Raw genomic sequence first — 51723 nt, forward strand, 5'->3', positions numbered from 1 at the left:
GGGTCCTCGGCGAGAAGCGCGTCGAGGATCGTGTCGCTGATCTGGTCAGCGATCTTGTCGGGGTGGCCCTCGGTCACGGACTCCGAGGTGAACAGGCGGCGGGACACATCGCTCCCTGGGGTTGCAGCGGCTGCTGGCTGAATGGTTTCGCGGACCTCGTCCGGGGGCTGCGCCCGACCGGGATCCGGTTCTAGCTTATCGGGCGCTTCCGCGGCCCGGACCACGCGTCTCGCCAAATGGGAGGGCTGTGACCTGCGGCACTCCATTGTGACGCAGGTCCGACGCGCGGAACAAGAGCCGCTCCTCAGGCGAGTCGCGGCGCCACGAGGTCCCAGATGCGGTCGGCGAGGGACTCCTTGGGACCATAGGGTACCGGCGATTCCCCACCATCCGAAGAGAGGATGACGGCTTCGTTCTCCTCGGAACCAAAGGTCTTGGTGGCTCCGACCTCATTGACGACAAGGAGATCGCACTTCTTGCGGCGGAGCTTGGTCCAGCCGTTCGCGAGCACGTTGTCCGTTTCGGCGGCGAATCCGACGACGACCTGGCCGGGCCGTGCGCGGTCCGCGGAAATCTCCGCGAGGACGTCCGGATTGCGGACCAGCTCGACCGGAGCCGGTTCTTCCCCGTCCTTCTTCTTGATCTTCCCCTCGGCGTACGCGGCCGGCCGGAAATCGGCTACGGCGGCCGCCATCACCACCGCGTCCGCGTCCGCAGCGGCCTTGAGCACCGCCTCCCGCAGCTGCACGGCGGTCCCGACCCGCACCACGTCGACCCCGGCCGGGTCGGCCAGCGCGGTGTTCGCCGCGACGAGGGTGACGCGGGCGCCGCGCGCCACCGCCGTACGGGCCAGGGCGTAGCCCTGCTTGCCGGAGGAGCGGTTGCCCAGGAAGCGGACCGGGTCCAGCGGCTCGCGGGTGCCGCCGGCGCTGATGACGACGTGCCGGCCGCGCAGGTCGGGCTCGGCGGTCCCGCGGTCGAGCACCCTGCGGCAGACCTCGAAGATCTCCTCCGGGTCCGGCAGCCGGCCCTTGCCGGTGTCGACGCCGGTGAGGCGGCCGACGGCGGGCTCGATGACCACGGCGCCGCGGCGGCGCAGGGTGGCCACGTTCTCCTGGGTGGCGGGGTGCTCCCACATCTCGGTGTGCATCGCGGGGGCGAAGACCACGGGGCAGCGGGCAGTCAGGAGGGTGTTGGTCAGCAGGTCGTCGGCCAGCCCGTGGGCGGCCTTGGCCAGCATGTCGGCGGTGGCGGGGGCCACGACCACCAGGTCGGCGCCCTGGCCGATGCGCACGTGCGGGACCTCGTGGACGGCGTCCCAGACCTCGGTGGAGACCGGGTTGCCGGACAGCGCCGACCAGGTGGCCTCGCCGACGAAGTTCAGGGCCGAGGCGGTGGGCACCACCCGGACGTGGTGTCCCGACTCGGTCAGCCGGCGCAGCAGCTCGCACGCCTTGTAGGCGGCGATGCCGCCGCTGACCCCCAGGACGACCTTCGGCTTGTCCACTGCGTCTCCGCTCCCCGGCATCTCTGTCCACTCCGTCCGCGCCCGAACCCGGCGCGTCTCCGCGTCTATGACACACCACAGGCCCGGCAGTCGCGCTGCCGGGCCTGTGGTGAAGGTGGTGCTCCGTGTGGTGCCGCGGGCCTTACTGGGCCGGGCCCTCGATGGCCTCGGAGGTCAGCAGACCGGCGTTGATCTCGCGCAGCGCGATCGACAGCGGCTTCTCGTGGACGTGGGTGTCCACCAGGGGGCCGACGTACTCGAGCAGGCCCTCACCGAGCTGCGAGTAGTACGCGTTGATCTGACGCGCACGCTTGGCCGCGTAGATCACGAGGCTGTACTTCGAGTCGGTAGCCTCGAGCAGCTCGTCGATCGGCGGGTTGATGATGCCCTCGGGCGCGGTGATGGAAGAGGACACGCTCTACCTTCCGAAAGATGGGAAAAAGATCAAAGAACTTCCATCAAGGCTAGCAGCTCACGCGCTACATCCTCGACGGAGGTGTTGACAAGGGTCACGTCGAACTCGGACTCGGCCGCCAGTTCGGTCTTCGCGGCCTCCAGACGACGCTCGATGACCTCCGGCGGCTCGGTGCCGCGGCCGGTGAGCCGGCGGACCAGCTCCTCCCAGCTCGGCGGGGCCAGGAAGACCAGCTGCGCCTCCGGCATGGACTCGCGCACGAGCCGGGCGCCCTGGAGATCGATCTCCAGCAGCACCGGCTCGCCGGACTCCAGCCGCTCGACGACGGCGGCCCGGGGGGTACCGTACCGGTTGCCCGCGAACTCGGCCCACTCCAGCAGTTCGCCGTTGGCGACGAGCTTGTCGAACTCGTCGTCGGTGACGAAGAAGTAGTGGACACCGTGCCGCTCACCGGGTCGCGGCTTGCGGGTGGTGGCCGACACCGAGAGCCATACCTCGGGGTGAACCTTGCGCATATGCGCGACGACCGTGCTCTTGCCGACCCCGGAGGGGCCGGAGAGCACGGTCAGCCGCGGACGAACCTCTGCTGCCATGGAGCGATTATCCCGGTTCTCAGGAGCGCCTGGGAACACGGGCGGCCTCCGAGCGGTCCGGTCAGGAGCCGGAGACGCCGAACTCGCGCTCCAGGGAGGCGATCTGGTTCGTCCCGAGACCTCGGACACGGCGGCTCTCGGAGATGCCGAGCCGCTCCATGATCTGCTTGGCGCGGACCTTGCCGACGCCGGGAAGGGACTCGAGCAGGGCGGAGACCTTCATCTTGCCGATGACGTCGTTCTCCTGGCCCTGCTTGATGACCTCGTGGAGCGAGGCGCCGGAGTGCTTGAGTCGATTCTTCACCTCGGCCCGCTCCCGGCGAGCCGCGGCGGCCTTTTCGAGCGCGGCTGCGCGCTGTTCAGGGGTAAGGGGCGGAAGAGCCACGCCTACGTCACCTCGGATGTCGAACTGTCGGATACGGACCGGTGGGGAACCGGAAGGCACCACACCGCGCGAGCTACGAACAACGGATGTGCACGTTGGCTCTGGTCGGGAGACTAGCGGCCAAGACCGCTCCAGTCAGCGAGAACGGATGAAAAGTCCTGGTCAGCCTCCACTGAACCGTACATCGAGGACAAATCACCCCGGTTTTGTCCGGCTACCGACCTGCGAGTTCGTCACATCTCACGCGCCACGGCGACCGCCTCGCGGATCTCGGCGGCGAACCGGGCCGCGGCGGAGCGCAGCGCGTCCGCGTCGGGACCGTGCTTGAGGACGCCCCGCGAGACGTTCGGGACCACGTTGCGGACCGCGGCACCGAAGACGGCCGGCAGATCGGCCGCGGTGGCGCCCTGGGCGCCGATGCCCGGGGCGAGCAGGGGGCCGTTGATGTCCAGGTCGAAGGAGGACAGGTCGCCCAGGGTGGCACCGACGACCGCGCCGAAGGAGCCCATGGGCTCCGCGCCCGCGTTCTCCTCGGCCAGGTGCCTCAGCATGGTGGCGCCGATGGTCAGGCCGTCCTCGCGGACCGCCCGCTGCACCTCGGCGCCCTCCGGGTTGGACGTCAGCGCGAGGACGAAGAGCCCGGCGCCCGACTCGCGCGCGAGGTCCACGGCCGGCTTCAGCGAGCCGTAGCCCAGGTACGGGGTGACGGTCAGGGCGTCCGAGAACAGCGGGGAGTCCGGGCGCAGGAAGGCCTCGGCGTACGCGGCCATCGTCGAGCCGATGTCGCCGCGCTTGGCGTCCATGACCACCAGGGTGCCCGCGGCCCGGGCGTCGGCGACGGTGCGCTCCAGGACGGCGAGGCCGCGGGAGCCGAACCGCTCGAAGAAGGCGGCCTGCGGCTTGAAGACGGCAACCGAGTCGGCCAGCGCCTCCACGACGGTGCGGGAGAACGCCTCCAGGCCCTTGACGTCGTCGTCCAGGCCCCAGGAGGCCAGCAGGGCGGCGTGCGGGTCGATGCCCACGCACAGCGGGCCCCGCTCGTCCATGGCGGAGCGCAGGCGGGTGCCGAAGGAGATCGTCACGAGGTGGCAGCCTTTCGGGTCTCGGCGCCGACCGCGTCGGCGAGCGTGGCGTACGGGCTGGCGGCCAGGCGGGCCGCCAGGCCCTTGTGGATGGCGCGGGCGTAGCAGGGGCCCTCGTAGATGAAGGCGCTGTAGCCCTGGACCAGGGTGGCGCCGGCCAGGATCCGCTGCCAGGCGTCCTCGGCGTTCTCGATGCCGCCGACGCCGATCAGGACGATCCGGTCGCCGACCCGGGCGTACAGGCGGCGCAGGACCTCCAGGGAGCGCGCCTTGACCGGGGCCCCGGACAGTCCGCCGGCCTCCTCGACCAGGGCCGGGGAGGACTTCAGGCCCAGGCCCTCGCGGGCGATGGTGGTGTTGGTGGCGATGATGCCGTCCAGGCCCAGCTCCAGGGCGAGGTCGGCGACCGCGTCCACGTCCTCGTCGGCGAGGTCGGGGGCGATCTTGACCAGCAGCGGGACCCGGCGGCCGGTGACGCTGCGGTCGGCGGCCTCGCGCACGGCGGTCAGCAGCGGGCGCAGGGACTCGGTGGCCTGGAGGTTGCGCAGGCCGGGGGTGTTCGGCGAGGAGACGTTGACGACCAGGTAGTCCGCGTGGCGGGCGAGGCGCTCGGTGGAGAGCACGTAGTCGGCGGCGGCCTCGGCCTCCGGCACGACCTTGGTCTTGCCGATGTTGACGCCGACGACCGTCTTGAAGACCGGGTTGCGGGCCGCCAGGCGGGCCGCGACGGCCTCGGAGCCCTCGTTGTTGAAGCCCATGCGGTTGATCAGGGCGCGGTCCGGGACCAGGCGGAACAGCCGCTTCTTGGGGTTGCCGGGCTGGGCCTGGCCGGTGACCGTGCCGATCTCGACGTGGTCGAAGCCGAGCATGGACATGCCGTCGATGGCGACGGCGTTCTTGTCGAAGCCGGCGGCGAGGCCGAAGGGGCCGTGCATGCGCAGGCCCAGGGCCTCCGTGCGCAGCTCCTCGTACCGGGGCGCGAGGTAGGCCGCGACGAAGGTGCGCAGGACCGGGGTGCGGGCCGCGAGACGGATCCACCGGAAGGCCGTGTAGTGGGCCTGCTCGGGGTCCATCCGCTTGAAGACCAGGTTGAAGAACAGCTTGTACATCGTCCGTTTTATCCCTTGAATCCCTTGTGCGCTCGAAAGGACCTCATGAAAGGGGGGACACCGGTCGATCGCCGGTGCCCCCCTCTCGTACGGGCTGCTAGTCGCGGGCCGCGGTCAGGTGCTCCGCGTGCTCCTGCAGCGAGCGCACGCCCACGTCGCCGTGGTTGAGCGCGTCGATGCCCTGGACGGCCGCGGCGAGCGCCTGGACCGTGGTCAGGCACGGGACGCCGCGGGAGACCGCCGCCGTACGGATCTCGTAGCCGTCGAGGCGGCCGCCGGTGCCGTACGGGGTGTTGACGATCAGGTCGACCTGGCCGTCGTGGATCAGCTGGACGACGGTCTTCTCGCCGTTCGGGCCCTCGCCCTCGCTGAGCTTGCGCACCACGGTGGCGTTGATGCCGTTGCGGCGCAGCACCTCGGCGGTGCCGGAGGTCGCGAGCAGCTCGAAGCCGTGGGCGACCAGCTCGCGCGCCGGGAAGATCATCGAGCGCTTGTCGCGGTTGGCGACCGAGATGAACGCGCGGCCCTTGGTGGGCAGCGGGCCGTAGGCGCCGGCCTGCGACTTGGCGTACGCCGTGCCGAAGACCGAGTCGATGCCCATGACCTCGCCGGTGGAGCGCATCTCCGGGCCGAGGACGGTGTCCACGCCGCGGCCCTGGATGTCGCGGAAGCGGCTCCACGGCATCACGGCCTCCTTGACGGAGATCGGCGCGTCCAGCGGCAGGGTGCCGCCGTCGCCGGCCTTCGGCAGCAGGCCCTCGGCGCGCAGCTCGGCGATGGTGGCGCCGAGCGAGATGCGGGCGGCGGCCTTCGCGAGCGGGACCGCGGTGGCCTTCGAGGTGAAGGGCACGGTGCGGGAGGCGCGCGGGTTGGCCTCGAGGACGTAGAGGATGTCGCCGGCCATGGCGAACTGGATGTTGATCAGGCCGCGGACGCCGACGCCCTTGGCGATCGCCTCGGTGGAGGCGCGCAGGCGCTTGATGTCGTAGCCGCCGAGGGTGATCGGGGGCAGCGCGCAGGCCGAGTCGCCGGAGTGGATGCCGGCCTCCTCGATGTGCTCCATGACGCCGCCGAGGTAGAGCTCGGTGCCGTCGTAGAGGGCGTCGACGTCGATCTCGATCGCGTCGTCGAGGAAGCGGTCGACGAGCACCGGGCGGGTCGGGGAGATCTCGGTGGACTCGGCGATGTACGACTCCAGCCGCGCCTCGTCGTAGACGATCTCCATGCCGCGGCCGCCGAGCACGTACGACGGGCGGACGAGCACCGGGTAGCCGATCTCGTCGGCGATGGCCTTCGCACCGGCGAACGTGGTGGCGGTGCCGTGCTTGGGGGCGGGCAGGCCCGCCTCCAGCAGGACGCGGCCGAACGCGCCGCGGTCCTCGGCGGCGTGGATGGCCTCCGGGGAGGTGCCCACGACCGGTACACCGTTGTCCTTCAGGGCCTGGGCCAGGCCGAGCGGGGTCTGGCCGCCGAGCTGGACCACGACGCCGGCGATCGGGCCGGCCAGGGACTCGGCGTGCACGATCTCCAGCACGTCCTCGAGCGTGAGCGGCTCGAAGTACAGGCGGTCGGAGGTGTCGTAGTCGGTGGAGACGGTCTCCGGGTTGCAGTTGACCATCACGGTCTCGTAGCCCGCGTCGCTGAGCGCGAAGGAGGCGTGGACGCAGGAGTAGTCGAACTCGATGCCCTGGCCGATGCGGTTCGGGCCGGAGCCCAGGATGATCACCGCGGGCTTCTCGCGGGGCGCGACCTCGGACTCCTCGTCGTAGGACGAGTAGAAGTACGGGGTCTTCGCGGCGAACTCGGCGGCGCAGGTGTCGACCGTCTTGTAGACCGGGCGGACGCCGAGGGCGTGCCGGACCTCGCGGACGACGTCCTCGCGCAGGCCGCGGATCTCGGCGATCTGGGCGTCGGAGAAGCCGTGGCGCTTGGCCTCGGCGAGCAGCTCGGGCTCCAGCTTCTCGGCCCCGGCGAGCTCGTCGGCGATCTCCTTGATCAGGAAGAGCTGGTCGACGAACCACGGGTCGATCTTGGTGGCCTCGAACACCTCCTCCTGGGTGGCGCCGGCGCGGATGGCCTGCATGACGGTGTTGATGCGGCCGTCGGTGGGGCGCACCGCGACGCGCAGCAGCTCCTCCTTGTCGCCGGGCTCGCCGACGAAGGTGAACTGGGAGCCCTTCTTCTCCAGGGAGCGCAGGGCCTTCTGGAGGGCCTCGGTGAAGTTCCGTCCGATGGCCATGGCCTCGCCCACCGACTTCATGGTGGTGGTGAGGGTGGCGTCGGCGAGCGGGAACTTCTCGAAGGCGAAGCGCGGGGCCTTGACGACGACGTAGTCGAGGGTCGGCTCGAAGGAGGCCGGCGTCTTCTCGGTGATGTCGTTCGGGACCTCGTCCAGCGTGTAGCCGATGGCCAGCTTGGCGGCGATCTTGGCGATCGGGAAGCCGGTGGCCTTGGAGGCGAGCGCGGAGGAGCGGGAGACGCGCGGGTTCATCTCGATGACGATGACGCGGCCGTCGACCGGGTTGATCGCGAACTGGATGTTGCAGCCGCCGGTGTCGACGCCGACCTCGCGGATGATCGCGATGCCGATGTCGCGCAGGCGCTGGTACTCGCGGTCGGTCAGGGTCATCGACGGGGCGACGGTGATGGAGTCGCCGGTGTGGACGCCCATCGGGTCGAAGTTCTCGATGGAGCAGACGACCACGACGTTGTCGGCCTTGTCGCGCATCAGCTCGAGCTCGTACTCCTTCCAGCCGAGGATGGACTCCTCCAGGAGCACCTCGGTGGTCGGGGAGAGCGTCAGGCCCTGGCCGGCGATGCGGCGCAGCTCCTCCTCGTCGTGGGCGAAGCCGGAGCCGGCGCCGCCCATCGTGAAGGAGGGGCGCACGACGACCGGGTAGCCGCCGAGGGTCTCGACGCCCTTGAGGACGTCGTCCATCGAGTGGCAGATGACCGAGCGGGCGGACTCGCCGTAGCCGATCTTCTCCTTGACGGCCTCGACGACGCCCTTGAAGAGGTCGCGGTCCTCGCCCTTGTTGATGGCCTCGACGTTGGCGCCGATGAGCTCCACGCCGTACTTCTCCAGCACGCCCTGCTCGTGCATGGAGATGGCCGTGTTGAGCGCGGTCTGGCCGCCCAGGGTGGGCAGGAGGGCGTCGGGGCGCTCCTTGGCGATGATCTTCTCGACGAACTCGGGGGTGATCGGCTCGACGTACGTCGCGTCGGCGATCTCCGGGTCGGTCATGATCGTCGCGGGGTTGGAGTTGACCAGGATGACCCGCAGGCCCTCGGCCTTGAGGATGCGGCAGGCCTGGGTGCCGGAGTAGTCGAACTCGGCGGCCTGGCCGATGACGATCGGGCCGGAGCCGATGACCAGGACGGACTGGATATCGGTGCGCTTAGGCACGCTCGGCCTCCATCAGGGATACGAAGCGGTCGAAGAGGTACGCGGCGTCGTGCGGGCCCGCGGCCGCCTCGGGGTGGTACTGGACGCTGAAGGCCGGCTGGTCGAGCAGCTGGAGGCCCTCCACCACGTCGTCGTTCAGGCAGACGTGGGAGACCTCGGCGCGGCCGTAGGGGGTGTCGGAGACCCTGTCGAGCGGGGCGTCGACGGCGAATCCGTGGTTGTGGGCGGTGACCTCGACCTTGCCGGTCGTACGGTCCTGCACCGGCTGGTTGATGCCGCGGTGGCCGTACTTCAGCTTGTAGGTGCCGAAGCCGAGCGCGCGGCCGAGGATCTGGTTGCCGAAGCAGATGCCGAAGAGCGGGGTCTTGCGCTCCAGGACCGCCTGCATGACGGAGACCGGGTGGTCGGCGGTGGCCGGGTCGCCGGGGCCGTTGGAGAAGAAGACGCCGTCCGGCTCGACCGCGTAGATCTCCTCGGCGGTCGCGGTGGCGGGCAGCACGTGCACCTCGATGCCGCGCTCGGCCATGCGGTGCGGGGTCATGCCCTTGATGCCGAGGTCGACGGCGGCGACGGTGAAGCGCTTCTCGCCGATCGCGGGGACGACGTACGTCTCCTTGGTGGCGACCTCGGCGGAGAGGTTCGCGCCCTTCATCTGGGGCTGCTCCTGGACCTTCGCCAGCAGCGCCGCGTCGGCGGCGACGGACGTACCGGAGAAGATGCCGACGCGCATCGCGCCGCGCTCGCGCAGGTGGCGGGTCAGGGCCCGGGTGTCGATGCCGGAGATGCCGACGACGCCCTGGGCGGCGAGCTCCTCGTCGAGGGAGCGCTGCGAGCGCCAGTTCGAGGGCTTGCGGGCGGGGTCGCGGACCACGTAGCCGGACACCCAGATGCGGCCGGACTCGGGGTCCTCGTCGTTGACACCGGTGTTGCCCACGTGCGGGGCGGTCATCACGACGACCTGGCGGTGGTACGAGGGGTCGGTCAGGGTCTCCTGGTAGCCGGTCATGCCGGTGGAGAACACGGCCTCGCCGAAGGTCTCCCCCACGGCCCCGTAGGCGCGTCCGCGGAAGATGCGGCCGTCTTCCAGGACGAGTACGGCGGGAGTTTTCACGGCTCCCCTGGTGGAGGTCGTCATCGTTCGGCGCCTTCCGTCGTGATGGATTGGTTCATGGAGTTGATGGCTTCGACCCAGGCGGCGTGCTCGGCCGCGCGGTCGGAGCGGAATCCGGAGTCGATCAGCTTGTCGCCGTGCGCCCATGTGACGACCAGCAGACCGCCCTCGGTCAGTACCTTGCCCGCGATTCCCTTGTCGAGGCGGGCGCCGCGCAGTTGCTCGGCCGGTACGAAGAAGTCGGTGGCACCCGGACGGACCACGTCCAGGCCCGCGTCGGTGAGGGTGAGCTCGACGCGGCTGCGGACCCCGAGGCCGTGCGCCACGATGCGGTCCAGCCACTGGCCCGCCGTGGTCGACCCGTGGTAGCGGCCGGTGAGGGCGAGCCGGTGTGCCGGCAGCCCGTCGGGAGCGGCGGGCAGCTCGGGCAGGTCGCCCTGGAGCGTGCCGCGCCACTTCCAGCCCTGGCGCATCAGCCAGTAGACGAACGCGATGAAGACGAGGAGGCCGAGGACCCACGCGATGCGTGCGCCCCAGTCCGTCACCTTCGCCGACTCACGTTCGGCTGCCTGTGCGGCCAGATGGATTACTGCAGGTGTCACGCGAGGTTCCCGTCCACGACCGTTGCCCGGCCCCGCAGGAAGGTGTAGGTGACGCGACCCGGCAGCTCGCGGCCCTCGTAGGGCGTGTTGCGGCTGCGGGAGGCGAAGTGCGCGGGGTCCACGACACCACGGTACGCAGGATCCACGAGCGTGATGTTCGCGGGTTCACCTGCCGAGACGGGACGTCCGTGGCCGTCGAGGCGGCCGATGCGGGCCGGGGCGGCGGACATGCGGTCGGCGACGCCGGCCCAGTCCAGGAGGCCGGTCTCGACCATGGTCTGCTGGACGACGCTCAGCGCCGTCTCCAGGCCGACCATGCCCATGGCGGCCGCGGCCCACTCGCAGTCCTTGTCCTCGTGCGGGTGCGGGGCGTGGTCGGTGGCGACGATGTCGATCGTGCCGTCGGCCAGGGCCTCGCGCAGGGCCATGACGTCGCGCTCGGTGCGCAGCGGCGGGTTGACCTTGTAGACCGGGTTGTACGAGCGCACCAGCTCGTCGGTGAGGAGCAGGTGGTGCGGGGTGACCTCGGCGGTGACGTCGATGCCGCGGGACTTGGCCCAGCGGACGATCTCGACGGAGCCGGCGGTGGACAGGTGGCAGATGTGGACGCGGGAGCCGACGTGCTCGGCGAGCAGCACGTCGCGGGCGATGATCGACTCCTCGGCGACGGCCGGCCAGCCGCCCAGGCCCAGCTCGGCGGAGACGGTGCCCTCGTTCATCTGGGCGCCCTCGGTCAGGCGGGGCTCCTGGGCGTGCTGGGCGACGACGCCGCCGAAGGCCTTCACGTACTCCAGGGCGCGGCGCATGATCACGGCGTCGTCGACGCACTTGCCGTCGTCGGAGAAGACCTTCACGTTGGCGGCCGAGTCGTGCATGGCGCCCAGCTCGGCGAGCTGCTTGCCCTCCAGGCCGACGGTGACGGCGCCGATGGGCTGCACGTCGCAGTAGCCGTGCTCCTGGCCGAGGCGGTAGACCTGCTCGACGACGCCGGCGGTGTCGGCGACGGGGAAGGTGTTGGCCATGGCGAAGACCGCGGTGTAGCCGCCGCTCGCGGCGGCGCGGGTGCCGGTCAGGACGGTCTCGGAGTCCTCGCGGCCGGGCTCGCGCAGGTGCGTGTGGAGGTCGACCAGGCCGGGCAGCAGGATCTGGCCCTCCGCCTCGATGACCTGCGCGCCCTCGGCCGACAGGCCGGTGCCCACGGCGGCGATGGTCTCACCGTCGATCAGGACGTCCTGCACCTCGCCGCCGAGGACCTTCGCGCCACGGATCAGGATCTTGCTCATGGTTACTTGGTCTCCTCGGTGCGCGCGGCGGTGGACGGGGTGGTGACGGCGGGCTCGGATCCGCCGAGCAGCAGGTAGAGGACGGCCATCCGGACGAAGACGCCGTTGGCGACCTGCTCGATGACCGTGCAGCGGTCGGAGTCGGCGACCTCGGCGGTGATCTCCATGCCGCGGACCATCGGGCCGGGGTGCATGACGACGGCGTGCTCCGGCATCTTGGCCATGCGGGCGCCGTCCAGCCCGTACCGGCGGGTGTACTCGCGCTCGGTCGGGAAGAACGCGGCGTTCATGCGTTCGCGCTGCACACGCAGCATCATCACGGCGTCGGACTTCGACAGCACCTCGTCGAGGCCGTACGAGACCTGGCAGGGCCAGGTGTCGACGCCGACCGGGACCAGGGTGGGCGGGGCCACCAGGGTGACCTCGGCGCCGAGGGTGTGCAGGAGGTCGACGTTCGAGCGGGCCACCCGGCTGTGCAGCACGTCGCCGACGATCGTGATGCGCTTGCCGGCCAGGTCCTCGCCGAGGGCGTCGGGGCCGATCAGGCGGCGGCGCATGGTGAAGGCGTCGAGCAGGGCCTGGGTGGGGTGCTGGTGGGTGCCGTCGCCCGCGTTGATCACGGGGGCGTCGATCCAGCCGGAGGTGGCCAGGCGGTAGGGGGCGCCGGAGGCGCTGTGGCGGATGACCACGGCGTCCACGCCCATGGCCTCCAGGGTCTGGGCGGTGTCCTTGAGGGACTCGCCCTTGGAGACGCTGGAGCCCTTGGCCGCGAAGTTGATCACGTCGGCGGACAGGCGCTTCTCGGCGGCCTCGAAGGAGATCCGGGTGCGGGTGGAGTCCTCGAAGAAGAGGTTGCAGATCGTGCGGCCGCGCAGGGTGGGCAGCTTCTTGATCGGCCGGTCGGCGGTCCGGGCCATCTCCTCGGCGGTGTCGAGGATGAGGACGGCGTCGTCGCGCGTGAGGTCGGCGGCCGAGATGAGGTGGCGCTTCATCTGGGTGCTCCGGGTTCTCGGATGGAGGAGAGGCGGGCTCGGGGGGTGTGGCGGGCAGGCCGGAGGCGCGCCGGGCGCGGGACGTGGTCCCGGCCGGGCGGGCCCGGGTGTCCGGTGGGTGCGCCGGCCCGTCGGTGCGGGCGGGCGCGAGGGCACCCGGACGGGCTAGTGGCCGTTCGTCGCGGCCGGGCCCTGGCCGAGCAGCACGGCGTCACGGCCGTCCTCCTCGTCGAGCTGGACCTTGACCGTCTCGCGCAGCGAGGTGGGGAGGTTCTTGCCGACGTAGTCGGCGCGGATCGGGAGTTCGCGGTGGCCCCGGTCGACGAGGACGGCGAGCTGCACGGCGCGGGGGCGGCCGAGGTCGCCGAGGGCGTCGAGGGCGGCGCGGATGGTACGACCGGAGAAGAGGACGTCGTCGACGAGGACGACCAGGAGGCCGTCGAGGCTGTCGACGGGGATCTCGGTGCGACCCATCGCGCGGGCGGGCTTCATCCGCAGGTCGTCGCGGTACATCGTGATGTCGAGCGAGCCGACCGGCACCTTGCGGCCGGTGATCTCCTCCAGCTTCTCGGCGATCCGGCGGGCGAGGAAGACGCCCCGCGTCGGGATGCCGAGGAGGACCACGTCGTCGGCGCCCTTGGCGCGTTCGACGATCTCGTGGGTGATGCGGGTCAGTACCCGCGCGATGTCGGAGGCCTCGAGTACCGGCCGGGCCGCATCGGTGGCGTGCGTGTCCATGAAAAGGACCTCCTTCTCCGCCTCACTGGACGGAACTTAAAGGACGTCTGTCGTAGCCCCTCCACCGTATCAGTGCCGCCGGGCGGATCGCGCCAGGGGGAGCGGGACACGGGTCCGAACCACCCGTGCGTGGCGCGGGGCGCGACCATTCGGCTTGACGCATCCACGTAACGCTGCGTAACCTCACAGTGAGTTACCAGCCGCGCGGCGGAGCCGCACGTCGTCATAGCGTCCGGGAGCCTTATGTCCAGCGAATACGCCAAACAGCTCGGGGCCAAGCTCCGTGCGATCCGCACCCAGCAGGGCCTTTCCCTCCACGGTGTCGAGGAGAAGTCCCAGGGCCGCTGGAAGGCGGTCGTGGTGGGCTCGTACGAGCGCGGGGACCGCGCCGTCACCGTCCAGCGGCTCGCCGAGCTCGCGGACTTCTACGGCGTCCCGGTGCAGGAACTGCTGCCGGGCACGACCCCGGGCGGCGCCGCCGAGCCGCCGCCGAAGCTGCGTCTGGACCTGGAGCGCCTGGCCCACGTCCCCGCGGAGAAGGCCGGCCCGCTGCAGCGCTACGCGGCGACCATCCAGAGCCAGCGCGGCGACTACAACGGCAAGGTGCTGTCGATCCGCCAGGACGACCTGCGCACGCTGGCCGTCATCTACGACCAGTCCCCCTCGGTCCTCACCGAGCAGCTGATCAGCTGGGGCGTGCTGGACGCGGACGCGCGCCGCGCCGTCACGCACGAGGAGGCGTAGCCCCTCCGCGGTCCCGGTGCGGGGCCGCAGAAACGTAACGCCGATGGGCCTGGCCCGAAGCTCTGCTTCGGGCCAGGCCCATCGGCGTTCGCGGTGCGGGGACACGCGGAAGGGCCCGCAGCCAGTGGCTGCGGGCCCTTCCGAAGTGCGCGGACCAGCGGCGGCACTACGCCTCGCGGCGCAGCTTCGGCTTCAGGTCCTTGAAACGGCCCAGCAGGCCGTTCACGAAGGCCGGCGAGTCGTCCGTGGAGAACTCCTTGGCCAGCTGCACGGCCTCGTCGATGCACACGGCGTCCGGGGTCTCGTCCTCCCAGATCAGCTCGTACGCGCCGAGGCGGACGATGTTCCGGTCGGCGACGGGCATCCGGTCGAGGTCCCAGTCCACCGCGTAGGTGGCGATGAGCTCGTCGATCCGGGCCACGTGCTGGGCGTACCCCTCGACCAGCTGCATCGTGTACTCGTTGACCGGCGGCTGCCGGTCGTCCGAGCGCGAGTGCCGGATCCAGTCGGCGAGGACCGTCTGCACGCCTTCGTCGCGCTGGTCGGCCTCGAAGAGGATCTGGAAGGCACGCTTGCGGGCCTTGCTGCGGGCAGCCACGGTTAGCTGTTCACCCGGCCGAGGTAGCTGCTGTCACGGGTGTCGACCTTGATCTTCTCACCGGTGGTGATGAACAGCGGGACCTGGATCTCGTGGCCGGTCTCCAGGGTGGCGGGCTTGGTGCCACCGGTGGAGCGGTCGCCCTGGACGCCGGGCTCGGTGTGCTGGATGGTCAGCTCGACCGAGGCCGGGAGCTCGACGTAGAGCACCTCGCCCTCGTGCTGGGCGACCTGGGCGGTGAAGCCCTCGATCAGGAAGTTGGCGGAGTCGCCGACGTTCTTGCGGTCGATGTGCAGCTGGTCGTAGGTCTCCATGTCCATGAAGACGAAGTACTCGCCGTCCATGTAGGAGAACTGCATGTCGCGGCGGTCGATGGTGGCCGTCTCGACCTTGACGCCCGCGTTGAAGGTCTTGTCGACGACCTTGCCGGACAGCACGTTCTTGAGCTTGGTGCGCACGAAGGCCGGGCCCTTGCCGGGCTTGACGTGCTGGAACTCGACGACGGACCAGAGCTGGCCCCCGTCGAGCTTGAGCACCATGCCGTTCTTGAGGTCGTTCGTGGAAGCCACGGTTGCCAAATCTCCTGGACTGAAAAGACCACGGGTGCGAGCCCCCGCCCGGCGAGCCGGGCTAGAGCGCGAGCAGCTCCTTGGTCGTAATGGTGAGTAGCTCGGGTCCGCCGTCCGCCTCGGGGCGTACGACGAGCGTGTCATCGATCCGGACTCCGCCCCGCCCCGGGAGGTGGACCCCAGGTTCGACAGTGACCGGCACGCAAGCGTCCAGTTTACCCATTGCGGCGGGTGCGAGCTGCGGGTCCTCGTCGATTTCGAGTCCGACACCGTGTCCCGTGCACGGCGCGAGCGCCTCGCCGTGTCCCGCCGCGTCGATCACGTGGCGGGCGGCCCGGTCGACGTCCCGGTACGCAGCCCCCGGCGCGAGGGCCTCACGGCCCGCCCGCTGGGCCGCGAAGACCAGCTCGTACAGCTCGATCTGCCACTCAGCGGGGGTGGTGCCGATGACGAAGGTACGGCCGATCTCGCAGCGGTAGCCGCGGTAGTTCGCGCCCAGGCAGACCGAGAGGAAGTCGCCCTCCTCCACGCGGCGGTCGGTGGGCCGGTGCCCGGAGCGCCCGGAGTGGGGCCCGGTGGCCACCGAGGTGCGGAAGGCGGGTCCGTCCGCGCCGTGGTCGACCAGCCGGCGCTCGAGCTCGAGCGCGAGGTGCCGCTCGGTCCGGCCGACGAGGATGGACTCCAGCAGCTCGCCCAGGGCCTGGTCGGCGATCTCCGCCGCGATGCGCAGGCAGGCGATCTCCTCCTCGTCCTTCACCAGCCGCTGCTGCTCGACGGCGTGGCCGAGGTCGCCCAGCCGCAGCCGGGGGGCCACCGAGTGCAGGGCCCGGTGGCGGGCGACGGTCAGGTCGTGCTCCTCCACGGCGAGGCTGTCGGCGCGGGCCGACTGCGCGTGGTCGGCCGCCGCGACCGCGGGGTCGCCTCCGGGGCCGTCCAGCACGCTCAGGCGCAGGTGGTCGTCGAGGCGCCCCTCCTGGGGGTCGCCGGTGGGGGTGTCCCGGCAGAACAGCAGGTCCTCGGAGGGCCCGAGGAGGAGGACGGCACCCTTGGGCGCGGCTCCGGAGAGGTAGCGCACGTTCGCCGGGCGGGAGACGAGTGCTGCGGAGCTGCCCGCTGCGGCGAAGCGGTCACGGATCAGATCACGGCGGGCCGCGTACACCTCTGACATGTTTTGAGGGTAAGAGTCCGCTTCCGGTGCCGCCTGTGGAGTGCGTCCGGACGGTGTCGGACCGGCCGGAGCCCCACCGTCTCGAAGCGGGAGTGCCGTCCCGTGGTGTGTGGGGGAGGCGCTTGACAGGGGTGGCAGGCTGGACCGGAGGCAGGCCCGGGCCAGGGGTGGCCGAAGGCCAGGGCGAAGCCCCAAAGCCCCTGGGGTGGGCCTGCCACAGGGCCTGCAGGCCACCCCTGTCAAGCGCCGAGGGGACCCACACACCACGGGACGGCCCGTGAAGCCGGCGGAAGCGGACGGCTACCAGCGCGGCGGCGAGGTGACGGCCCGGGCGAGCACGTCGTCCAGCGCGCGGGCCGTGGTCTCCACGTCGTACTGGGAGTTGTCGATGATCGGCAGCCCGGAGCCGTACCAGCCCGCCATGCGGCCGTGGATGCGGGCCACCTCCTCGTCGGAGAGGCGGCGGTTGCCGGAGCGCTCCGCGTTGCGCTCCAGGACGACCTCCAGGCCGGGCAGCAGCACGACGGGCAGCAGTGCGGGGCCGACGTGCCGCTTCCAGCCGCCGAGGCCGACCACCGGCCGGTCGGGGAAGACCGCGTCGTCGACGATGCAGGAGATGCCGTTGGCCAGGAAGTTGCGGGCGGCGAAGCCGCACGTGCGACGGGCCAGCCGGTACTGGGCCTCGGAGTGGTCGTTCCAGCCGGCCTGCGGGTCCGCGAAGCCGGAGCAGACCCACTCGCGCACGTCGTCCAGGCTGATGTGGGCGGTGGGCACCGGGCGGCTGTTCGCCCAGTGCCGGGCCACCGTGGTCTTCCCCGCGCCCGCGGGGCCTATGAGGAGCACCGCGAGCGTGGCGTGGCCCGTGCCGACGGGGCCGCCCGGCGCGTGCGGGACGGGCATCGAGTGCACCGGCGGGGCCACGGGCGGGAGCGCCACGTGTCCCGTGGGCTCGGTCCACCCGTGCGGGCCCGAAGGGGTCTGGGGCACCGGGCCCCAACCCCCCGTCGCGTGCTGCATCCGCTGCCACTCCGTCCGTACCGCGAGACGCTGATACGGAAACGTTACCGGACGGTCTCGGGCGTCCGGTTCGTCCGCCCGACCTGGGATTCGTCCGGCGACCCGGGGTCCGGCACCGCCGACCCCGGGCCCACCGGTGGCCCCTGGGCGTACCGGTCGTACCGGGCGCATCCGTGGTCCCGGGGCGAACCGGTCGCCCCGGGAGCGTCCGGGCGGCTCAGGCGTCCAGCTCGTCGGCCAGTGCGCGCAGCGCCAGCCGGTACGAGCCGATGCCGAAGCCGGCCACCGTACCCGACGCCACGGCGGCGATGACCGAGGTGTGACGGAACTCCTCCCGCGCGTACGGGTTGGAGATGTGCACCTCGATCAGGGGCGCGGTGCGCTGGGCGGCCGCGTCCCGCATCCCGTACGAGTAGTGGGTGAAGGCGCCCGGGTTGATGACGACCGGAATCCGGCCGTCCGCCGCCTCGTGCAGCCAGCGGATCATCTGGCCCTCGTCGTTGGTCTCCTTGACCTCGACGGCGAAGCCCAGCTCCTCCCCCAGCTTCTCGCACGCGGCCACGAGCCCGGTGTACGAGGTGGACCCGTACACGTCGGGCTCGCGCGAGCCCAGCCGCCCGAGGTTCGGCCCGTTGAGGACGAACACCCGGCGGGTCACGCCGACACCTCTCCGTACGCGGCGATCAGCATGGCCGGGTCCGGGCCCTCGATGACGGTGGGCTTGGCCAGGCCGTCCAGGACGATGAAGCGGAGCAGGTCGCCGCGGGACTTCTTGTCGACCTTCATGGTCTCCAGCAGCTTGGGCCACTGGTCGCCGCGGTAGGTCAGCGGCAGCCCGACCGAGGCGAGGACGGCCCTGTGCCGGTCGGCGGTGGCGTCGTCGAGCCGGCCGGCCAGCCGGCCCAGCTCGGCGGCGAAGACCATGCCGACCGAGACGGCCGCGCCGTGCCGCCACTTGTAGCGCTCGTTCTTCTCGATCGCGTGGGCGAGGGTGTGGCCGTAGTTGAGGATCTCCCGCAGACCCGACTCCTTCAGGTCGCTGGAGACCACGTCGGCCTTGACCCGGATGGAGCGCACGATCAGCTCGGCGGTGTGCGGGCCGGCGGGCGTACGGGCCGCCTCCGGGTCCGCCTCGATCAGGTCGAGGATCGTCGGGTCGGCGATGAAGCCGGCCTTGATGATCTCCGCGAGGCCGCTGACGTAGTCGTTGACCGGCAGCGACTCCAGCGCCGCCAGGTCGCACAGCACGCCGGCCGGCGGGTGGAAGGCACCGACGAGGTTCTTGCCCTCGGCGGTGTTGATGCCCGTCTTGCCGCCCACCGCCGCGTCCACCATCGCCAGGACGGTGGTCGGTACGGCGATCCAGCGCACCCCGCGCAGCCAGGTGGCCGCGACGAAGCCCGCCAGGTCCGTGGTGGCGCCGCCGCCGACGCCCACGACGACGTCGGTACGGGTGAAGCCGGACTGGCCCAGCGCCTTCCAGCAGTACGCCGCCACCTCGGCCGTCTTGGCCTCCTCGGCGTTCGGCACCTGGATGGCCACGGCCTGGTAGCCCTGGTCGGCCAGGTCGGCGCACAGCGCCTCGCCGGTGGACGCCAGCGCCTCGGGGTGGATGACCGCGACCCGCTTGGCCTTCGTACCGATCATGCCGGCGAGCTCGCCGAGCAGCTGCTCGCCGACCAGGACCTCGTACGCGTCGTGGCCTGCGCTCGCGCCGACCTGGATCCGCGTCACGTCCGTCATACGTCCTTCAACTCCAGTGCGTCGAGGATCGCCTCTGCGACCTCTTCGGGGGTGCGGTTGTCGGTGGCCACCTCGACGCGCGCGACGTCGGTGTACAGGTGGCGGCGGGCCTCCATCAGCTCGCGCCACTGCCGGCGCGGGTTGACGGCGAGCAGCGGGCGGGCGGCGCCGAGGCCGACCCGGCGCACCGCCTCCTCGACGTCCATGGACAGGTAGACCACCGGCTGCCCGGCCAGCAGCGCGCGGGTGTCCTCGTCGAGGACGGCCCCGCCGCCGAGCGCCAGGATGCCCCGGTGCTCGGCGACGGCGGCCGCGACGGCCGCCTTCTCCAGCTGTCGGAAGTACGGTTCGCCCTCGTCGACGAAGATCTCGGAGATCTCCCGGCCCTGCGCGGCGACGATGTCCGCGTCGGTGTCCCGGTAGGGCGCGCCGAGCCGCTCGGCCAGCAGCGCGCCCACCGTGGACTTGCCGGAGCCCATCGGGCCGACGAGGACGATCAGGGGGCCGCCGGTCACCGGATGTGCAGGTTGTCGAGGTAGGACGTGACGTTGCGGCGGGTCTCGGCGACCGAGTCGCCGCCGAACTTCTCCACCACGGCGTCCGCCAGGACCAGGGCCACCATGGCCTCGGCGACGATGCCCGCCGCGGGGACGGCGCACACGTCGGAGCGCTGGTGGTGCGCGGCGGCCGCCTCGCCCGTCGCCACGTCCACGGTGGCCAGGGCGCGCGGCACGGTGGCGATCGGCTTCATCGCGGCGCGGACGCGCAGCAGCTCGCCCGTGGTCAGGCCGCCCTCGGTACCGCCGGCACGGCCGGTGGTGCGCTTGATGCCCTCGGGGGTGGTGACGATCTCGTCGTGCGCCTTGGAGCCGGGCACGCGGGCCAGCTCGAAGCCGTCGCCGACCTCCACGCCCTTGATGGCCTGGATACCCATGAGGGCGGCGGCCAGGCGGGCGTCGAGACGCCGGTCCCAGTGCACGTGGGAGCCGAGGCCGACGGGGACGCCGTAGGCGAGGACCTCGACGACGCCGCCGAGGGTGTCGCCGTCCTTGTGAGCCTGGTCGATCTCGGCGACCATCGCCTTGCTCGCGTCCGCGTCCAGGCAGCGCACCGGGTCCGCGTCGAGCTTCTCGACGTCGGCGGGGGTCGGGTAGAGGCCGTACGGGGCCTTGGCCGCGGCCAGCTCCACCACGTGCGAGACGATCTCGATGCCCGCGGCCTCCTTGAGGAAGGACCGGGCGACCGCGCCGAGGGCGACCCGGGCGGCGGTCTCGCGGGCGCTGGCGCGCTCCAGGATCGGGCGGGCCTCGTCGAAGCCGTACTTCTGCATGCCGGCGAGGTCGGCGTGGCCGGGGCGCGGGCGGGTCAGCGGCGCGTTGCGGCCGGTCTCCTTGAGCTCCGCGGGGTCCACCGGGTCGGCGGACATGACCTTCTCCCACTTGGGCCACTCGGTGTTGCCGACCATCACGGCCACCGGCGATCCGAGGCTCAGTCCGTGGCGGACACCGCCCAGGAAGGTGACCTCGTCCTGCTCGAACTTCATGCGGGCACCGCGGCCATAGCCGAGGCGTCGCCGTGCGAGGTGGTCGGCCACCAGCTCGGTGGTGACCGGGACGCCGGCGGGAAGGCCCTCCAGCGTCGCCACCAGCGCGGGTCCGTGCGACTCCCCAGCGGTCAGCCAACGCAACCTGCTCAACGATGCTCCTCATGCTCGCGCCTCGACGTACTGCGGCGCGGCCGGGTGCGCGGCCCTGGCCCGCCTGCCCCCGATCCTCCCATGCCGGGGAGGCTGTCTCGATCTCCGGTCCAGCTATTGGACGCCCGTCTCGCCCCCGGGACCGTCCTTCGCGGGTACGCGGGCCGCCGAGCGGCGGCGCAGCGCCGCCCGGATCACCCCGTAGGCCACGATGCCGCCCACGAGGCCGAGCACCGCGTACGTCACCCAGTCCGGCCCGTCGCCGAACACGAGACGGACGAGTCCGATGACGACCCGCCCCCCGTCGAACAGGAAATCGATCTTCGAGGCCAGTACCTGGCCCGCCTCGGTACCCATATTGCTCCCCCCTGCGTCGTTGCAGGTGGGGAGCCTATCGGGCAGCCAGGGCCTGCTCGCCGGCGGCCCTCATCGCCGCCAGCGGCCCGGGGCGGCCGGTCATCTGCGCGACCTGGAGCACGGCTTGGTGGACCAGCAGGTCCAGGCCGCCGAGGAGCTTCCCGCCGCGCCCGCCCCAGGCGGCCGCGAGGGCGGTGGGCCAGGGCTCGTACAGCACGTCGAAGAGCGTGCCGGGGGCCTCCGGCACGTGCGCGGCCAGGGCGTCGGTGGTGCCCGCCGGGGTGGTCGCGATCACCAGGGGCGCGGTCAGCGCCTCGGCCGCGTCCGCCCAGTCGGCGGTGCGGACGGCCACGCCGAGCCGCTCGCCCCACTGACGCATCTCGTCGGCGCGGGCCTCGCTGCGCACGTACGCCGTCACCTCTCCCGTGCAGACGCGGGAGAGGGCGGCCAGCGCGGAGGAGGCGGTGGCGCCGGCGCCCAGGACCGCCGCGGAGGCGACCTCCTCGACGCCGCGCTCGTGCAGGGCGGCGACGATCCCGGGGATGTCGGTGTTGTCGCCGAGGCGGCGGCCGTCGTCGGTCAGGACGACGGTGTTGACCGCCTCGACGGAGCGGGCGGTGTCGCTGACCTGGTCGAGCAGCGGGATGACCGCGCGCTTGAGCGGCATCGTGAGGGACAGGCCCGCCCAGGTGGCGTCCAGGCCCTCGACGAACGCGGGGAGCGCGGCCTCGTCGACCTCGAAGCGGTCGTACGACCAGTCGTCGAGGCCGAGCTCCCGGTAGGCGGCGCGGTGCAGCACCGGCGAGAGGGAGTGCTCGATGGGTGATCCGAGAACCGCCGCTCGCCTGGCTGCCTGCCGCACGTGTCTACCCTCCGCTGTTCTGCTGCTGATACTTCGCCCGGTTGCGGTTCTGCTCTTCGTTGGTCGCCGCGAACAGGGTCTTGTCCTTCAGTGAGACGAAGTAGTACCACGGGCCCGACGCCGGGTTGACGGCGGAGTGCAGGGCCTCTTCGCCGGGGTTCCCGATCGGACCGGCCGGCAGGCCGTGGACCCAGTAGGTGTTGTACGGGTCGTGGACCTTGCGCAGGTCGTCGACGGAACCCACGTTCAGGGTGCTGGAGTTCCGGATGTAGTTCACCGTGGAGTCGAAGTCGAGCAGCCCGTAGGTCTCGGTGTTGTTCGGCTTCAGGCGGTTGTAGACGACCCTGGCGATCTTGTCATAGTCGGGCTTGTTGTTGCCCTCCGCCTGCACGAGGCTGGCGACGGTGATCAGGTCGAGCGGCGACTTCAGGCCCAGCGACTTCGCCTTGGCCTCGTCGAAGCCGAGGCCCTGGTAGTTCGCGACCGCGTTGGCGACCATCTTCTTGAGCAGCTTGTCCGCGGTGTCCGACTTGGCGACGTCGTAGCGCTGCGGGTACAGGAAGCCCTCGAGCGGGTCCTTGACGTCCTTCGCGTTCAGGGCCCAGGCGGGCAGGCCGAGGTTCTTGGCCTCCTTCTTCGCGATCGCGGCGGTGGTGCCCGGGGAGAGCTTCAGGCGCGTGTCGATGAGCTTGTAGATCTTCGCGTTGCGGTCGCCCGGGTTGACCATGACCAGCTTCTGGGCGTCGCCGCTGACCATCATCGTGACGGCGGAGGCCGCCGACATCTCCTTGTGGAGCGTGTACTGGCCCGGCTGCACGGCCTTCTTGCTGTCCTGCGCCGCCGACGCGAACGCCTCGGCGCTCTTGACGACGCCCGCCTCCTTGAGGACCTGGCCGATGGCGAGCAGGCCGGAGCCCGGCTTGATCTCGACCTCGACCGAGCCGCTGCCCTCGCCGGCGTAGTCCTCCGGGGCGCCGAACTTCGCCTTCAGGAAGTCGTAGCCGTAGTAGCCGATGCCGCCGACGCCGCCGACCAGGACGACGGCCACGATGAGGCAGGCCATGCCGTTGCGGCCCTTCTTGGGCTTGCGCCCGCCGTTGCGGCGGCCCCGGCCACCGCGGCCGCCGCCGTCGTCGCCGTCCTCGTCCTCGTCGTCCCCGCCGCCGGCGAAGAACGCGTGCTCGGGCTCTTCGGTGCGCACGGCCGCGTCGTCCTCGGCGGCCGGCTCCTCGGGGGCCTCCTGCCACTCGCCGGCCGGCTCGGGCACCACGTGGCGCCGGTTGGGCGGCTGCGGCGGCGGGTAGGCCTCGGCGGTGGGGTACAGGTCGGGGGCCCCGTCGGGATAGCCGCCGGGCTGCTGGGCGCCGTACGGGTCCGGGGCGCCACCGGTCCAGGAACCGGTGTCCCAGCTGCCCGTGCCGCCGCCCTGGTACTGCGCGCCGCCCATCGGCTGCTGCTGGGACTGGCCGGCGTACGTCTGGTGGCCCTGGTGCTGGCCGGGGTACGGCTGCTGGGGCTGCTGCGGATGCGGCTGCTGCGCGTACCCCGGGTGCTGGGCGTACTGCTGGTGCTGCTGGTCGTACTGGCCCTGCTGCTGGTACTGGTCCTGCTGGGCGTACTGGTCCTGCGGCTGGAACGGCTGCTGCTGCGGGTAGTGCTGCGGAGCGCCACCGGTGGCCTGGTGGTGGCCGGTCTGGGCATGCTGCCCGGTCCACCCCGGGTCCCCGTACAACGGGTCGTCAGGGTGCCACGGTTCGGGGCCGGTGCCCCGCCCATACTCAGTCATCGGTCTCCCGGAGCCGCGAGACGGTAGGCCGGGGCATGGTTACCCCGGCTTCCGGTCCGCCTCATCCATGGGCGACGGCTGTTCGAAAAGCCGCCACATGGCGCGGAACGTTACCGTACCGCGATCAGTTGACGTTCATCTCTCTGCACCGATAAGCAGAGAAATGTCCCGCAGGTCACCCGCTCGGCTTCCTCCAGCGCGGCCGACCGCCCGGCCGAAACGGCTCCCGGCCAGGCCTGACGCGCCCGGGGAACCGCCGACCCACGACGGTGCGCCCGCTTCCGTTCGCATCACACTCGCGTTCCGGCATATCGAACACCGACCCTTCCCCGCGCGTCCACCCCGGCCGCCTCGCCGACGCCGGGCGCGGACGATCGTGATCATCGACGCCCCGTCAGGGCCGGCGGCGGCCTCGACCCTACGGGGCCGAGCGGCTCCGGCGCCTCCGCGAGCGTGAGGCGGCCCCCGATACGGCGAAAGGCCGAACAGGTGTGTTCGGCCTTTCGCCCGCGCCCTTGCGGCGCGCCGGCAGGAGGGAACTCCGGCTCGGGATTCAGGAGCTCAGGGTGCTTCGACGCACTCGCCGGGCGGATTGCCCGATACCCGTTCGGTCTCAAGAGCGTTCTGAAGGATGATCACAGCGGCGGCCTGGTCGATCACCGAGCGGCCCTTCTTCGCGTTCTTGCCCGAGGCCCGCAGGCCCTGGGCGGCGGTGACCGTGGTCATCCGCTCGTCCACCAGACGGACCGTCACGGGCTTGATGCCCTTGGCCAGTTCACCGGCGAAGGCGCGCACCTTGGCCGCGGCCGGACCCTCCCGCCCGCTGAGCGAGCGGGGCAGTCCGACCACGACCTCGAGGGGCTCGTACTCCTCGACGAGCTGGCGCAACCGCCGGTGGGCGGCCGGGACGTCACGTCCCGGCACGGTCTCCACCGGCGTGGCGAGCACCCCGTCGGGGTCGCACGAGGCGACCCCGATCCGGGCGTCCCCGACGTCGATCGCGAGTCGACGTCCGCGGCGAAGCGTCATCGTCAGGCCGTCTCGACCACGAGGCGCTCGACCGCGGCGATGGCGTCCGGGATGGCGGCCGGGTTCTGGCCACCGCCCTGGGCCACGTCCGGCTTGCCGCCACCGCCGCCACCGAGGGTCTTGGCGGCGGTACGGACCAGGTCACCGGCCTTGAGGCCGCGCTCGCGGGCCGCCTCGTTGGTGGCGATGACCGTGAGCGGGCGCTCGTTGGCCGTGGTGAACAGGGCCACGACGACCGGGCGGTCACCGGGGATGCGGCCGCGCACGTCGAGGACCAGCTTGCGCAGGTCGTCGGCACCCACGCCGTCCGCCACCCGGCCGACGACGAGGGCCACGCCGCGGATGTCCTGGGCGTTCTCGGCCAGGCCGGCGGCGGCCTGCAGGACCTTCTCGGCGCGGAACTTCTCGATCTCCTTCTCGGCGTCCTTCAGCTTGGACAGCATCGAGGAGATCTTCTCCGGGAGCTCCTCCGGGCGGCCCTTGACGAGCTCCTGGAGCTGGGCGACGACCGTGTGCTCGCGGGCCAGGAAGTTGTACGCGTCGACGCCGACCAGGGCCTCGATGCGGCGCACGCCGGAGCCGATGGAGGACTCGCCGAGCAGCTTCACCAGACCGAGCTGGGCGGTGTTGTGCACGTGCGTGCCGCCGCACAGCTCCTTGGAGAAGTCGCCGATGGTGACGACGCGGACCTGCTCGCCGTACTTCTCGCCGAACTCGGCGATGGCGCCCTGGCGCTTGGCCTCGTCGATGGGCATGACCTCGGCGTGCACCTCGAGCTCGCGGGACAGCACCTCGTTGATCTTCTGCTCGACGTCGGTCAGCACGGTGCCGGGGACGGCGGCCGGGGAGCCGAAGTCGAAGCGGAAGCGGCCCGGGGAGTTCTCGGAACCGGCCTGGGCGGCCGTCGGGCCGAGGGCGTCGCGCAGGGCCTGGTGGGTGAGGTGGGTGGCCGAGTGGGCGCGGGCGATGGCGCGGCGACGGCGCACGTCGATGGTGGCGTACGCGGTGGCGCCGACGGTCACCTCGCCGACCTGGACCGAGCCCTTGTGGACGGAGACGCCGGGGACCGGCTGCTGCACGTCGCGGACCTCGATGACGGCACCGGTGTGCAGCTTGATGCGGCCCTGGTCGGCGAGCTGGCCGCCGCCCTCGGCGTAGAACGGGGTGCGGTCGAGGACGACCTCGACCTCGTCGCCCTCGGAGGCGGCGGGCGCGGAGAGGCCGTTGACCAGCAGGCCGACGACGGTGGTCTCGCCCTCGGTGTTGGTGTAGCCGGTGAAGGCGGTGGCGCCGGAGCCGTCGGCGATCTCGCGGTAGGCGGAGACGTCGGCGTGGCCGGTCTTCTTGGCCTTGGCGTCGGCCTTGGCGCGGTCGCGCTGCTCCTGCATGAGGCGGCGGAAGCCGGTCTCGTCCACGGAGAGGCCCTGCTCGGCGGCCATCTCGAGGGTGAGGTCGATCGGGAAGCCCCAGGTGTCGTGGAGCAGGAACGCCTTGTCGCCGGCGAGGACCGTGCCGCCGGCGGCCTTGGTCTCGGTGACGGCGGTGTCGAGGATGTTCGTGCCGCCCTTGAGGGCCTTGAGGAACGCGGCCTCCTCGGCGAGCGCGACGGTCTCGATGCGCTTGCGGTCGGTCTCCAGCTCCGGGTACTGCTCGCCCATGGTCTTGATGACGGTGTCGACGAGCTCGCCGACGACCGGGCCGGTGGCGCCGAGCAGGCGCATGTTGCGGACGGCGCGGCGCATGATGCGGCGCAGCACGTAGCCGCGGCCCTCGTTGCCGGGGGTGACGCCGTCGCCGATGAGCATGACGGAGGTGCGCATGTGGTCGGCGACCACGCGCAGGGAGACGTCGCTGTCCTGGGTCCTGCCGTAGGCGACACCGGTGAGCTCGGTGGCCTTGTCGATGACGACCTTCAGGGTGTCGGTCTCGTACATGTTCTGCACGCCCTGGAGGATCATCGCCAGGCGCTCCAGGCCGAGGCCCGTGTCGATGTTCTTGGCGGGGAGGTCGCCGAGGATCGGGAAGTCCTCCTTGCTCTCGCCGGCACCCCGCTCGAACTGCATGAAGACCAGGTTCCAGATCTCCACGTACCGCTCGTCGTTGACGGCCGGGCCGCCCTCGACGCCGAACTCGGGGCCGCGGTCGTAGTTGATCTCGGAGCAGGGGCCGCAGGGGCCGGGGACGCCCATGGACCAGAAGTTGTCCTTCTTGCCCAGGCGCTGGATGCGCTCGGCCGGTACGCCGACGACGTCGCGCCAGATCTGCTCGGCCTCGTCGTCGTCCTGGTAGACGGTGATCCAGAGCTTCTCCGGGTCCAGCCCGTAGCCGCCGTGCTCGACGGAGCCGGTCAGCAGCTCCCAGGCGAGCTTGATGGCGCCTTCCTTGAAGTAGTCGCCGAAGGAGAAGTTGCCGCACATCTGGAAGAAGGTGCCGTGCCGGGTGGTCTTGCCGACCTCCTCGATGTCCGGCGTGCGGACGCACTTCTGGACGCTCGCGGCACGCGGGAAGGGCGGCTTGACCTCACCCAGGAAGTAGGGCTTGAACGGCACCATGCCGGCCGGGACGAGCAGCAGAGTCGGGTCGTCCGCGATGAGCGACGCCGAAGGGACGACGGTGTGACCGCGCTCCTCGAAGAAGCTCAGCCAGCGGCGGCGGATTTCAGCCGACTCCATCAGTGGTCCTCATTCCGGTTGTACGAATCCAGTCGGGGGTACTGCACGTGCTCGGCCCGCTCGGGCGCGTCGAGTGCGGCGCGCCTGCGGGGTCCGGGGAGCGCCCGGGCCTGGTCGGGGTCCTGGCGCAGCCCCAGTGCGTCGTTGAGTTCGTCCTCGCGCTGGGCCATGCCGGCCTTGATGTCGAGGGCGAACTCCTTGAGGCGGTGACCCGCCTCGACGGCCTTGTCCGCGGCCTGCGCGGCGAGGCTCTCGGGGGTCAGCTGCTTGAGCTTGCGGTTGACCTTGGTCGTGGCCCACACGCCCGCTGCGGCGCCTGCGGTGAACCAGAAGGTACGGCGGAACATCGCGACTTTCAGTCCTTCTGCTTCCTGCGCCGGGCCGGCGGCACGGTGCGTCCGACGATCACCGTACGCCGGGATGCCTTCGGGGGCACCTCCTCCGTACGGCCCAGCGCGCGGCGCACCCCGTAGCCGAACGCGGCCACCTTGACCAGCGGTCCGCCGAAGGCGGAGGCCACGGTCGAGGAGAGCGCGGAGGCGTTGGAGGTGACCTCCTGGACGTCGCTGGTGATGGCGTCGACCTTGTCGAGCTGGGTGCGGGCGGAGCGCACGGTGGTGGAGGCGTCGGCCAGCAGCGGGACGGCCTGGTCGGTCACGTCCGCGACGAGCCTGGTCGCCGCCTTGAGCGTCTGGGCCAGCCTCACCAGCACCACGGCGAGGAACGAGACCAGGATCGCCCAGAAGACGGCCACGAGGATCCCGGCCACCTCTCCACCGGACACGTTGCACCGCTCCCTGATCCAAGAAAAACCCGAGAAAATCTTTCCTCCGACCCTATCGCGCCGGGGGTGTGCCGCCGTACCGGAATTCCGAGGTCGGCGGAGCCGTTTGTACGCACCGCTTACGGGCCAGTACGCTCCGTGTCCCATGCGACCAAGGACGTGCGGCAATCTTCCCTCGGAGCCGGCGGGCTTCGTCGGGCGGGGTCCGGAACTCACCGAGGTGGGGCGCCTGCTGGAGCGCTCGCGGCTGGTGACGGTGACGGGGGTGGGCGGGGTCGGCAAGTCCCGGTTCGCCCGGGAGGCGGCCCAGGGGCTGCAGGAACGCTTTTGCGACGGCGTGTGGCTGGCCGAGCTGTCGGCCGTGCGGGCTCCTGGCCTGCTGGACCACGCCGTCACCGAGGCGCTGGGGCTGACCGACCACACCTCCCGGAAGCCCCGGGCGGTACTGGCCGAGCACCTGGCCGAGCGGCGCCTGCTGCTGGTCCTGGACGGGTTCGAGCAGCTGGTGGACCCGTGCGCGGAGCTGGTGCGGGAGCTGCTGCGCCGGGCGCCGGGGCTGCGGGTGCTGGCGGTGGGCCGGCGGCCGCTGTGCCTCGACGGCGAGCACGCCTTCCCGCTGGCGCCGCTGGAGCGGGCGGACGCGGTGGAGCTGCTGGTGGCGCGGGCGGCGGCCGCGGCGCCGGGCTTCGCGGTCGGGGAGCGGGAGCCGGCCGTGGCGGAGCTGTGCGACCGGCTGGAGGGGCTGCCCCTGGCGTTGGAGCTCGCGGCGGTGCGGCTGCGGTCGCTGTCGGTGGGGCAGCTGCTGGAGCGGCTGGACGACCGGTTCCGGCTGCTCACCGGTGGGGCACGCGGGGGGCTGCCGCGGCACCGGGCGCTGCGGACCGCGATCGGCTGGAGCCATGAGCTGTGCACGGCGCAGGAGCGCCTGCTGTGGGCGCGGCTGTCGGTGTTCGCGGGCCGGTTCGACCTGGACGCGGCGGAGTACGTGTGCGGGGGCCCGGACCTTCCGCCGGAGGAGGTGCTGGACGTCCTGGGCGAGCTGCTGGCCCAGTCGCTGCTGGTGCGGGAGGACACGGCGGCCGGGGTCCGCTACCGGATGCTGGACACCGTACGGGAGTACGGGGCGGGGTGGCTGGCGGCGCAGGGCGAGACGGAGCGGGTGCGGCGGCGGCACCGGGACTGGTACACGGGCCTGGCCACGTGGTGCGAGCTGGAGTGGTTCTCGCCGCGCCAGCACGAGGTGGCGGCGCTGGTGGACGCGGAGCTGGCGAACCTGCGGCTGGCTCTGGAGTGCTGCCTGGACGATCCGCAGGAGGCGCACCTCGGCCAGTACCTGGCGGGCACCCTGTGGTTCTACTGGGCGGGCTGCGGCCGGCTGGCGGAAGGTCGGCACTGGCTGGACCGGGCGCTGGAGGCGGGTGCCGACCACGAGGGCTCGCGGCTGAAGGCGCTGTGGGTGCTGGGCTACGTGGCCGCGCTCCAGGGGGACGCGGTGGCGGCGCTGACCGCGCTGCAGGAGTGCCGGGACGGGGCGGTGCTGGCGGGCAGCCGGGTGGCACTGGCGTACGCGGTGCACCGGATGGGCTGCCTGGCACTGGTCTCGGACGACATGGAGCGGGCGGCGGAGCTGCTGGGCGCGGCCCTCGAGCACTACCGCGAGGTGGGCGAGCTCAACAGCAACGTGCTGATGTGCCAGGTGGAGCTGGCGATGGCGATGGCCTTCCAGGGGGACCTGCCGGGTGCGCTGCGGTTGTGCGACGAAGTGCGGGAGATCTGCGAGGACCACGGGGAGCGGTGGACGCGGGCGTACGCGCTGTACGTCCTGGGGTACGCGGCCCTGGGCGGCGGGGAGCTGCGCGAGGCGCGGGCGCTGTTGTCCGAGTGCGTGACGATCAACCACGCGTTCCACGACCTGCTGGGGCTGGTGCTGGCGGTGGAGCTGCTGGCCCTGGTCACCGTGTCGGAGGGGGATCCGGCGGAGGCGGCGGTGCTGCAGGGCGGGGCGGAGCCGGTGTGGGACTCGGTGGGGCTGCAGCTGTTCGGTTCGGGCTACTTCAACGCGCCGCGGCTGGCCTGCGAGGAGCAGGCGCGGGAGGCGCTGGGCGCGGAGCGGTACGGGGCGTGCGCGCGGGAGGGCCGGGACCTGGATCTGGACGCGCTGGCGGCCCGGGCGCTGGCGCCGCCGCCGCGGCCGGTGCGGATGCCGCTGCCCAAGCCGCGGATCGAGGGCGTGGCGGAGCGGGGGTCCGCGGACGGACGGTCCGCGGAGGGACGGCCCTCGGAGGGCAGGTCCGCGGAGGGCAGGTCCACGGAAAGCAGCAAGCCCGCCGGCTCCCAGGACGGGAACCGGCGGGCTTGACCAGCCTGTGAGGCTACGCGCGCCGACGGATCAGCGGGCGTAGTACTCGACGACGAGCTGCTCGTCGCAGATGACCGGGATCTCCTTGCGGTTCGGCTCGCGGTCCAGGCGGAAGGCCAGGGCCTTCAGGTTGACCTGCAGGTAGCGCGGCGTCTCGCCCTCGCCCGCGTAGCCACCCTCACGGGCGACCTGGAACGGGTGCTTCTCGCGGCTGCGCTCGCGGACCGTCACGATGTCGTCGGGACGGACGCGGAACGACGGCTTGTCGACCTTGCCGCCGTTGACCTCGATGTGGCCGTGAACGACCATCTGGCGGGCCTGGTAGATGGTGCGGGCGATGCCGGCACGCAGGACCAGGGCGTCCAGACGACGCTCGAGCTCGATGACCAGGGCCTCACCGGTCTTGATCTCGGCCTTCTTGGCGCGGTCGTACGCACGGGCGAGCTGCTTCTCGCTGATGTCGTACTGGGCGCGCAGACGCTGCTTCTCGAGCAGACGGACCTTGTAGTCCGAGTTCTGCTTGCGGCCACGGCCGTGCTCGCCCGGCGGGTAGGGGCGAGCCTCGAAGTACTTGACGGCCTTCGGCGTCAGGGCGATGCCGAGGGCGCGAGACTTCTTGACCTTGGGTCGCGACTGGTTCACGGGGAACCTACCTCCATGTAAGTTAGGTGAGCCTTACCTTATTCGAGGAGGACGTAATGTCTCGACCACATGGGATCCCCCTGCCCAGTGCGCATCGCAGTTCGGACGAGAACACATCCACGTCCGCTTGCGACGACGGTAGACAGGGTCAGCCGCGTCCCAGGGAAGGCGCTCGACAGCTCACCGGAGCCGAGCGCGTACGAACCCTCGTTGAGTCCAACGCCTCAGTATCCCTCACCCTGCCGGGTGCTCGTGACGCACAGGGCGGCCACGAGCCGGAAGAACTCGGGACAGGGGTGCCGGTCGCGCGGACCGTGACCCCGGACGGGGACGTGATTCTCCTTGTGTCGGGGGAATCCGCGGCAGCCAGGGCAGCCGCTCACGCCCAGGACGACGACCTCACCGCCGTGATCGAGATCACGGATGTGGCGCCGGTGTCCGTGCCCCATCGTATCCGGGGTCGCGCGTGGCTCGCCGGGTGGCTCACCCCCGTGCGCGGGGACGACCGTGTGGCGGCCGCCCTGCTGCTCGCCGAGCGGCATCCCGTCGGGGAGCTGCTGGGCCTCGGCGAGGCCCTCACGGAGGAGCCGCTGCCCGGCCGGTACGGGCGTCCGGCCTGGCAGATGCTGCGCCTGGAGGTCGGCGAGATCGGGGTCGACGACCTGTGGGGGACCGAGTCGGTGGACCCCGACGAGCTCGCCGCGGCGGAGCCCGACCCGCTGGCCGCGCACGAGGCGGAGCTGCTCCAGCACCTCGCCGCCAGCCACGGCGAGCAGGTGCGGGAGCTGTGCGGGCTGCTCGGCGTGCGGGAGGCGGCGGCCGCGGGGCGGCGGGTCGTGCCGCTGGCGCTGGACCGGTTCGGGCTGCGGGTCCGGTTCGCCGGGGAGCATCCGTTCGACGCGCGGTTCGACTTCGTCGAGCCCGTGCGGGACGTGTGCGGACTGCGGCGCGCGATGCACACCCTCTTCGAGGCTGCGGCGCGCTGAGCCCGGCCGCCGGGCACCCGCTCGCAGCCGGCCGACCTCGGCCGGCGCGCGCCCGCCCGGCCCCTGCCGACCCACTCGGCCGGCCGGTACGCGCTCACACCCGGGCCACCGGGGCGAGCAGTTCCTGTCCGGACCCCGGGACGACGGGGACGGACCGGGTGTTGATCATGTCGCCGGGCTCCACGGTGCCCGTGCCCGCCAGGTCGACGTGGACGCGCAGTCCGTAGGAGGCGGTGGGATCGAGGTCGGGCACCTGCACGCCGAAGGGGAGGCGGCCGCCCGGCGACAGCGCGACGTCCGTCTGGACCTGGGCGCCCACGACGGTGGAGGGCGCGTCGGCCACGGAGACGTCCCGGACCTCGACCAGCAGACGGGCGGCCACCTGCGACGGCGTGTCCGTGGGGAGGGCCACGAAGCCGTGCACGGTGTCGCTCATGCCGCCCTGCCCGCCACCGGCCGCCGCGACCGTCCGGTCGGGTCCTGGTCATCGATCCGGGACAGCAGCGCGGCCATCTCGGCAGTGATCTGCAGTCCCGTCCGCTCCTCCACGAACAGCCACTGTCCGGCGGGGTTCACCTCGAAGAACACGTACTCCCCGTCGGGGCGCCTGCGCAGGTCGACGGCCCCGTACACCAGACCGAGGCTGCGCATCAGGTGCAGCAGGCTACGGGTGAGGGCCCCGGGAAGGGTCACCGGCCGCACCACCGCCTCGCCCACGACCATCCGCATGTCGACCGGGTAGCGCGTGGCGGAGGCGTCGATCTCGGCGGCCAAGACGCGGTCGCCGACCACGGTCACCCGCAGGTCCGCGCCCGGCACGAACTCCTGGAAGATCACCGGGGCGTAGCGGACGGAGTCCAGCTGCCCGAGGTACTCCCTGCGGACGAGCCGGGTCTCCCGCCAGGCGTCGTCGGCCGCTGCGGCGAAGGCCTTGAAGACGGTCCGTCCGACCCCCACCTCGTCGATGAACCGGCGCGCCCGTTCCGGCTCGTTCGTGACCAGGGTGCGCGGCAGCGTCAGCCCGACGCGGCGGGCGACCTCCCACTGGTACGGCTTGTGGTGGGCGGCCCCGTCCAGTGCCGGGGGGTTGACCCACGTGCAGTCGAGCGCGTGGAACAGGCCGTGCAGGGCCTGGCCCGTCTCGACGGCGGCGAAGTTCTGGTCCCGTGCCGTGCCCAGCGCGCGGTCGACGGTGAACGGACGCACCCGCCGCCACCAGGCGACCCGGCAGCGATCGAGCCGGATGCGCCCGGTGGGCGGGGTCAGTGTGTGGGCGGGCTCCCCGCCCGCGGCGTAGTCGAGGGTGATCGCGCCGCGGGCGGGGAAGTCGGCCAGGTCGACGCGGACCACCTCGCGGCCGGCCGACTCCAGTCGGCGGATGACCGCGAGGGCGTGGTCCTCGTCGTAGGAGACGACGAGGATCATCGCGGCCCGCTGCCGGCGGCGAGCAGCGATCCCAGTTGGGACACGAGACTGTTGTGGTTGGTCACGGCGGTCGTGAGGCCCTGCTGGAGCACCCCGACGAGCTCGGTGAGCCGGCGCACCTGCTCCGCCAGCCCGTCGCCCTGGGCAGCGGGCACGGTGGGCGCCTGGTGCGGGGTGGCCAGGACGAACGGTGTGCCGTTCGTGCCGACCGCGGGCGTCAACCCGTCCAGGAGGGGGTTCTTGTCGGTGATCGGGTCCTTGATCGGGTCCTTGCCCGGGCCCTTCATGTCGAAGATCGGGTCCTTGAGGGGCTCCTTGAACGTGGCCGGGGCCGGGTACATCGCGTGGACCCCGTCGATGTCGCCCTGGGACAGACCGGTGCGCTGGCCCATGACCACGCCGGGGGGCAGCGGCTGCAGCGCGACGATGGTCGGCTTGGTGCCGTCGACGGCGAACGCCTTGGGCGGGTAGTGCATGATCGAGCCGTAGTCGTAGGACCCCAGGTCGTCGCCGTCGGCGATGTGCTGCAGGAAGTTGTGCTGCATGGCCGGGTCGACGTTCGAGAACACGATCTTGACGAACTGGTCCCGGTCCTCGCGGCTCTGCTCGTGCCAGAGCCCCACCGTGTGGCCGATCTCGTGGATGGCGTTGCCGGCCGAGCAGTTGGGGCCAAGGGTGACGAGCTGGCGGCCGCCCCGGCGGCCGACGTTCGACGAGCAGCCGTCACCCGGGACGAAGGCCACGAAGTCCGGGTGGGAGGAGCGCGGGACGAACCGGATCCGGGTGTGCGCCTCCCAGTGCGCGATCGCGTCCGTGACGCGCTGCGGGTTGGGGAGGGCGGGGTCGATCTCGAAGGGGACGGTGGCGTTCGGCCAGCGGAACTGCTGGCCGGGGATCCCGATCGATTGGACTACGGGGCCGGCGTCCGACGTGGCCGCGCCCTGCAGGTCCTTCACACTGCCGAGCACGATGTCGCCCTCGAACACGGCCATCCCGTCCACGTCGGCGTACGGGAGGCCCTTGGCCGTGAAGGTCTCGCCGGACACCAGCGCGACGCCGGCGATGGGGCCGGACCGGTGTTCGCCCGAGCCGGTCACCCCGTTCTTCCCGGGAGCGGGGCGCTTGCGGGCGGCGGTCTTCTTCGTCGCCTTCTCGTTCTGGCCTGCGGCGGTCTTCTTCGTGCGGCGGTTGGAGTCGGCAGGAGTCGGGCTCATGGTTCACCTCGGGGAGGGTGGAGGGGGGTGGGCCGCTGCCATCTGTTCCACGGCGCGGCCCCTCTCTACCTCTCCGGTAGGACCATTCGGCCCGACCCGCCGCACCGCATGCAGCCGCCGCAACCGCCTCGAGCGGGCATTCGTCGCCCGGCCCCCGGGGCGGGGCTATTCACCCCGCAGGCGGTCGCGGACGCGGTCGGCGACGTCCGCGTAGCGGGCTTCGGCGCCGTAGCGGGTCGGCTCGTAGTACCGCTTGCCGTGGATCGCGTCCGGGGCGTACTGCTGGGCGGCGATCGCGCCCGGCACGTCGTGCGGGTACACGTACCCCTGGGCGTGCCCCAGCTTGGCGGCGCCCTTGTAGTGCCCGTCGCGCAGGTGCGGCGGCACCGGGCCGGCGAGGCCGGCCCGGACGTCGGCGAGGGCGGCGCCGATCGCGGTGGTGGCCGCGTTCGACTTCGGGGCCAGCGCGAGGGCGATGGTGGCGTGCGAGAGGGTCAGCGCGGCCTCGGGGAAGCCGATCATGGCGACCGCCTGGGCGGCGGCGACGGCGGTCGGCAGCGCCGTCGGGTCGGCCAGTCCGATGTCCTCGCTCGCCGAGATCATCAGGCGGCGGGCGATGAACCGGGGGTCCTCCCCCGCCTCGATCATCCGCGCCAGGTAGTGCAGGGCCGCGTCCACGTCCGAACCCCGGATGGACTTGATCAGCGCGCTGGCCACGTCGTAGTGCTGGTCGCCGTCCTTGTCGTACTTCACCGCGGCCCGGTCGACGGCCTCCTCCAGGGTCCGGAGGGTGATCTCGTCCTCGCCCCGGGCGATGGCCGAGCCCGCCCCCGCCTCCAGCGCGGTCAGCGCGCGCCGGGCGTCGCCACCGGCGATGCGCAGCAGGTGGGCCTCCGCGTCGGCCGGCAGCGTGACCGCCCCGCCCAGGCCGCGCTCCTCCGCCAGGGCCCGGCGCAGCAGGCCGCTGAGGTCGTCGTCGGTCAGGGGCTCCAGCGTCAGCAGCAGCGAACGGGACAGCAGCGGGGAGATCACCGAGAAGTACGGGTTCTCCGTGGTCGCGGCGATCAGGGTGACCCAGCGGTTCTCGACCGCGGGCAGCAGGGAGTCCTGCTGGGCCTTGCTGAAGCGGTGGATCTCGTCGAGGAAGAGCACGGTCTCCTTGCCGTACCCGCCCGCGGCGCGGCGCGCGCCCTCGATGACGGCGCGGACCTCCTTGACCCCGGCGGTGATCGCGGACAGCTCCACGAACCGCTTCTGGGTCGCCTGGCTCACCACGTACGCCAGCGTGGTCTTCCCGATCCCCGGCGGGCCCCACAGGATCACCGAGGACGCCCCGGCCGGGCCGCCGTTGCCGTCGCCGACCAGGCGCCGCAGCGGCGAGCCGGGCTTGAGCAGGTGCTGCTGGCCCACGACCTCGTCGAGGGTGCGCGGGCGCATGCGGACGGCCAGCGGGGCGCTCGCCGGGTCCTTGGCCTGGCGCTCCTCCGCGGCTGCGGTGAACAGATCGGGTTCCACGTCCGAAAGCCTAAGCCAGGGGTACGACAGAACGGCCCGGGCGGCAGCTGCCGCCCGGGCCGGGCCGTGGTGCGGATCCGCCGCTCAGGACGTCCAGAAGTCCCACCAGCGCGTGAGGATCAGCATGCCGATCACGCCGACGTGCAGCACCGGCAGCACCCACGTGAACTCCTCGAGGAAGCCCTTCAGCCAGCCGGGCGCGGGCAGCAGCCCCTGGCGGACGTTGTGCGCGGTGACGTACCAGAACATGAAGATGGTGGCGACCCAGGCCAGGCAGCACCACAGGCACAGCGCGTTGATGTTGTACAGCGACTGGTACTGCAGCCACGTGCAGAACCCGACGCCGAACAGCGTGCCGGCGTTGAAGGTGAGCCAGTACCAGGGGGCGAACCGGGCTCCGGCGAGCAGGCTCATGCCGACGCAGATCACGATGCCGTACGAGACGAGGCCGAGCATCGGGTTCGGGAAGCCGAAGGCCGACGCCTGGTCGCTCTTCATGATGCTGCCGCAGGCGACGACCGGGTTCAGGCTGCACCCCGGGGTGAAGTTCGGGTCCTCGAGGAGCTTGAACTTGTCGATCGTGATCACCCAGGAGGCGAGCAGGCCCGCCGCGCCGGTGATCACCAGCAGCCAGGCGAGCGCGCGGCTGCCGCCCACGGTCCGCCTGGAGTCCACCCCTGAAGTCGTCATGGCGTAGCCCGTCATCCCGTTCGTATCGGTCGTCCCGCCCGTCTGGGCACGGTCATTGTGCCGTACGCGTCCGTGTCCACCGTTCGGTGGCCACGGACGCGTACGCGCGGCGGGGCCGCGGGCGGCCCGCGGAACGACGAACGCCGACGCGGTCGCGTCGGCGTTCGTCACGTGGGGAGCTGGATCAGGCCAGCTTCGCCCGCACCGCGGCGACGATGCCGTCGACCGGGACGGCGCTCTGCTCGCCGGACTCCATGTCCTTGAGCTGCACGACGCCCTCGGCGAGGTCGCGCTCGCCGGCGACCAGCGTGAGGCGCGCCCCGGACCGGTTGGCGTCCTTCATGGCGCCCTTGAGGCCCTTGCCGCCGTACGAGAAGTCCGCCGCCACGCCCGCCTTGCGCAGCGCGGTGACCGCGCCGAACAGCAGCCGGCGGGCCTCGTCGCCCAGGGCGACCGCGAAGACCTCGGTGGTCGCCGGGATGTCGAGCGCGACGCCCTCGGCCTCCAGCGCGAGGACCGTGCGGTCCACGCCCAGCGCCCAGCCCACCGACGGCAGCGCGGGGCCGCCGATCATCTCGGACAGGCCGTCGTAGCGGCCGCCGCCGCCCACCGCGGACTGCGAACCCAGGCCGTCGTGCACGAACTCGAAGGTCGTGCGGGTGTAGTAGTCCAGGCCGCGCACCAGCTTCGTGTCGTCCTCGAACGCCACCCCGGCCGCCGTGATCAGCGCACGGACCTCCTCGTGGTACGCCGTGCAGGCGTAGCACAGGTAGTCGCGCAGCAGCGGCGCGCCGACGAGCTGCTTCTGCACCTCGGGGCGCTTGTCGTCCAGGACGCGCAGCGGGTTGATCTCCGCGCGGCGGACGGTCTCCTCGTCGAGGTCCAGGCCGCGCAGGAAGGCCTGCAGCGCTTCGCGGTAGACCGGTCGGCACTCCTTGTCGCCCAGCGAGTTCAGCAGGATGCGGAAGTTCGACAGGCCCAGGGAGCGGTACGCCTGGTCGGCGAGGATGATCAGCTCGGCGTCCAGGGCCGGGTCCTCGGCACCGATCGCCTCGGCGCCGACCTGCGAGAAGTGGCGGTAGCGGCCCTTCTGCGGGCGCTCGTAGCGGTAGTACGAGCCGGAGTACCAGAGCTTGACCGGCAGGCCGCCGGCCTTGTGCATGTTGGCCTCGAGCGCCGCGCGCAGCACGGAGGCGGTGCCCTCGGGACGCAGCGCGAGGTTGGCGCCGCCCTTGGTGGTGAGGGTGTACATCTCCTTGGTGACGATGTCGGTGGACTCGCCGACACCGCGTGCGAAGAGCTCGACGTCCTCGAAGCCGGGCGTCTCGACGTACCCGTAGCCGGCCTTGCGCAGCGGGCCGGAGATGGCCTCGCGCACGGCCAGGTACTTGGCGGAGTACGGCGGGATGAGGTCGTAGGTGCCCTTGGGGGCCTTGAAGGTGCTCACGAAAGTCTCGTCACATTCCTCGTCGCGGAGCGGCCGTCGGGTCCGCGCCGCGTCCTTGGCGGATCGCCGCGACCTCCCGCAGGTACGGGTTGGTCGCGCGCTCGCGCCCGATGGTGGTCTGGGGACCGTGGCCGGACAGCACCACGGTCGAGTCGTCGAGCGGCAGGCACACGCGGGCCAGCGACTCGAGGATCTCGGCGTGGGAGCCGCCGGGCAGGTCGGTGCGTCCGATGGAGCCGGCGAAGAGCAGATCCCCCGAGAAGAACACCGAGGGGACGTCGGCCGCCTCGGGCATCTGGAAGGTCACCGACCCCCTGGTATGGCCGGGCGCGTGCGCGACGGAGAACTGCATGCCGGCCAGGGTGAGCCCACTGCCGTCGGTCAGCTCCCGGACGTCGTCGGGCTCCCCCACCGTGATCTCGCCCATCAGCGGCATGCCGATGGAGCGGCCGAGCGCCTTCTCGGGGTCGCTCATCATGTACCGGTCCTCGGGGTGGATCCACGCGGGTACGTCGTGGGCTCCGCAGACCGGGACCACCGACGCCACATGGTCGAGGTGGCCGTGGGTGAGGACGACCGCGACGGGCTTGAGCCGATGCTTCCTGAGCGTCTCCTCGACTCCCTGGGCGGCCTGGTGGCCCGGGTCGATGATCACGCACTCCTCGCCGGCGGCGGGGGCGACCACGTAACAGTTGGTCCCCCAGGCCCCGGCGGGGAACCCGGCAATGAGCACGTTCGTCCTTCGGTCGTCATCGTCGCTGGCGGCCGCTGCGGGCGATCCAGCAGGTGAATGCGGCAGACAGAGCCTACCGGCGCTGCTCATCCCACAGCGAACCCATATACGGTACGGCCTTACCCAGCCCGGACAGCGGTACCCCGGACGTACACACAGCCGTACTCAGCGGGGCCTCAAGACGTTCAGAAGGAGACCACCGGTGGTCACCAGCGATCAGCGGCGACGCCAGCTCGCCAGGGAGAAGTTCGAGCGCCAGCAGCAGCGCAGGCTCGCGGACCAGCGCAGGACGCGCCGCAGGGCCGCGGTCATCGGCACCGCGGTCGCCGTGGTGATCGCGGCCGTGGCGGCCACGGTGGCGAGCGGCGCCTTCGCCTCGAAGAAGGACGACACGAGCCCCCAGGCGCAGTCGAGCACCGCTCCCACGCCGTCGGCGGAGCCGTCCGCCAAGAGCGAGCCCGCGATGGCCGTCGACCAGAAGGCGAAGTACACCTTCGACCTGAAGACCGACCAGGGCGAGATGAAGATCACCATGGACGCGGCGAAGACCCCGCACACGGTGAACTCGTTCAAGGCCCTCGCGGACAAGGGCTACTTCGACAAGACGAAGTGCCACCGCCTGACCACCGGCGGCATCTACGTCCTCCAGTGCGGCGACCCGCAGGGCACCGGCAGCGGCGGCCCGGGCTGGACCATCCCGGACGAGAACCTGAACGGTCTGGGCAAGGCGGGCGCCGACGGCACCGTCACGTACCCGGCCGGCACGGTGGCCATGGCCAACACCGGCCAGCCGCACTCGGGCGGCAGCCAGTTCTTCCTCGTCTACAAGGACTCCAAGCTGCCGCCGACCTACACGCCCTTCGGCACCCTCGACGCGGCCGGCCTGAAGGCCGTCCAGGACGTGGCCGCGGAGGGCGTGGCCGGCGGCGCCAGCGACGGCGCGCCGAAGAAGGCCGTGACCATCCAGAAGGCCGCCGTCACCCAGAACTGACGGGCGGCGGAGCACCGGCCGGACGAGGGCCGGACCGGGATCGCCGGGGGCCCGCCGGGCCCCGCGGCACCCGGCCCGGACCGCCGGCCGATATTCCGTCGCGCTGGATGCGGACAGGCGGCCCGGCGGTCGCCTATGTTGGCGTTGTGCAGGGCGGGCGGTGCCCGCCCCAGGAAACTGTGGACGATGCCGGGCGGGTGACCCCCCGCGGGCATCAGGTGGAGGAGGCGCTGTGAGCAGCGACCCGTGGGGCCGCGTCGACGAGACGGGCACCGTGTACGTGCGTACTGCCGATGGCGAGCAGGTCGTCGGCTCGTGGCAGGCGGGCACCCCTGAGGAGGCCCTGGCCTACTTCGAGCGCAAGTACGAGGGCCTGGTGGTCGAGATCGGCCTCCTCGAGCGACGGGTGCGGACCACCGATCTGTCCGCCAAGGACGCGACGACGGCCATCGAGCACCTGCGCCAGCAGGTCGAGGAGCACCACGCGGTGGGCGACCTCGACGCGCTGCGCGGCCGGCTCGACACGCTGGCCGGTTCGGTCGAGTCGCGCCGCGAGGAGCGCAAGGCGCAGAAGGCCAAGCAGACGGACGAGGCCCGCCACGCCAAGGAGGAGCTGGTCGTCGAGGCCGAGCAGCTGGCGCAGAGCGACCAGTGGCGGGCGGCCGGCGAGCGGCTGCGTGCGCTGGTGGACACCTGGAAGGGCCTGCCGCGCCTCGACCGCAAGTCGGACGACGAGCTGTGGCACCGCTTCTCGCACGCCCGCTCGGCCTTCTCCAAGCGGCGCAAGGCGCACTTCGCGTCCCTCGACGCGCAGCGCGAGGACGCCCGCCAGATCAAGGAGCGGCTGGTCGCCGAGGCCGAGTCGCTGTCCGGTTCGACCGACTGGGGTCCGACGGCGGCGCGCTACCGCGAGCTGATGGCGGACTGGAAGGCGGCCGGCCGCGCCCAGCGCGACGCGGAGGACGACCTGTGGAACCGCTTCCGCGGCGCCCAGGACGTCTTCTTCGCGGCCCGCTCCGAGGTGTTCGCCGAGCGCGACGCCGAGCAGGCCGAGAACCTCAAGCTGAAGGAGGAGCTGGCGGCCGAGGCCGAGAAGCTCGTCCCGGTGACGGACCTGAAGGCGGCCCGTGCCGCGTTCCGGGGCATCAACGAGCGCTGGGAGGCCATCGGGCACGTGCCGCGGGACGCGCGTCCCAAGGTCGAGGGCCGGATGCACGCCGTCGAGCGGGCCCTGCAGGAGTCGGAGGAGGCCGAGTGGCGCCGGACGAACCCGGAGGCGCGGGCCCGCGCCGCGGGTCTGACCGGCCAGCTGCAGGCCGCCGTGGACAAGCTGCGCGAGCAGGCCGAGGCGGCGCGTGCCGCGGGCAACACCGCCAAGGCCGACAAGCTCGGGCGTGAGCTGGAGGGCCGCCAGGCGCTCCTCGACCAGGCCCTGAAGGGCCTGGAGGAGTTCGGCGGCTGATCATCCGTCCCCGTCCGGTCGTCCCGACCGGACGCGGCGGTGGTACGGGGGCCCGACGGTGCGTACGGCACCGTCGGGCCCCCGCCGTCTTCCGGCCCTCCCGCCGTCCGGCCCCGGCGCTTTCCTCCCGTCACCGGACCCGGTGGTCCGCCGCGCCGATGCCGATGGCCCGCCACAGCACCTCGCAGGCCTGGATGTGGTTGCCGGACTCCTGGAGCAGGTCGGCCAGCCGCCGGATGCGCGTGAGCGCCTCGACCTCGCGGTGGAAGCGCCTCAGCCACTCCGGCGCCGGGCCGCGGGCCGCGGCGGCGGTCAGCGTCTTGACCGCCACGCGCCGCCCGAGCTCGGCGTCCTCCGCCTCGTACACCGCGCCGACGCTGCCGCGGCCCAGCGGTCTCAGCAGCTGGTAGCGGGGCCCTCGACCAACGCACCCCCGACCATCCCGCCCCCTCAGGAGCAGCCTGCGGCCTACGGTCGGCGCGCGGAGGTCACCCGGTAGACGTCGTACACGCCCTCCACGCCGCGGACGGCCTTGAGGACGTGTCCGAGGTGCTTGGGGTCGCCCATCTCGAAGGTGAACCGCGAGGTGGCCACCCGGTCGCGGGAGGTCTGCACGGCCGCCGACAGGATGTTGACGTGCTGGTCGGACAGGACGCGGGTGACGTCGGACAGCAGGCGGGACCGGTCCAGCGCCTCGACCTGGATGGCGACCAGGAAGACGGAGGACTGGGTGGGCGCCCACTCGACCTCGAGGATCCGCTCGGGCTGCTGCGAGAGCGAGTCGACGTTGACGCAGTCGGCCCGGTGAACCGATACGCCACTGCCGCGCGTGACGAAGCCGATGATCGGGTCGCCCGGCACCGGGGTGCAGCAGCGGGCGAGCTTGACCCACACGTCCTCGACGCCCTTGACGACGACGCCGGGGTCGGCGTTCGCGCGCCGCTTGCTGCGGCCGCGCGTCGGCGGGACGCTCTCCTCGATGTCCTCGTTGGCCGCCTCCTCGCCGCCCATGGCCTGGACGAGCTTGGAGACCACGGCCTGCGCGGAGACGTGCCCCTCGCCGATGGCGGCGTACAGCGACGAGATGTCGGGGTAGCGCATCTCGTGCGCGAGGGTGACCAGCGAGTCGCCGGTGAGGATCCGCTGGATCGGCAGGTTCTGCTTGCGCATGGCCCGCGCGATGGCGTCCTTGCCCTGCTCGATGGCCTCGTCCCGGCGCTCCTTGGAGAACCAGGCGCGGATCTTGTTGCGGGCCCGCGGGGACTTCACGAAGGTCAGCCAGTCGCGGGACGGGCCCGCGCCCTCGGCCTTGGACGTGAAGACCTCGACGGTGTCGCCGTTGTCGAGGGTGGACTCCAGCGGTACGAGGCGGCCGTTGACCCGGGCCCCTATGGTCCGGTAGCCGACCTCGGTGTGGACCGCGAAGGCGAAGTCCACCGGGGTGGCCCCGGCCGGCAGTGCTATGACGTCGCCCTTGGGCGTGAAGACGAAGACCTCGTTGCGCGAGAGGTCGAAGCGCAGCGAGTCGAGGAACTCGCCCGGGTCCTCGGTCTCCTTCTGCCAGTCGAGCAGCTGGCGCAGCCAGGCCATGTCGTTGACGGTGTCCTGGCCGGCGCTGCCCTTGGCGGCCTGCGGGACGTCGGTGCGGATCTTGGAGGCACCGGCGACGGTCTGCTGCTTGTACTTCCAGTGCGCGGCGATGCCGTACTCGGCCCGGCGGTGCATGTCGAAGGTGCGGATCTGCAGCTCGACGGGCTTGCCGTTGGGGCCGATGACCGTGGTGTGCAGCGACTGGTACATGTTGAACTTGGGCATCGCGATGTAGTCCTTGAACCGCCCCGGAACCGGGTTCCAGCGGGCGTGGACGGTGCCCAGTGCCGCGTAGCAGTCGCGGACCGTGTCGACGAGGACGCGGATGCCCACCAGGTCGTAGATCTCGGCGAAGTCCCGGCCCCGCACGATCATCTTCTGGTACACGCTGTAGTAGTGCTTGGGGCGGCCGGTGACGGTGGCCTTGATCCGGGCGGCCCGCAGGTCGGCCTGCACCTCGTCGGTGACGACGGCGAGGTACTCGTCCCGCTTCGGGGCGCGCTCGGCGACCAGGCGGACGATCTCGTCGTACATCTTGGGGTAGAGGATCGCGAAGGCGAGGTCCTCGAGCTCCCACTTGATCGTGTTCATGCCCAGGCGGTGGGCCAGGGGCGCGTAGATCTCGAGGGTCTCGCGGGCCTTCTTCTCCTGCTTCTCCCGCTTGAGGTAGCGCATCGTGCGCATGTTGTGCAGCCGGTCGGCCAGCTTGATGACCAGGACGCGCGGGTCCTTGGCCATGGCCACGACCATCTTGCGCACGGTCTCGGCCTGGGCGGCCTCGCCGAACTTGACCTTGTCCAGCTTCGTGACGCCGTCGACGAGCAGGGCGACGGCGTCGCCGAAGTCGCGGCGCAGCTGGTCGAGTCCGTACTCGGTGTCCTCGACGGTGTCGTGCAGCAGCCCCGCCATCAGGGTGGCCGGGTCCATGCCGAGCTCGGCGAGGATCGTGGTGACGGCGAGCGGGTGCGTGATGTACGGGTCGCCGCTCTTGCGCTTCTGTCCGCGGTGCCAGCGCTCGGCGACCTGGTAGGCCTTCTCGATCTGGCGCAGCGTGGCCGTCTCGATCTTCGGGTCGTTGCTGCGGACGATACGCAGCAGCGGCTCGAGGACCGGGTTGTACGGGTTGGAGCGCTGGACGCCCAGCCGGGCGAGGCGGGCCCGGACGCGGTTGGAGGAGCCGGCCGGCTTCGCCGGCAGCGGCCGGGGCGCGAGCGGCGGCGGGGCCAGCGGCGGCACGGGCGGCGTGGCCGGCTGGGCCGGCTTCGGGCCCGCGGCGGGCTTGCCGGACGCGGCGGGAGGCGCCGTGGCCGGGTCGGCCTGCTGGTCGGGCTGCGCGGCGGAGAGTGGCTGGACCTCGTCTGGCAAGAGCGCTCCTCGTGCGGTTCCGGGTCCCCCGGTCAGGTCCGGAAAACCCATGGTAGCGAGCGTTCGGCCGCGCCGTTCGCCTCGCCCACCCAGCGGACGGCCGTACTCCGGCCCGCTCGCCGGCGCCGGTCGCGCCCACCTGCTGTGTAAAGCGGAAACGGCGGGCACCGGAATTCCCGGTGCCCGCCGTTCGAGAGCGTTCGCTCGAAACCGGTCAGACGGTGATCAGGGCGTCCAGCGGGGCACCCGCCAGCGCCTGCTCCAGCCGGGCGCGCCCGGGCAGGAAGCTGAGCTCCATGAGGACCGCCACGCCCGCGACCTCGGCCCCGGCCCGCCGGATGAGCTCCAGCGAGGCCTCGGCCGTGCCGCCGGTGGCCAGGACGTCGTCGATGACCATGACCCGGTCGCCGGGGCCGAGGTCCTCGGCGTGCACCTCGATCTCCGCGGTGCCGTACTCGAGCTCGTACGCCTGGCGCAGGGTCGCGCCGGGCAGCTTGCCGGCCTTGCGGACCGGCACGAAGCCGATGCGGGACTGCACCGCGACCGGTGCGGCCAGGATGAACCCGCGGGCCTCCAGGCCGACGATCTTCGTCGCACCGTGCCGGACGCAGAGCTCCGCGAGCGCCTCGGTGAGCGCACCGAAGGCCTCCGGGTCCGCCAGGAGCGGGGTGATGTCCTTGAACATCACGCCCGGCTTCGGGTAGTCCGGTACGTCCTTGATCCGGCTGAGCAGCAGCTCGCGCACGTCGCCGGTCACCGGCGGCGGCCCGACGCCCGACCGGCCGGACCGGACTGGCCCACGACCTCGGCGCCCGACAGGTCGGCGCCGTCGGACTCGCCCTTGGCGGCCGCGCTCGCGCGCTTGGCGAGGACCCGCTTGCGCAGGGCCTTCATCGCGGGGTCGCGCTCCTTGAGCTCGGCGACCAGCGGGGTCGCGATGAAGATCGAGGAGTACGCACCGGCCGCGAGGCCGACGAACAGCGACAGCGAGATGTCGTTGAGCATGCCCGCGCCCAGGACGCCGCCGCCGATGAACAGCAGGCCGGCGACCGGGAGCAGCGCCACGACGGTGGTGTTGATCGAGCGGACCAGCGTGCCGTTGAGGCTGCGGTTGGCGATCTCGCTGTAGGTGTAGCGGGTCTGCTTGGTGATGTCCTTGGAGGCTTCCTTCAGACCGTCGAAGACGACGACGGTGTCGTAGAGGGAGTAACCGAGGATCGTCAGCAGACCGATGACCGTGCCCGGGGTGACCTCGAAGCCGACCAGCGCGTACACGCCGACGGTGATGGTGAGGTCGTGGATGAGCGCGATCAGGGCCGCGACGGCCATGCGCCACTCGAACGCGATGGCCAGGTAGATCACCACGAGGATCATGAAGACCCCGAGGCCCGTCCAGGCCTTGTTGGCGATCTGCTCACCCCAGCTGGGGCCGACCAGGTCGGCGTTGATGTCCGCTTCCTTGACGCTCAGGTCGGCGGCCAGCTTCGCCTTGACGCTGTTGGCCTGGTCGGTGTCCAGACCGGAGATCTGGATGCGCAGGCCGCCGGTGCCCAGCTCCTGGACGATCGCGTCGTGGCCGGAGGCGCTCTCGGCGTCCTCCTGGGCCTTGGCGACGGACACGTCGACCTTCGGGGTGGTGAAGACGGCACCACCCTTGAACTCAATGCCCATGTTGAGGCCCTGGACGGCCAGCGCCACGATCGCCGTGATGGTGATCAGGACGGAGACGCCGTACCAGATGAAGCGCTTGCCGACGAAGTCGTAGCCGACCTCGCCGCGGTAGAGGCGGGCGCCGAGGGTTCCGAGCTTCGACATCTCAGACCTCCTTCGCATCGACAGGGGCAGAGGCACGACGGGACGACCGCAGCGGCGGCTTGGCACCGAGCCGCTTCGGGTCCAGGCCCGACCAGGGGTGGCCGTTGGCGAAGAACTTGGTGCGCGCCAGCAGCGTCATGATCGGCTTGGTGAAGAGGAACACCACGACGATGTCGAGGAGCGTGGTCAGGCCGAGCGTGAACGCGAAGCCCTGGACCTTGCCGACGGTGACGATGAAGAGCACCGCGGCGGCCAGGAACGACACGAAGTCGGAGACCAGGATGGTGCGCCGGGCACGCGGCCAGGCCCGCTCCACGGCCGGGCGCAGGGTGCGGCCCTCGCGGATCTCGTCGCGGATGCGCTCGAAGTACACGATGAAGGAGTCGGCGGTGATACCGATCGCGACGATCGCACCGCAGACGGCCGGCAGGTTCAGCGCGAAGCCGATGGCCTTTCCGAGCAACGCCATGATCGTGTACGTGAGGATCGCGGAGACCATGAGGCTGACGATGGCGACGGACGCCAGGCCGCGGTAGTAGGCCACCAGGTAGATGATCACGAGCGCGAGGCCGATGGCACCGGCGATGAGGCCGGCCTTCAGCTGCTCGCCACCCAGGGCGGCGGTCACGGTGGTGACGCTGTCCTCCTGGAAGGACAGCGGCAGGGCGCCGTAGGAGAGCATGTTGCCCAGGTCCTGGGCGGTCTGCTGGGTGAAGCCGCCGGTGATCTCGGCGCTGCCGCCGGTGATCGCGCTGCTCACGGACGGCGCGGAGACCACGTCGCCGTCGAGGACGATGGCGAACTGGTTCTGCGGCGACTGCTGGGAGGCCAGCTTGCCGGTGGTGGCGGCGAACTTGTCGGCGCCCTTGTCCGTGAACTTCAGCTGGACGAGCCACATGGCGCGCTGCGGGTCGAGGGCGCCCTTGGCGTCGGAGATGTCCTTGCCGTCGACCTCGACCGGGCCGAGCAGGTACTTCTCCCAGACCTTGCCGTTCTGGCCACAGGCCACGACGGTGTCGGTGGGCTTGGCGCCCTTGCCGGCGGTGGCTCGCTGGTCGGGCTTGGCGCAGTCGAGCGCGGCGAACTGCTTCTGCAGGTCACCGGCGGGGGCGCCGGAGGGCGTCGGGGTCGGCGCGGCCTTCTTGTCGCCGGCCTTCTTGTCGCCGGCCTTCTTGTCGTCCGCCTTGCCGCTGGCGCCGGGCGTCGGGGCGCCCGTGGCCGTCAGGGCCTCGGGAAGCGCGCGGCCCTGCGAGGAAGCGCTGGCCTTGGGCGTCGGGGTGGCGCCGCCCTTGGTGCCGCTCTCGGCCTTCGGCTTGCCGGAGGAGCTCGCCGACGGGGTCGGCTCCGGCGTGGTGGGGGTCCCCGGCGCGTACGCGAGCACGGGGCGGAAGTAGAGCTGCGCGGTCGTACCGACCTGCTCGCGCGCCTGCTTCTCGTTGGTCCCCTTGGGGATGTTCACGATGATGTGATCGCGGCCCTGCGTCTGGACCTCGGCCTCGGAGACGCCGAGACCGTTGACACGGCGCTCGATGATGCCGACCGCGGTGTTCATGTTGGTCTCGTTGACCGCGTCCGGCTTGCCGGGCTCGCTCTTGGCCTTGAGCGTGATCGTCGTACCGCCCGCGAGGTCGATGCCCAGGCGCGGCGTGGTCTGCTTGGAGATGAACATCCCCGCGGTGAGCGCCACCATCGCGATGAGGATCACCGCCAGGGCACGGCCCGGCCTGCCCTGCGCCCCCGCGGGCCGTCGGCCCTTCTTCGGTGCTGCCACCTTTGTCGTATCTCCCTGTCCAACCGCCGGCGCCGGGTGTGCGCACGGCGGCCACGAAGTGGTTCGGGGCCTGTCCCCCGCGTCAGTGAGCCATGTGCGGGGACCGCGCCGCGCCGGTGGGCGCCGCGCGGTCCCCTGCCACGGACTTACTTCGCGTCGGCCTCGCCGTCGTTCTTTCCGTCCTTGGTGCCCGGGGCCGCGTCCTCGTCGGCGCCCTCGGCCTTGCCGAGGTCGATCTTGGAGTCCTCCGCCTTGTCGGCGCCCTCCGTCAGCGAGGAGGCGTCGTCCGGGACGACCGGCGTGTCGATCGTCAGATCATCGCCGGTGCCGTGGACGATGCGGTTGTACTCGTCGTCCTCAAGGACGGCGCCGATGGCGTTCTTCGCGAAGACCGCGTGGACGCCGGGGGCCACCTCGAGGAGGACGGTGTCGTCGTTGACCTCCTTGACGGTGGCGTACATGCCGCCGATCGTGCGGACGCCCGCGCCGGGCGCCATCCGGTCGCGCATCTGCACGGCCTGCGCCTGCTTCTTCTTCGCAGAGCGGGTCATCAGGAACATGGCCCCGATGAGCACGATGAACGGGAGGAAGGTCACGAGACTGTTGCTCATGGGACGGAGATTCCTTCGCACGACCGCGCTGGAAGAGCGGCCTTTTTGGGGGTGGGCACGCCGACCCTTGAGACGGGTCGGCATCGGCGGAGTCTAGGCGAGTCCGCACCGTACGAACAACGCCCAGCATCCCACCGCGGTTCCTGACCAGGCGACATCCTGGCCGTCACGACTCGAACACGACTGCGACACCACGCCAAGATCACGGACCGTCACGCATCGTGTCGCCCGAACACTCCTGGTCACGCACCGAACAGGTCTTGTTGTCCGCTTGATCCGGTTCCCCCGCCCTGGCGCGGCGGTACGAGGCCCAAGTGGGCCCACGCGGCGGGCGTGGCGACCCGGCCCCGGGGCGTACGGGCCAGCAGGCCCTCGCGCACCAGGAACGGCTCGGCCACCTCCTCGACGGTCTCCCGCTCCTCGCCGACGGCCACGGCCAGCGTCGACAGGCCCACCGGGCCGCCGCCGAACAGCTTGAGCAGGGCCTCCAGGACGGCGCGGTCCAGCCGGTCCAGTCCGCGGCCGTCCACCTCGTACACGCCGAGGGCGGCGGCGGCCACCTCACGCGTGATGAACCCGTCCGCCCTGACCTGCGCGTAGTCCCGGACGCGACGCAGCAGGCGGTTGGCGATGCGGGGCGTGCCGCGGGAGCGGCCGGCGATCTCGGCCGCGCCCTCGTCCTCGATCTCGACGTCGAGGAGGCGGGCGGAGCGGTGGATGACGCGCTGCAGCTCTTCGGGGGCGTAGAACTCCATGTGGCCGGTGAAGCCGAACCGGTCGCGCAGCGGCGGCGGCAGCAGGCCGGCCCGGGTGGTGGCGCCGACCAGGGTGAACGGGGGGAGCTCCAGCGGGATGGCGGTGGCGCCGGGCCCCTTGCCGACGATCACGTCGACCCGGAAGTCCTCCATCGCCATGTAGAGCATCTCCTCGGCGGGCCGGGACATCCGGTGGATCTCGTCGAGGAAGAGCACCTCGCCCTCCTGGAGCGAGGACAGGATCGCCGCTAGGTCGCCGGCGTGCTGGATCGCCGGGCCCGAGGTGATGCGGATGGGGGCGCCCATCTCGGCGGCGATGATCATCGAGAGGGTGGTCTTGCCGAGGCCGGGTGCGCCGGAGAGCAGCACGTGGTCGGCCGTGGCGCCGCGCTGCCGGGCCGCCTTCAGGACGAGGTCGAGCTGCTGGCGGACCTTCTCCTGGCCGACGAACTCGTCGAGGTCCTTCGGCCGCAGGGCCGCCTCGACGGCGCTGTCGTCGCGGTCGGCGTCGGCGCCGACCAGGCGCGCCGCGGCGTCCTCGGCGGCTTCCTCGTCCCAGTTCACGGTGTCTGCCTTCTGTGTCGTGCGGGTGGGTGGTGCGGGGCGGGGCGGCCCGCGCGGCTACCGGGACCGGTTCAGGGTCTGGAGCGCGGCGCGCAGGAGCTGCGGGACCGGTGCGGAGCCGGTCTCGGCCAGGGCGGCCTCGGCCTGCGGCGTCACCGCCGTGACGGCCTCCTCCGCCTCGCGGGAGGCGTAGCCCAGCCCCACGAGGGCGGCGGTGAGCTGCTCCGTCCACGGCGCCGGCCCGGCGGCCGCGGCCCGCTGGGCGCCGACCAGACCGGACGCGCCGAGCGGCGCCCCCAGCTTGTCCTTGAGCTCCAGCAGGAGCTTCTGCGCCCCCCTCTTGCCGATGCCCGGCACCGCGGTCAGCGCCTTCTCGTCGCCCGTCGAGAAGGCGAGGCGCAGCGCGTCCGGGCTGTGCACGCCCAGCATCGCCTGCGCCAGCCGGGGCCCGACGCCGCTCGCGGTCTGCAGCAGCTCGAAGACCTGCCGTTCGTCGTCGTCCGCGAAGCCGTAGAGGGTGAGGGAGTCCTCGCGCACCACGAGGGAGGTGGCGAGCTTGGCCTCCTGCCCGACCCGCAGGCCGGCGATGGTGTTCGGGGTGCACTGGACGGCCATGCCCACCCCCCCGACCTCGATCACGGCGGTCGTGGGGGCGAGTGCGGCCACGGGGCCGCTCACGAAGGCGATCATCGGGTCCGGCCTTTCGGGGCGTACGGGCCCTGCGCGCGCTGGGCGCCCGGGGCGTGCTGGTCCTGCTGTCGCCCGGCGGCGCGGGCGGCCGCCTGCTGCAGGCGGTTCTGGGCCACCGCCTGCTGGAGGCGGTTCTGTGCGGGGGCCCGCCAGATGTGGCAGATGGCGAGCGCGAGTGCGTCGGCCGCGTCGGCCGGCTTCGGCGGCGCGTCCAGCCGCAGGAGCCGCGTGACCATGGCCCCGACCTGCGCCTTGTCGGCGCGACCGCTGCCGGTGACGGCGGCCTTGACCTCGCTGGGCGTGTGCAGCGCGACCGGTATCCCGCGCCGGGCGGCGCACAGCATGGCGACGGCGCTCGCCTGCGCGGTGCCCATCACCGTGCGCACGTTGTGCTGGCTGAACACCCGCTCCACGGCGACGAGTTCGGGCCGGAACTCGTCCAGCCACGCCTCGATGCCGGCCTCGATGCCCACCAGGCGCTCGGGCGTCTCGGCGTCCGCGGGGGTCCGTACGACGCCCACGCCGAGCATGGTCAGCGGGCGGCCGGCGGTGCCCTCGACCACCCCCACACCGCACCGGGTCAGACCCGGGTCCACCCCGAGAACGCGCACGCCGCCGTCCCTCCCTCGCTCAGCTGTTCCAGCAGGCTAGCGGCCCCCACTGACAGCGCCGCACAACCGGGCGGGCCCGGGCGTCGTGTCCCGGGCCGTCCGCCGTGCCGCAACGAACGCGGCGGGGGGGGGGGGGGGGGGGCCCCCCCCCCCCCCCCCCCCCCCCCCCCCCGGGCGGGGGGCCGGGGCCCCCCCCCGCCGCCGCCCCCCGCGGCGAGACAGTGGGGGTAGAATTTTGA

The 51723-nt window shown here is 71.9% G+C and carries 50 protein-coding genes; 5 read left to right on the forward strand and 45 right to left on the reverse strand.

Features of this window, described 5'->3' with window-relative positions; genetic code table 11:
- The 13 genes from ACIQCH_RS31825 to pyrR form a co-directional block, all read right to left on the reverse strand.
- Nucleotides 1–107 (reverse strand): S-adenosylmethionine synthetase N-terminal domain-containing protein (locus ACIQCH_RS31825; protein WP_158939665.1); only part of this gene is annotated, 107 nt, incomplete at its 3' end.
- Between the two features lie 197 nt (nucleotides 108–304).
- Nucleotides 305–1507: a bifunctional phosphopantothenoylcysteine decarboxylase/phosphopantothenate--cysteine ligase CoaBC gene (gene coaBC / locus ACIQCH_RS31830; RefSeq protein ID WP_402586644.1), complete on the reverse strand. Its 1203-nt coding sequence runs from the start codon at nucleotides 1505–1507 to the stop codon at nucleotides 305–307.
- Nucleotides 1508–1649: 142 nt separating this feature from the next.
- The gene (gene rpoZ, locus ACIQCH_RS31835) at nucleotides 1650–1922 is read right to left on the reverse strand and encodes a DNA-directed RNA polymerase subunit omega (RefSeq protein WP_005319902.1); all 273 of its coding nucleotides are present in this window, start codon (nucleotides 1920–1922) and stop codon (nucleotides 1650–1652) included.
- A gap of 29 nt (nucleotides 1923–1951) precedes the next feature.
- Entirely contained in the window at nucleotides 1952–2515 is a 564-nt protein-coding gene (gene gmk, locus ACIQCH_RS31840) for a guanylate kinase (RefSeq protein WP_402586646.1), read from the reverse strand.
- Nucleotides 2516–2576: 61 nt separating this feature from the next.
- The gene (locus tag ACIQCH_RS31845; protein WP_030210160.1) at nucleotides 2577–2900 is read right to left on the reverse strand and encodes an integration host factor; all 324 of its coding nucleotides are present in this window, start codon (nucleotides 2898–2900) and stop codon (nucleotides 2577–2579) included.
- A gap of 233 nt (nucleotides 2901–3133) precedes the next feature.
- Complete coding sequence (gene pyrF, locus ACIQCH_RS31850; RefSeq protein ID WP_402586648.1) at nucleotides 3134–3982, reverse strand: orotidine-5'-phosphate decarboxylase; 849 nt, start codon at nucleotides 3980–3982, stop codon at nucleotides 3134–3136.
- Complete coding sequence (locus ACIQCH_RS31855) at nucleotides 3979–5091, reverse strand: quinone-dependent dihydroorotate dehydrogenase (RefSeq protein ID WP_402586650.1); 1113 nt, start codon at nucleotides 5089–5091, stop codon at nucleotides 3979–3981. Before ACIQCH_RS31855 ends, pyrF begins: the two co-directional genes overlap by 4 nt.
- Before the next feature lie 97 nt (nucleotides 5092–5188).
- On the reverse strand, nucleotides 5189–8497 hold the full coding sequence (carB, locus tag ACIQCH_RS31860) for a carbamoyl-phosphate synthase large subunit (protein WP_402586652.1): 3309 nt from the start codon (nucleotides 8495–8497) through the stop codon (nucleotides 5189–5191).
- A complete protein-coding gene (gene carA / locus ACIQCH_RS31865; RefSeq protein WP_402586654.1) occupies nucleotides 8490–9632 on the reverse strand; it encodes a glutamine-hydrolyzing carbamoyl-phosphate synthase small subunit in 1143 nt (380 codons plus the stop codon). Before carA ends, carB begins: the two co-directional genes overlap by 8 nt.
- A complete protein-coding gene (locus ACIQCH_RS31870; protein ID WP_402586655.1) occupies nucleotides 9629–10210 on the reverse strand; it encodes a hypothetical protein in 582 nt (193 codons plus the stop codon). The genes carA and ACIQCH_RS31870 overlap by 4 nt, the downstream gene beginning before the upstream one ends.
- Nucleotides 10207–11493, reverse strand: a complete 1287-nt coding sequence (locus tag ACIQCH_RS31875) for a dihydroorotase (RefSeq protein ID WP_402586656.1) — start codon at nucleotides 11491–11493, stop codon at nucleotides 10207–10209. The genes ACIQCH_RS31870 and ACIQCH_RS31875 overlap by 4 nt, the downstream gene beginning before the upstream one ends.
- Before the next feature lie 2 nt (nucleotides 11494–11495).
- Entirely contained in the window at nucleotides 11496–12485 is a 990-nt protein-coding gene (locus ACIQCH_RS31880; protein WP_402586658.1) for an aspartate carbamoyltransferase catalytic subunit, read from the reverse strand.
- Nucleotides 12486–12650: 165 nt separating this feature from the next.
- Nucleotides 12651–13223 (reverse strand): bifunctional pyr operon transcriptional regulator/uracil phosphoribosyltransferase PyrR, encoded by a 573-nt coding sequence (pyrR, locus tag ACIQCH_RS31885; RefSeq protein ID WP_402586659.1) that lies wholly within the window; start codon nucleotides 13221–13223, stop codon nucleotides 12651–12653.
- 243 nt (nucleotides 13224–13466) lie between these two features.
- Here pyrR and bldD point away from each other — a divergent pair, with 243 nt between their 5' ends.
- Complete coding sequence (gene bldD, locus ACIQCH_RS31890) at nucleotides 13467–13967, forward strand: transcriptional regulator BldD (RefSeq protein WP_030210194.1); 501 nt, start codon at nucleotides 13467–13469, stop codon at nucleotides 13965–13967.
- Between the two features lie 166 nt (nucleotides 13968–14133).
- On the opposite strand, the gene nusB is transcribed toward bldD, so the two are convergent.
- The 15 genes from nusB to ACIQCH_RS31965 all read right to left on the reverse strand — a co-directional run bounded on the left by nusB (nucleotide 14134) and on the right by ACIQCH_RS31965 (nucleotide 28248).
- The gene (nusB, locus tag ACIQCH_RS31895) at nucleotides 14134–14565 is read right to left on the reverse strand and encodes a transcription antitermination factor NusB (protein ID WP_402586662.1); all 432 of its coding nucleotides are present in this window, start codon (nucleotides 14563–14565) and stop codon (nucleotides 14134–14136) included.
- A 2-nt stretch (nucleotides 14566–14567) separates the two neighbouring features.
- Nucleotides 14568–15134 carry an elongation factor P gene (gene efp / locus ACIQCH_RS31900; protein WP_402586664.1) on the reverse strand — a complete coding sequence of 189 codons (567 nt, stop codon included), beginning with the start codon at nucleotides 15132–15134 and terminating at the stop codon, nucleotides 14568–14570.
- Between the two features lie 61 nt (nucleotides 15135–15195).
- A complete protein-coding gene (locus ACIQCH_RS31905) occupies nucleotides 15196–16302 on the reverse strand; it encodes an aminopeptidase P family protein (RefSeq protein ID WP_402586665.1) in 1107 nt (368 codons plus the stop codon).
- A 300-nt stretch (nucleotides 16303–16602) separates the two neighbouring features.
- Nucleotides 16603–17490: an AAA family ATPase gene (locus ACIQCH_RS31910; protein WP_402586667.1), complete on the reverse strand. Its 888-nt coding sequence runs from the start codon at nucleotides 17488–17490 to the stop codon at nucleotides 16603–16605.
- Nucleotides 17491–17536: 46 nt separating this feature from the next.
- On the reverse strand, nucleotides 17537–17977 hold the full coding sequence (gene aroQ / locus ACIQCH_RS31915) for a type II 3-dehydroquinate dehydratase (protein WP_402586669.1): 441 nt from the start codon (nucleotides 17975–17977) through the stop codon (nucleotides 17537–17539).
- A complete protein-coding gene (gene aroB / locus ACIQCH_RS31920) occupies nucleotides 17974–19062 on the reverse strand; it encodes a 3-dehydroquinate synthase (RefSeq protein ID WP_402586671.1) in 1089 nt (362 codons plus the stop codon). Before aroB ends, aroQ begins: the two co-directional genes overlap by 4 nt.
- Nucleotides 19059–19577 carry a shikimate kinase gene (locus tag ACIQCH_RS31925; RefSeq protein ID WP_402586673.1) on the reverse strand — a complete coding sequence of 173 codons (519 nt, stop codon included), beginning with the start codon at nucleotides 19575–19577 and terminating at the stop codon, nucleotides 19059–19061. The genes aroB and ACIQCH_RS31925 overlap by 4 nt, the downstream gene beginning before the upstream one ends.
- The gene (gene aroC / locus ACIQCH_RS31930; protein WP_402586674.1) at nucleotides 19574–20758 is read right to left on the reverse strand and encodes a chorismate synthase; all 1185 of its coding nucleotides are present in this window, start codon (nucleotides 20756–20758) and stop codon (nucleotides 19574–19576) included. Before aroC ends, ACIQCH_RS31925 begins: the two co-directional genes overlap by 4 nt.
- Before the next feature lie 114 nt (nucleotides 20759–20872).
- Complete coding sequence (locus ACIQCH_RS31935; RefSeq protein ID WP_402586676.1) at nucleotides 20873–21115, reverse strand: hypothetical protein; 243 nt, start codon at nucleotides 21113–21115, stop codon at nucleotides 20873–20875.
- A 34-nt stretch (nucleotides 21116–21149) separates the two neighbouring features.
- A complete protein-coding gene (locus ACIQCH_RS31940; RefSeq protein WP_402586678.1) occupies nucleotides 21150–21977 on the reverse strand; it encodes a shikimate dehydrogenase in 828 nt (275 codons plus the stop codon).
- 4 nt (nucleotides 21978–21981) lie between these two features.
- Nucleotides 21982–23763: an endolytic transglycosylase MltG gene (gene mltG, locus ACIQCH_RS31945; RefSeq protein WP_402586680.1), complete on the reverse strand. Its 1782-nt coding sequence runs from the start codon at nucleotides 23761–23763 to the stop codon at nucleotides 21982–21984.
- A 561-nt stretch (nucleotides 23764–24324) separates the two neighbouring features.
- The gene (gene ruvX / locus ACIQCH_RS31950; RefSeq protein ID WP_402586682.1) at nucleotides 24325–24792 is read right to left on the reverse strand and encodes a Holliday junction resolvase RuvX; all 468 of its coding nucleotides are present in this window, start codon (nucleotides 24790–24792) and stop codon (nucleotides 24325–24327) included.
- 2 nt (nucleotides 24793–24794) lie between these two features.
- Nucleotides 24795–27464, reverse strand: coding sequence for an alanine--tRNA ligase (gene alaS / locus ACIQCH_RS31955; RefSeq protein ID WP_402586684.1), 2670 nt, complete (start codon nucleotides 27462–27464; stop codon nucleotides 24795–24797).
- Nucleotides 27464–27811, reverse strand: coding sequence for a DUF6167 family protein (locus tag ACIQCH_RS31960; RefSeq protein ID WP_402586685.1), 348 nt, complete (start codon nucleotides 27809–27811; stop codon nucleotides 27464–27466). Before ACIQCH_RS31960 ends, alaS begins: the two co-directional genes overlap by 1 nt.
- An 8-nt stretch (nucleotides 27812–27819) precedes the next feature.
- Nucleotides 27820–28248, reverse strand: a complete 429-nt coding sequence (locus ACIQCH_RS31965) for a DUF948 domain-containing protein (RefSeq protein WP_030192738.1) — start codon at nucleotides 28246–28248, stop codon at nucleotides 27820–27822.
- Nucleotides 28249–28393: 145 nt separating this feature from the next.
- On the opposite strand from ACIQCH_RS31965, the gene ACIQCH_RS31970 reads away from it, so the two are divergent.
- Entirely contained in the window at nucleotides 28394–30607 is a 2214-nt protein-coding gene (locus tag ACIQCH_RS31970) for an ATP-binding protein (protein ID WP_402586688.1), read from the forward strand.
- Between the two features lie 30 nt (nucleotides 30608–30637).
- On the opposite strand, the gene rpsD is transcribed toward ACIQCH_RS31970, so the two are convergent.
- The gene (gene rpsD, locus ACIQCH_RS31975; RefSeq protein WP_030192742.1) at nucleotides 30638–31249 is read right to left on the reverse strand and encodes a 30S ribosomal protein S4; all 612 of its coding nucleotides are present in this window, start codon (nucleotides 31247–31249) and stop codon (nucleotides 30638–30640) included.
- Between the two features lie 56 nt (nucleotides 31250–31305).
- On the opposite strand from rpsD, the gene ACIQCH_RS31980 reads away from it, so the two are divergent.
- Nucleotides 31306–32235, forward strand: a complete 930-nt coding sequence (locus tag ACIQCH_RS31980) for a DUF2470 domain-containing protein (RefSeq protein ID WP_402586690.1) — start codon at nucleotides 31306–31308, stop codon at nucleotides 32233–32235.
- Between the two features lie 94 nt (nucleotides 32236–32329).
- Here the strand turns inward: ACIQCH_RS31980 and ACIQCH_RS31985 are convergent, their stop codons facing one another.
- From ACIQCH_RS31985 to ACIQCH_RS32015, 7 genes are all read right to left on the reverse strand, one after another.
- A complete protein-coding gene (locus ACIQCH_RS31985; protein WP_402586692.1) occupies nucleotides 32330–32671 on the reverse strand; it encodes a YbaY family lipoprotein in 342 nt (113 codons plus the stop codon).
- Entirely contained in the window at nucleotides 32668–33660 is a 993-nt protein-coding gene (locus ACIQCH_RS31990) for an MvdC/MvdD family ATP grasp protein (RefSeq protein WP_402586694.1), read from the reverse strand. Before ACIQCH_RS31990 ends, ACIQCH_RS31985 begins: the two co-directional genes overlap by 4 nt.
- Nucleotides 33657–34874, reverse strand: a complete 1218-nt coding sequence (locus ACIQCH_RS31995; protein WP_402586696.1) for a M12 family metallopeptidase — start codon at nucleotides 34872–34874, stop codon at nucleotides 33657–33659. The genes ACIQCH_RS31990 and ACIQCH_RS31995 overlap by 4 nt, the downstream gene beginning before the upstream one ends.
- 165 nt (nucleotides 34875–35039) lie before the next feature.
- Entirely contained in the window at nucleotides 35040–36389 is a 1350-nt protein-coding gene (locus tag ACIQCH_RS32000) for a replication-associated recombination protein A (RefSeq protein ID WP_402586697.1), read from the reverse strand.
- A gap of 84 nt (nucleotides 36390–36473) precedes the next feature.
- Complete coding sequence (locus ACIQCH_RS32005) at nucleotides 36474–37079, reverse strand: vitamin K epoxide reductase family protein (RefSeq protein WP_402586699.1); 606 nt, start codon at nucleotides 37077–37079, stop codon at nucleotides 36474–36476.
- 184 nt (nucleotides 37080–37263) lie between these two features.
- On the reverse strand, nucleotides 37264–38526 hold the full coding sequence (gene hisS / locus ACIQCH_RS32010; protein ID WP_402586701.1) for a histidine--tRNA ligase: 1263 nt from the start codon (nucleotides 38524–38526) through the stop codon (nucleotides 37264–37266).
- Between the two features lie 10 nt (nucleotides 38527–38536).
- Nucleotides 38537–39259 carry an MBL fold metallo-hydrolase gene (locus tag ACIQCH_RS32015; protein WP_402586703.1) on the reverse strand — a complete coding sequence of 241 codons (723 nt, stop codon included), beginning with the start codon at nucleotides 39257–39259 and terminating at the stop codon, nucleotides 38537–38539.
- A gap of 202 nt (nucleotides 39260–39461) precedes the next feature.
- On the opposite strand from ACIQCH_RS32015, the gene ACIQCH_RS32020 reads away from it, so the two are divergent.
- Together ACIQCH_RS32020 and ACIQCH_RS32025 are read left to right on the forward strand one after the other, a co-directional pair.
- Nucleotides 39462–40250 carry a peptidylprolyl isomerase gene (locus ACIQCH_RS32020; RefSeq protein WP_402586705.1) on the forward strand — a complete coding sequence of 263 codons (789 nt, stop codon included), beginning with the start codon at nucleotides 39462–39464 and terminating at the stop codon, nucleotides 40248–40250.
- A gap of 232 nt (nucleotides 40251–40482) precedes the next feature.
- Entirely contained in the window at nucleotides 40483–41712 is a 1230-nt protein-coding gene (locus ACIQCH_RS32025) for a DUF349 domain-containing protein (protein ID WP_402586707.1), read from the forward strand.
- Nucleotides 41713–41842: 130 nt separating this feature from the next.
- Here ACIQCH_RS32025 and ACIQCH_RS32030 read toward each other — a convergent pair whose 3' ends face one another.
- From ACIQCH_RS32030 to ruvC, 9 genes are all read right to left on the reverse strand, one after another.
- Nucleotides 41843–42079, reverse strand: coding sequence for a hypothetical protein (locus ACIQCH_RS32030; protein WP_402586709.1), 237 nt, complete (start codon nucleotides 42077–42079; stop codon nucleotides 41843–41845).
- A gap of 101 nt (nucleotides 42080–42180) precedes the next feature.
- Nucleotides 42181–44667: a RelA/SpoT family protein gene (locus ACIQCH_RS32035; RefSeq protein ID WP_402586711.1), complete on the reverse strand. Its 2487-nt coding sequence runs from the start codon at nucleotides 44665–44667 to the stop codon at nucleotides 42181–42183.
- 214 nt (nucleotides 44668–44881) lie between these two features.
- Nucleotides 44882–45424: an adenine phosphoribosyltransferase gene (locus ACIQCH_RS32040; RefSeq protein ID WP_402586712.1), complete on the reverse strand. Its 543-nt coding sequence runs from the start codon at nucleotides 45422–45424 to the stop codon at nucleotides 44882–44884.
- Nucleotides 45421–46482 (reverse strand): protein translocase subunit SecF, encoded by a 1062-nt coding sequence (secF, locus tag ACIQCH_RS32045; protein ID WP_402586714.1) that lies wholly within the window; start codon nucleotides 46480–46482, stop codon nucleotides 45421–45423. The genes ACIQCH_RS32040 and secF overlap by 4 nt, the downstream gene beginning before the upstream one ends.
- Nucleotide 46483: 1 nt before the next feature.
- Nucleotides 46484–48253 (reverse strand): protein translocase subunit SecD, encoded by a 1770-nt coding sequence (secD, locus tag ACIQCH_RS32050; RefSeq protein WP_402586716.1) that lies wholly within the window; start codon nucleotides 48251–48253, stop codon nucleotides 46484–46486.
- Between the two features lie 146 nt (nucleotides 48254–48399).
- Entirely contained in the window at nucleotides 48400–48864 is a 465-nt protein-coding gene (gene yajC / locus ACIQCH_RS32055; RefSeq protein WP_402586718.1) for a preprotein translocase subunit YajC, read from the reverse strand.
- A gap of 242 nt (nucleotides 48865–49106) precedes the next feature.
- On the reverse strand, nucleotides 49107–50183 hold the full coding sequence (gene ruvB, locus ACIQCH_RS32060) for a Holliday junction branch migration DNA helicase RuvB (RefSeq protein WP_402586720.1): 1077 nt from the start codon (nucleotides 50181–50183) through the stop codon (nucleotides 49107–49109).
- Nucleotides 50184–50240: 57 nt separating this feature from the next.
- Complete coding sequence (gene ruvA, locus ACIQCH_RS32065; RefSeq protein WP_402586722.1) at nucleotides 50241–50873, reverse strand: Holliday junction branch migration protein RuvA; 633 nt, start codon at nucleotides 50871–50873, stop codon at nucleotides 50241–50243.
- Nucleotides 50870–51484 (reverse strand): crossover junction endodeoxyribonuclease RuvC, encoded by a 615-nt coding sequence (gene ruvC, locus ACIQCH_RS32070; protein ID WP_402586724.1) that lies wholly within the window; start codon nucleotides 51482–51484, stop codon nucleotides 50870–50872. Before ruvC ends, ruvA begins: the two co-directional genes overlap by 4 nt.
- Between the last annotated feature and the right edge of the window lie 239 nt (nucleotides 51485–51723).

Origin of the sequence: Streptomyces sp. NPDC093225 (assembly GCF_044753805.1) — a bacterium.
In the GTDB taxonomy this organism is placed as follows: domain Bacteria; phylum Actinomycetota; class Actinomycetes; order Streptomycetales; family Streptomycetaceae; genus Streptomyces.

Excerpts from the sequence above, each read along its gene's own strand:
- gmk (WP_402586646.1), bottom strand. The coding sequence starts at position 2,515 with ATGGCAGCAGAGGTTCGTCCGCGGCTGACCGTGCTCTCCGGCCCCTCC.
- ACIQCH_RS31990 (WP_402586694.1), bottom strand. The coding sequence starts at position 33,660 with ATGATCCTCGTCGTCTCCTACGACGAGGACCACGCCCTCGCGGTCATC.
- aroB (WP_402586671.1), bottom strand. The coding sequence starts at position 19,062 with ATGACGGACGTGACGCGGATCCAGGTCGGCGCGAGCGCAGGCCACGAC.
- ACIQCH_RS31980 (WP_402586690.1), top strand. The coding sequence starts at position 31,306 with ATGTCTCGACCACATGGGATCCCCCTGCCCAGTGCGCATCGCAGTTCG.
- ACIQCH_RS31905 (WP_402586665.1), bottom strand. The coding sequence starts at position 16,302 with ATGTCAGAGGTGTACGCGGCCCGCCGTGATCTGATCCGTGACCGCTTC.
- carA (WP_402586654.1), bottom strand. The coding sequence starts at position 9,632 with ATGACGACCTCCACCAGGGGAGCCGTGAAAACTCCCGCCGTACTCGTC.
- pyrR (WP_402586659.1), bottom strand. The coding sequence starts at position 13,223 with ATGGACACGCACGCCACCGATGCGGCCCGGCCGGTACTCGAGGCCTCC.
- secF (WP_402586714.1), bottom strand. The coding sequence starts at position 46,482 with ATGTCGAAGCTCGGAACCCTCGGCGCCCGCCTCTACCGCGGCGAGGTC.
- ACIQCH_RS31855 (WP_402586650.1), bottom strand. The coding sequence starts at position 5,091 with ATGTACAAGCTGTTCTTCAACCTGGTCTTCAAGCGGATGGACCCCGAG.
- ACIQCH_RS32005 (WP_402586699.1), bottom strand. The coding sequence starts at position 37,079 with ATGACGACTTCAGGGGTGGACTCCAGGCGGACCGTGGGCGGCAGCCGC.
- alaS (WP_402586684.1), bottom strand. The coding sequence starts at position 27,464 with ATGGAGTCGGCTGAAATCCGCCGCCGCTGGCTGAGCTTCTTCGAGGAG.
- ACIQCH_RS31910 (WP_402586667.1), bottom strand. The coding sequence starts at position 17,490 with ATGCGCCCGGTACGACCGGTACGCCCAGGGGCCACCGGTGGGCCCGGG.
- yajC (WP_402586718.1), bottom strand. The coding sequence starts at position 48,864 with ATGAGCAACAGTCTCGTGACCTTCCTCCCGTTCATCGTGCTCATCGGG.
- ACIQCH_RS31995 (WP_402586696.1), bottom strand. The coding sequence starts at position 34,874 with ATGAGCCCGACTCCTGCCGACTCCAACCGCCGCACGAAGAAGACCGCC.
- bldD (WP_030210194.1), top strand. The coding sequence starts at position 13,467 with ATGTCCAGCGAATACGCCAAACAGCTCGGGGCCAAGCTCCGTGCGATC.
- ACIQCH_RS31880 (WP_402586658.1), bottom strand. The coding sequence starts at position 12,485 with ATGAAGCGCCACCTCATCTCGGCCGCCGACCTCACGCGCGACGACGCC.
- mltG (WP_402586680.1), bottom strand. The coding sequence starts at position 23,763 with ATGACTGAGTATGGGCGGGGCACCGGCCCCGAACCGTGGCACCCTGAC.
- ACIQCH_RS31970 (WP_402586688.1), top strand. The coding sequence starts at position 28,394 with ATGCGACCAAGGACGTGCGGCAATCTTCCCTCGGAGCCGGCGGGCTTC.
- ACIQCH_RS31935 (WP_402586676.1), bottom strand. The coding sequence starts at position 21,115 with ATGGGTACCGAGGCGGGCCAGGTACTGGCCTCGAAGATCGATTTCCTG.
- ACIQCH_RS31985 (WP_402586692.1), bottom strand. The coding sequence starts at position 32,671 with ATGAGCGACACCGTGCACGGCTTCGTGGCCCTCCCCACGGACACGCCG.
- ACIQCH_RS31960 (WP_402586685.1), bottom strand. The coding sequence starts at position 27,811 with ATGTTCCGCCGTACCTTCTGGTTCACCGCAGGCGCCGCAGCGGGCGTG.
- ruvX (WP_402586682.1), bottom strand. The coding sequence starts at position 24,792 with ATGACGCTTCGCCGCGGACGTCGACTCGCGATCGACGTCGGGGACGCC.
- ACIQCH_RS31875 (WP_402586656.1), bottom strand. The coding sequence starts at position 11,493 with ATGAGCAAGATCCTGATCCGTGGCGCGAAGGTCCTCGGCGGCGAGGTG.
- ruvA (WP_402586722.1), bottom strand. The coding sequence starts at position 50,873 with ATGATCGCCTTCGTGAGCGGCCCCGTGGCCGCACTCGCCCCCACGACC.